Source organism: Yersinia massiliensis CCUG 53443, assembly GCF_000312485.1.
GTDB lineage: Bacteria > Pseudomonadota > Gammaproteobacteria > Enterobacterales > Enterobacteriaceae > Yersinia > Yersinia massiliensis.
Genome location: NZ_HE997643.1, coordinates 329,468 through 387,138, shown reverse-complemented (window position 1 = coordinate 387,138; position 57,671 = coordinate 329,468). Strand labels below are relative to the sequence as shown.

Below are 57,671 nucleotides of genomic sequence, written 5' to 3'. Positions count from 1 at the left end.
TAAAGCCAGTCATACCTGACGTGTTTAGCAGCCACAGATATACGGTTTGGTTACCAAACATGGAGCTGAGGAAGCATAGACCCGCGACCACGGTCGTGGCATATAGCGCATTACGTGGCACACCGCCTTTCGATAACTTGGCAAAAATCCGCGGCGCTTTGCCTTCTGAGGCCAAGGTAAACAGCATACGGGTAGAGGCGTACATGCCAGAGTTACCAGCAGATAATACCGCCGTTAGAATAACCGCATTCATGACTGCCGCCGCAGACAACAAGCCCGCATTCTGGAACACCAAAGTGAACGGACTCACACTAATATCTTTCACGTCATTGCGTAACAGACTCGGGTCGGTATACGGGATAATCAGGCTGATAACCAAGATAGCGAAGATATAGAACAGCAGAATACGCCAAAATACTTTACGCACAGCACGGGGAATATTTTTGCCCGGATCCTTTGATTCACCGGCCGCAATACCAATCAGTTCCGTTCCTTGGAACGAGAAACCGACAATCATCGCCACACCAATCATGGCGGAGAAACCACCGGCAAACGGGGCATCACCTATCGTCCAATTATGCCAACCAGCACTTTCCCCCCCTTTCATGATGCCACTTATCATCATCACACCCACAATGATGAAGATGACCACTGTCACCACTTTGATTAGCGAGAACCAATATTCTGCTTCACCAAAGCCTTTGACTGAGATGTAGTTCAGCAAGAACATCAAGCCGAGGAATAACGCACTCCAGATCCAACCGGGGGTGTCAGGGAACCAGTAGTTCATGACTAATTGCGCGGCGACTAAGTCAACAGCGATGGTCACTGCCCAGTTGTACCAGTAGTTCCAACCAAGGGCAAAACCGAAGCCCTCCTCAACATATTTGGAACCATAAGTTGAAAATGAGCCAGAAACCGGCATAAATGCCGCCAGTTCGCCGAGGCTGGTCATCAAGAAGTAAACCATCAGGCCAATTAATGCATAGGAGAGCAATGCGCCCCCTGGGCCTGCTTGCGATACGGTTGCCCCTGAAGCAACAAACAAACCTGTACCAATAGATCCGCCGATAGCAATCATGGCCAGATGCCGCGATTTAAGCTCTCGCCGCAAACGCTGTGCGCCTTGCGGCACTTGGGTTTTAGTATTTTGCTGAGTCATTATTACCCTAATCCACCCTTAAAAAATAAGGCGGGATTGTAACAAATCCCACCGGCTCGGATAGTAACAATGCGCTGATATAAGATACCTTCATGATCCCCGCGCTATTATTAGCAAAAGCGCAATTGCCAGCAAAAATAGTTTCCCGCAGGTTTTATCTGCCGCAATAACCCACAGCATTGGTGTAAAACAACTGAAATCCAGCGCGCTACACCTATCACTCGTTTTCGGTTTATCCCTACTGTTCAGTTGTCTTCTTGGCAATAACTCAGGAACCGCTGCAAAGCATTAGAGATGTGCTTTTGCCGATGATGAATCAAGTACAAAGTACGAACCAATGTGGGTAATGGGATTTTCAGTTCAACCAGTTCTCCACTCGCCAGTTGATCGGCAATCACCCTTCTCGACAGACAACTAATGCCCATGCCATATCTTACTGCGCGCTTAATAGCTTCCGAATTACCCAATTCCATGACCAATTTAAAGTGCGGCAATTTTGCCAATAGCAAATGATCCAACACCTCACGAGTGCCCGATCCGCGTTCACGTAGGATCCAATCCGCGCCAGCGAGTGCATCAAGTGTGAGCATTTTATGGCAGAGCGGGTTATCAGGCGCGGCGAAAACGACTAATTCATCTTGCAACCATGCCTGTGTCTTCAACTCCGGCATGTGGCAAGGCCCCTCAATCAGCCCCATATCATCGCGAAAATCAGCCACCGCTTCGATGACGTCCTGACTGTTACCAATATTCAGTTCGAGCGGCGTACCAGGAAAATCGCGCCGATATTTGGCAATCATGCCCGGTAACATATAGTTGCCGATAGTGCTACTGGCTGCAATGCGCAGCGCGCCCAAGTCATTCAGGAAAAGTTGTTCTATTTCAATCGTTTGATCAATTAACGCCAAGGCTTTGGGATAGAGCAAACGCCCATGTTCATTAGTGACTAAGCGCTTACCGACCCTATCAAACAGTTGTACCCCTAATTGCCCTTCCAAATCCGCCAACGCAGCGCTGACTGCCGATTGTGAAAGCGCGAGCACAACCGAGGCTTGGGTCGTCGAGCCGCTTTTTAGCACCTCAGTAAAGACTTCAAGTTGACGTAAGGTTATGTGCATAACGGTCTCTGTAGTAAAAAATGGAGGACGCTATCATGGCTTTACTGGTCAGTTGCAGGATGCTACTGAACTCATATATCCGTTGCAAATACAATAACTGACAGAAAAGAAAATAGCCTCAATGACCGTATAAGATTAACACCTTTGAGCAAAAGCGGGAGGTCATAGGGAAATGAAATTAAGTGCGAAGCAGGCTATTCGTTCTCATTTGATTGAAAGAAGATATAATATACAAAAGCAGCGAATGCACTGATAACTATGTTTACAATCAACCATATAACTAACAGATAAACGAAAGTTTGGGATAAAGGGATACCTCGTTCAACCTTAAACGGATTAAAATGTGGCAAAGAAGCAATATTAAAAGGCGTCAAATTAAATGACATAAAAAAATAAGCCATCAAATAAGGTGGGATAAACAAATAAATAAATGCAGCAATCGTCAATATCACCCACAACGACTTTTCATGTTTCTCTTTTTTCATATCAAGAATCCCTCTTTATAGGGTGACAGCTACCATCATCCGTTACACATTTCCATTGTGATAAACTTAATCAGTTTCATCCTTATCATGCGGCCTGCATGACGTCCCTCCTTTACCAGTTATATCGATTGATTATAAATATATAATGAATTTATCTATTATTGCCGAAGTCGTTAAACTATACGCAATCTTCACAGGCAATAGGATATCAACATGGCAACGTCTCATACTAAAGAACTCCCTCGACCACAACAGTTCACCCTGCCCCGCTACCTTCCGGGCTTGGTGTTAACCGGTGTGATTACTGGGTTGGCACTGACAGTGGGTGATATGCCGTGGTTTATCAATATGGGCTTGGGTGCGCTGACATTGGCCATTATCTTCGGCATCATCGTTGGCAATACTTTGTACCCTTGGGTACAACCCGTTTGCTCGGATGGCGTCTTACTGGCCAAACAACATTTGCTCCGGTTAGGGATCATTTTGTACGGTTTCCGACTCACCTTTCAGCAAGTGGCGGATGTCGGTGCCACAGGTATTATGATTGATATTTTAACATTAAGTTCCACCTTTATCTTAGCCTGTTGGCTAGGTAAACGTGTCTTTGGTTTGGATCAACAAACCGTGATGTTAATTGGTGCTGGCAGTAGCATTTGCGGTGCCGCCGCCATTATGGCCACAGAACCGGTACTGAAAGCCGACGCCAGCAAAGTCGCCGTGGCCGTCGCAACCGTGGTGATTTTCGGTACATTAGCCATTTTTGTCTACCCATGGCTATATCAGTTAAACCTGCATTATCAATGGCTACCCTTTGGTCAGGAAACCTTCGGTATCTTTGCCGGCTCGACGATTCATGAAGTAGCACAAGTGGTCGCTGCGGGTCATGCCATTGGCCCTGATGCTGAAAATGCTGCGGTCATTACTAAAATGATCCGCGTGATGATGCTAGCACCTTTCTTGCTGTTGCTTTCCGCTTACTTGGGCCGTAGTAGCGTGAAAACCAATGCAACAAAACGAGAAAAAAGTGCCATCACCATTCCTTGGTTTGCGGTGGTATTTATTCTGGTCGCTGGGTTTAACTCACTGAATCTGCTGCCTGCTGCATGGGTGAGCCACTTAATTACGCTTGATACCATTTTATTGGCCATGGCCATGGTCGCATTAGGACTCACCACTCATATCGGCTCTATTCGTCAGGCTGGAGTTAAACCGATATTACTCGCACTGCTGCTATTTATCTGGTTACTGGTGGGCGGTACAGGAATCAACTTAGTGGTCCAGCATTTTATGGCATAAAATAGCGACTGTATAAATAAACCAAGGGATGCATCAGCGGCTCTCAGACTGCTGACTAACACCGATGACTCGACCTAGAACGGTGAGGACAGGCAGAAGAGTAAAGCGTCCGCGCCAAGGATGGCGCGGCTCGAGCCATCAGGGATGATTTTACGGCGTCGTTACGATCTGCTTGTCCTCGCCGCAATGGCTACTTTTTCAGCTATCTCAGGGTAGCATCAGCGGCCCTTTTCTTTTCCTACCCTTTTCGCCATTCATTCATGCCACTATCAATGCCATAATGATTCGGTCATCAGAGGAGAATGGAATGAAATTTGTCGGAGCACACGTTAGTGCCGCGGGGGGCGTCGATCAGGCGGTGATTCGGGCACATGAGATTAAGGCGACTGCCTTTGCTTTGTTTACCAAGAATCAGCGCCAGTGGCAAGCAGCCCCGCTAGCTGAAAGTGTCATAGAGAAGTTTAAGCAAGCTTGCGAGCAATATGGCTACACATCGGCTCAAATTTTGCCTCACGACAGCTATCTGATTAACTTGGGTCATCCGGTTATTGAAGCGCTGGAGAAATCTCGTGAAGCCTTTATTGATGAAATGCTCCGCTGCCAACAACTAGGGTTGTCATTACTGAACTTCCACCCCGGCAGCCATTTACTGCAAATCGATGTGGATAAGTGTTTAGCGCGGATTGCCGAATCAATCAATATCGCATTAGATGCCAGTGAAGGTGTCACGGCGGTGATCGAAAATACTGCCGGTCAAGGGAGCAATCTGGGCTTTAAGTTTGAACATCTGGCCGCCATCATTGACGGCGTGGAAGATAAAAGCCGTGTCGGCGTGTGTATTGATACCTGCCACGCTTTCGCTGCTGGCTATGATTTGCGTACTGAGGCCGATTGCGAGCACACCTTCAAGCAGCTCGGTGAAATTGTCGGTTTCCAGTATTTACGCGGTATGCATCTCAATGATGCGAAAAGCGAATTTAATAGCCGTGTGGACCGCCATCACAGCCTCGGTGAAGGGAATATCGGTAAAACCGTGTTCAGCTATATTATGCGCGATACGCGTTTCGATAATATCCCGCTCATCCTAGAAACCGTCAATCCAGATATCTGGGCCGAAGAAATTGCTTGGTTGAAGTCGCAGGCGGAATAATAGGTATCCCGATAAAAAAAACCGGCACTTGAGGCCGGTTTTTTATTTTTACACTAATCGATCCCTGTTTTAAAAATCGAGTCATGCATAACAAATCAAATCAGTATTACGCCGTTTTAGCCACGACCGCATCAGGACGTTTCAGCATCGCGTAAGCACCGCCTGCTAATACGGTTCCGGCGATGATAGCCACCAGATATAACAGCACAGGATGAATCGCCCCTGGGATAAGCAGTACGAACAAGCCGCCATGAGGTGCCATCAGTTGCGCGCCGAATGCCATGGAGAGTGCACCAGTCAATGCGCCACCCGCGATACAGCACGGCAAGACACGCATTGGGTCACGAGCGGCAAAAGGAATCGCCCCTTCAGAGATAAAGCACAGCCCCAGAACCAGCGCCGCTTTGCCCCCTTCTTGCTCACCTTTATCGAACTTGTGACGGGCCAATAAAGTTGCCAGACCCATTGCCAGTGGTGGAACCATCCCCGCCGCCATGATGGCTGCCATCGGTGCATAAACTGAAGAACTCAGCAGCGCCACACCAAAAGCATAGGCCGCTTTGTTAACTGGCCCCCCCATGTCAGTACACATCATCGCACCGAGAATCGCGCCCAGCAGTACCGCATTCGCCGTACCCATCGATTGCAACCAATTTGTCAGTCCAGTCATGATTTTTGCTACCGGCGTACCGACCACATAAATCATCACCAAACCCACAATTAAGCTCGCAACAAGCGGAATAATCAGTATCGGTTTGAGCGCTTCCATACTTTGCGGTAATTGCAGCTTAGTGCTGATGGCTTTCGCCACATAACCCGCAAGGAAACCGGCAATGATACCGCCAAGGAAACCCGCACCGGTGCTGACCGCTAACATACCGCCAATTAAACCTGGCGTTAAACCTGGACGGTCAGCAATCGAGAACGCAATAAAGCCGGCCAATACGGGCACCATCAGAGCAAAGGCAGAACCGCCGCCGATTTGCATCAAGGCCGCAGCCAATGTGCCTTTGACTTCAAACGCTTTGATACCGAATACGAAGGAGAGTGCGATACACAAGCCCCCCGCGACCACCATCGGTAACATGTAAGAAACACCGGTCAACAGGTGACGATATGGACCGCCAGTTTCTGCTTTCTTGGTGCCAGTCCCCGCGCTGCTGCCTGTTTTTGGCTGATACAACTCTGCTTCCACCAGTGCCTTGTCTAATTCCTGCACGGTTTTCTTCAATGCCAGACCTGTCGTCGTGCGGTACATTGGCTTACCGGCAAACTTATCGAGATCCACTTCGATATCAGCCGCCACGATAACTAAATCTGCCGCAGCCACTTCTTCCGGCGTGATCGCATTACCTGCACCCACGGAACCGCGAGTTTCGACCTTCACCCACCAGCCACGTTTTTTCGCTTCACTTTCAATGGCTTCAGCAGCCATAAAGGTGTGCGCTACCCCTGTTGGACAGGCGGTAATCGCCACGATACGTTTCGGGCCCTGCGCTGCTGCAACCGGCGCGGATGCCGTCACTGCGGCTTGGTACGGTTTAGCCTGCGCGATGGCTTGCGCTAAGAAAGCATCCGGATCGCGTACGGCTTTTTCGACATCACCGAGATAGAGTTTTTTGCCATTCAGCACGCTGTCAGCAGGGACAGATTGCCCAGCAACAATCACCAACTCTGCATCCGCTGCGCTTTCAACCCAGCTCAGTCCTGCTTTTGCCGCCGCAGCGCCCAACATCAGTGTCGCGAGGTGGCCTCTGGCCTGCCCGAGCGAACTGTCTATTATTAGTAGCGTTTTCATTTCGCCTCCGGATATTAATTAAAGGGTTTCAGATCGACTTTTGCCATCATGGCGGCTAACTGCGGGCGATCCGTAATACCCACATTACTCTGACTAACGGCCAAAGCAGCGACAGCTGTCGCCAGACGCAGCGTATGCTCGCTGGACTCACGCATTAATAATCCATAGATAAGGCCACCCACCATGGAGTCACCTGCACCGACAGTACTGACCACTTCACAAGCAGGTGGTTTTGCCAGCCAAGCACCGGAGGCGTTGACCCACAGAGCCCCTTCTGCACCGAGAGAAATCACCACGTGGGCGATCCCTTCGTCACGTAAGGCGTGTGCGGCTTCAACCACATCACTTAATTCTGGTAATGGGCGGCCGGCCCAAATTTCCAGTTCACGGCGATTGGGTTTCACCAACCAAGGCGAGGCTTTCAGCCCAGCCACCAGCGCTTCACGGCTACTGTCAAAAATGATGCACGGACATTGAGAACGTAGGCGTTTCATCCAGTCGGTGAAATCATCAGGATTGACACCAGCAGGTAAGCTACCGCTGACCGCGACCATGTCGAATTGGCCTAACCAACTCAGCGAGTCGTTCACAAAGCGGTCCCAATCAGGCTTGGTGACTTCAAAGCCGGAGAAGTTAAAGTCAGTGACTTCGCCATCTTTTTCAGTCAGTTTGACGTTGATACGGGTACGACCCGGTACCACCTGAAAACGGTTGGCAATGCCCAGTTCGCTGAACAGCAGTTGGAAGCCATCTTGGTTATCTTTCCCCAAGAAACCACCGACGGTGACATCAATGCCCAAGTCCTTCAGCACCTTGGCAACATTGATCCCTTTACCAGCGGCATGCAGGCCAGCGGTTTTGACCAAATTGACTTCACCACGTTCGATTTCAGGGCAAAAACCCACCAAGTCATACGCAGGATTCAGCGTAATGGTTGCAACTCTTCTGCTCATACCGCCCCCTCACCCAAACCCGCGGCAATCGCTTCACCAATCGCATCCAGTGCACCCTGCGCATCTTCGCCACTGGCGGTAAAGCGCAGGCGATTTCCTTTTTTAACCCCTAAAGCCACAACTTTCATCAGACTACGTCCATTAGCGGGTTTACCGGTGCCGTCCAAATTGGTCACGGTGATTTCACTGGTAAACTGTTTGATTGTATTGACTAAAATCGTCCCTGGTCGTGCATGTAACCCGTGCTCATTACGGATGACAAACTCAGCGCTTAATAGCTCTTTTTGCTCGACATACTCGCTGGTTAACAGTGCCAACAATGCAGCAGCATCCGCGTTCAGCAAAACATCAGCTTTTTTCGCCAACAGCAAATCGCTGAGATAGTTCAACACTGAGAACGGCTGATCATCAGCAACAGAGAGCGTCAGCAGCAGAGCCACTTTCTCGCCTTGATGTTCAAATACACTGGCAGGACGGCTTACCGTCGCCGCGCTCACCAAATTACCTTCGGTGCTGTCACTCAGCCAGATACCCTGCCCCAGATTCAGAGGTTCACGGGTAATGACATCGCTAACAAAACGCGCATCAACTGCACCAATTTGCTGTAAACGGCCCGCGTTCAACGCTTGCAGCGTGATCAGGTTGTCAGCAGCAACATCGAGGGCAATGAGCGAAGTGTCGAAGTGGAATTCAGCCGATTTTTTCTCGCCCATCAGCAAACTGCGCAACTCTTCAGCAGAGGTGGTTTTTGCCAGTTGGGCTGCAATCGCATCATCGCTCAAGACATGAGTTAACTGACGTAGCAAGGCCAAATGTTCATCAGAACGGGCAGCAATGCCGATAACGATATAAGCCGTTTGATCCTCACCCCACGCAATACCCTGCGGGAATTGGAAAACCTGCACACCCGTGTTCAGCACCAAATCGCGAGTATCAGTGGTACCATGTGGAATAGCAATGCCATTGCCCAGATAGGTGGATGTTTGCTGCTCGCGCGCCAGCATACCATCAACATATGCCGCCTCTACGCAACCCGCTTGAGTCAGTGCAGCCGCCACCTGAGTGATAGCCTCGTTTTTGCTGTCTGCGTGCGCAGCCAGATGGATATCTTTCGTCGATAACTGGAACATATATCTCCTCTCTTGCTGAAGTTGAATCGTTTCAGCTTTAATGAGAAAAAAGCGCGTTACCCTTTATCATTTGGTGACGAGATAACGCTGAAACGTTTCAAGGAGTTTGTTTCCGACTAAGAATATATGCAAGTTTTCTGCTTTTATTCTTGATGAATTTTTGATGTTCAGCACATTTTTACCGTGAATAGGTTTATGTCAGCAGTTAATCAGCCACATCCGCTGATGGTTGCTGACAGTCATCCATAAGGAGTGAACACGATGTCAGTTATGGTTGGTGTAGGGGTCATCATTGTTAATCAGCAAGGTGATATCTTGCTCGGTAAACGTTGCAGTCAGCATGCGCCTTATTGGTCGATTCCAGGTGGTCACATGGAGATTGGAGAGTCATTTGAACAGGCGGCGAAACGCGAAGTTTTCGAAGAAACCGGATTGGATATCAACAAGATAAAGGTTATTGCGCTTTGCAATAATATCGCTACTTGGCGTGAAGAGGGTAAACATACGGTTTCAGTTTGTTTACTGGCACAGCATACCGGTGGGCAGCCTGAGCTGAAGGAACCCGAGAAATGTCAGCAATGGGTTTGGTGTAACCCACATGAATTACCGGAACCGCACTTTGAAGCCAGCCGCAACGCGATTGATTTATGGCTTAATCAGCAGTTTTATCATGCTGACGACGCATCTTAAATCGGTATAACTTGCCATCGGTTAAGGCGCAGTCTCAGCCTCCAACTCAATGAGGTACACTAGCGCCTGCTCGCGAGTATCAAAACACATCTCACGCAAAGCTTGTAGGCTGGCACAGACTGCTGGGCGTGCGGGGGAGTGAAAAATAGCACAGCGCATATCGTCATCCAAATGCAGGCAACGAGTATTCGCTGGCTTGCCAAAAGGCATACCGGGGATCGGGCTGGAAATCGAAGGAGCAATACAGCAAGCACCGCAATTTGAGCGACATTCCATCAGCAAGCTCCTGTAGGCCAGTGGTATGAGTGCGGACCATAGCAATCACCCGGCGTCACTACCAGTACTATTATTGAACTGTGTCGTATTGAGCATTCTTATTCGCACGCTTCCATTTTCCCCTTTTCATTTCAGTTTATTTTTCAACCAAAACCAAATCATTCTAGCCGATATATCATCAAGTAAAGGCTTAAGAGCCAAATGAATCACTGGTTAATTAATTAGCGAAAGTATATTCAACTGTTTACAGTACTAGTGGCATAATGTACCATTAAGCTAGTACGAAAGAACTGTTATCACTATTCTTTATTCCCAACACAATTATTAGTTCCCAACACAATTGATTCCCATCGCAAAGATAAAGGGAATTTGGAGAAAAGATGTCGATGGATTTATCCCAACCGTTATCACGACCTTCCGTCCTCGGTGGCGCGATGATTATCGCAGGCACTGCCGTGGGCGCGGGTATGTTTTCAATCCCAATTGTGACGGCTGGGGTATGGTTTAGCGGTTCAGTCATGCTGCTGATTTATACGTGGGCTTGTATGTTGATATCCGGCCTAATGATTCTGGAAGCTAACCTGAACTACCCGACTGGGGCGAGCTTTCACACCATGGTGAAAGATTTGCTCGGTAAGGTGTGGAGCTCAATCAATGGGCTGTCGATAACCTTCGTGCTTTATATTCTGACTTACGCCTATATCTCTGCCGGTGGCTCAATTATCACGCATACGCTGCAAAACGTGGCGGGCATCGGCCAAACTGAATCAGGTTTTATCTTTGCCGTATTGGTGGCCTTTATTGTTTGGTTATCGACTCGCGCTGTTGACCGCCTGAGTACGATCTTAATCGGCGGTATGGTTATCACCTTTGTCATGTCCGTCGGCGATATGTTTAGTCACGTGCAAAGCACTGTTCTATTTAATCAAACTGACAGTAATGCTCATTATTTACCTTATGCACTGGCGGCACTGCCCTACTTGCTAACCTCATTCGGCTATCACGGTAATGTGCCAGGACTGGTGAAATATTATCAAAAAGACAGTAAGGCTGTGGTACGTAGTCTGCTGTACGGCACCTTGATCGCACTGGTTATCTATGTGTTATGGCAGTATGCCATTCAGGGCAATATCGCTCGGGATGCTTTCAAACAAGTGATTGCTGATGGTGGCAATATCGGCAGTTTGCTAAAACAAATGGATAGCGTGTCGACCAGTCAAGCCACCAGCCAATTACTCAATGCGTTTTCTTATATGGCACTCGCAAGCTCGTTCCTCGGGGTATCCCTTGGTCTGTTCGATTACATTGCTGATTTCTTCAAATTCTCTGATAACCGCAGCGGGCGAACTAAGTCTGCATTAATCACTTTTGTACCACCAACCCTTGGCGCGCTGCTGTTCCCTAACGGCTTCTTATACGCCATTGGCTTCGCCGGCTTAGCCGCCACCATTTGGGCGGTGATCGTGCCAGCACTGATGGCGCGCGCCAGCCGTCAGCGCTTCCCGAAAGCCGTTTACCGGGCACCGGGGGGCCGCTTTATGATTGGCTTTATTATCCTGTTTGGCCTGGTGAATGCGGTCGCGCACATCGCCGCACTGTTCGGCCTTTTGCCAGTGTATGCGTAAGGTCAATTTGGCCTCGAAAATCTTACGCTTTTTTGCGCTATCTGCTTGCCTGAATCATCTGGCACGGGTAAGTTGTCGCAACTTATCTTCAACCCTGATTGGCGGTTATTTTTATGGCAAGAGCTAACGAAATTAAACGTGGTATGGCAGTCAACCTCAACGGCAAATTGCTGCTGGTGAAAGATATTGATGTGCAAAGCCCAAGCGCCCGTGGCGCAAGTACCCTGTATAAAATGCGTTTTTCTGATGTGCGTACAGGTTTAAAAGTTGAAGAGCGTTTTAAAGGCGATGAGATCCTCGATACCATCACCCTGACGCGTCGTTCTGTGAATTTCTCTTATATCGATGGCGACGAATACGTCTTTATGGATGATGAAGATTACACGCCATATAACTTCAAAAAAGAACAGATCGAAGATGAGCTGTTGTTTATCCCTGAAGGCGGTATGCCGGGTATGCAAGTGTTAACCATGGATGGCCAATTGCTGGCGTTAGAATTGCCGCAAACCGTTGATATGGAAATTGTTGAGACAGCGCCTAGCATCAAAGGGGCATCAGCCAGCGCCCGTAACAAACCAGCTGTGATGAGTACCGGTCTATCCATTCAGGTGCCAGAATATATCAGCCCAGGTGAAAAGATCCGTATCCATATTGCGGAACGCCGTTATATGGGCCGCGCAGAGTAATCCCCTTCATCTCGCTAAGTAGGGATTAAGGGATTGTATCGATATTAAGGGCCGGAAGTCGGCCCTTAATTCATTGACAACTTAGTTTATTGACCGAACACTGGCTACGGAGAATGCAGCCAACACACAGGCAATTTGAAAACTGACGGGGATGTTATTTGAACTCAGGGAAGAACGCCCTCTTCAACGCCAACTCCACACCGCGCACTTCAGCTAACCCTTTCAACCGACCAATCGCTGAATACCCTGGATTGGTTTTCTTATGCAAATCATCTAGCATCTGGTGCCCGTGGTCTGGTCGCATCGGGATCGGACGCATATCACCGGCGGTCTGACGACGCTGCTCTTCCGTTAAAATCGCTTTAACCACGGAATACATATCGACATCGCCTTGCAAATGACCGCCTTCATGGAAGGTTTTCGGATTCCCTTCGCGGCATGTTGAGCGCAAATGGGTAAAGTGGATACGATCCCCAAAGGTTTCGATCATTTTGACCAAATCATTATCCGCGCGAACGCCGTAAGAACCGGTACACATGGTAAAACCGTTATGAATGCTATCAACGGTTTCCTTCAGCCACTGCATATCTTCGATGGTCGAAACAATACGCGGCAAGCCGAGAATTGGACGCGGTGGATCATCAGGGTGAACCGCCATACGCAACCCAACTTGTTCTGCTACTGGGATAATGGCGCGCAAGAAATAAGCCATATTTTCCCGCAATTGCGCTTTATCGATGCCGTCATACTCCGCCAGACGTGCACGGAATTGATCCAACGTATAACCTTCTTCTGCGCCCGGTAGACCTGCAATGATATTGCCCGTCAATTTAGCGATATCCGCCTCAGACATGGCATCGAAATAATCTGCCGCCTGTGCTTGCTCTTCAGCAGTGTAGTCATTGACAGCACCAGGGCGTTTCAGAATGTGTAACTCGAAGGTCGCAAAAGCTATCTGATCAAAACGCAATGCTTTGGAGCCATCTGGCAATTGATATTCCAGATCCGTTCGTGTCCAATCCAGCACGGGCATAAAGTTGTAGCACACAGTATCAATACCGCAGGCTGCAAGGTTTCGCAGGGTTTGTTGGTAATTCTCAATATGTTGCTGATAATTGCCACTGTGGGTTTTGATCTCTTCATGGATCGGTACGCTTTCCACTACCGACCACACCAACCCTTTCGCCGCTAATTCAGCCTGACGTTGTTTAATTTCACTTACCGGCCAGACTTCGCCATTTGGGATGTGATGTAATGCCGTCACTACTCCGGTTGCCCCCGCCTGACGGATATCATCTAACGACACCGGATCATTCGGTCCATACCAACGCCATGTTTGTTCCATTTATTTTCTACCTTCTGCGTATGCGTAAACTGTTCAGGTGCTAAAAATGTTGTTATACCGATTTCCAAGAGGTATCACTCAGCTTTATCCTTACGCTTTATACGTTGCGTGTCAAAAAGCAAAACCTCATTGGTTGATCCAACTCACGAATATAATCAAAATTGGACTTACCAATTTTATTTTCTGTCATATGGCTTTACACTGCAAGCCGATATTCATGGCAACAAGCAAAAGAAAATGGTCGGTATGCTGTGGCTTTTTTTTCCTACGGATCGCCAACTGAAACTGGTCTAATAACTTTTATCTGCCACTTTTTATGTCAACCCTTCATCATCGGGGTGAATAATTTTGGAGTAACGCATGAACACCATTGCCAACAGCACACTTCCAGCCAATGTACAGCGACCTACTTATGATAGAGCAGCGCTGAAAAGCCGTATTGTTCACATCGGTTTTGGTGCATTCCATCGCGCCCATCAAGCACTCCTGACCGACCGAGTGCTCAATAAGCAAGGGGGGGACTGGGGGATATGTGAAGTCAGTCTGTTTGGTGGCGATGTCTTGATTCAAAATTTACGCCAACAAGATCATCTCTTTTCCGTTCTGGAAAAAGGTGCGCAAGGTCATCAGGCCATTATTGTCGGTTCCGTTTGCGAGTCGGTGCATGCTCGGTTAGATGGCATCATGCAGGTGCTGGAAAAATTAGCTGAACCACAGGTCGCCATTGTTTCTCTGACCATTACGGAAAAAGGTTATTGCATCGAGCCGGGTACAGGTCAGTTAGATCTGCAAAATGAATTTGTCCGCGCCGATTTGGCCATACCGGATGCGCCAACCTCAGCGCCAGGAATTTTGGTCGAAGCACTGCGTCTGCGTCGTTTACGGGGTTTGCCGCCATTTACCGTGCTGTCCTGCGATAACATTCCGGAAAATGGTCATGTGGTCAAAAATGCCGTGATGGGATTGGCAACCGCTCGCAACCCCGAATTAGCCCAATGGATCAGCCAAAATGTGACTTTCCCCAATACGATGGTTGATCGCATTGTTCCCGCGGCCACACCTGAATCTCTACAAGAAATCGCTGATGCTCTTACTGTTGCTGACCCTTGTGGTATAGCCTGCGAGCCGTTCATTCAGTGGGTGGTCGAAGACAAATTTGTGGCTGGCCGCCCAGATTGGCAAGTGGCTGGCGTGCAATTGGTTGACGATGTTTTACCCTTTGAAGAAATGAAGCTGCGTATGCTCAACGGGAGCCATTCTTATCTCTCATATTTGGGTTATCTGGCGGGTTATCAGCACATTAATGATTGCATGGCTGACGATAACTATCGTTTAACCGCACGTCGCTTAATGATGGAAGAACAGGCTCCCACTTTGCGCGTCACAGGTGTTGATCTCAATGCTTATGCGGACCAATTGATCGAACGCTATTGCAATCCGGCACTCAAACATCGCACATGGCAAATTGCGATGGATGGTAGCCAGAAATTACCACAGCGGATGTTGGATTCTGTACGCTGGCATCTCCAGCACGGAGGAAGCTATCGTTGCCTGGCATTGGGTATCGCCGGTTGGATGCGTTATGTCAGTGGTGTCGATGATAGTGGTCAACCTATTGATATCCGTGACCCTATGGTTGATAGCTTTAAGAAGTGCGTCGCTAACAGCGAAGATGGCATTGCGCGCGTGCAGAGTTTGCTCTCGTTGAAATCACTGTTTGGTGAATCCTTGCCACAGCAGCAAGAATTTGTTCAAGCGGTCACTGAGGCTTATCTCAGTTTGCAAAAATTTGGGGCTAAAGAGTGTGTTAAGCGACTAGCGTTGCAGAATTAATGCCGTGGCTGAATACTATCGGCTGAATACGACTAGGGCTAAATACTACTATGCCTAAATGCTGCGGCTAAATAAATGTTATTCAGCCGATAGTACCCCACCAATCATTGGCGTTGTCCATCGACAGCGCCAAACGATCAGGGGTGGGATCATTACTCTTCTAACTGATTCGGCGCTGATTCAAACAAATACCCGTCAAAATCCGGATGATCCGCATCAGAAAGTGCCAGCAGCTTAATTTTAACGTTCTCCAAATGCTGCCACATGGCTTGCTTGGCAGCTTTACTGTCGCGACGTAATACGGCTTGCAGGATTTTTTGGTGGTCTTCCAACCATTGCCAGCGGTAACTAAAATCAATCGTATGACTGTGAGCCCCCTGCCACATCGCGCTGGTTTTCCTGGCTTGCCAGGCTTCTGCAACCATATTAGCTAGGACGCTATTTTGTGTCGATTGCGCTAGCAGGCAATGAAATAACTCATCAGCACTTTCATCCACAGCACCCGCTGCCAGTGCCGTTTTCTCCAGCTCAATAGCATGTCGCATTTTAATGATATCGGCCTTGGTAGCCTGCATAGCAGCGAACGCAGCGACTTCACTTTCCAACAGTTGGCGGGCTTGCAACAGCTCAAAGGGGCCATATCCACTGTCAGCGGAAACAGCAGATTCCCCCTCTGATAAGGTATCTGGCACATTGACCACGTAAACACCGGAGCCTTTACGCACTTCAATCAACTTTTCCAGCTCCAGCATAATCAGTGCTTCACGCACTACACTGCGACTGACGCTGAAATTTTCAGCGATATCACGCTCAGGCGGTAAACGATCGCCTAACTTGTACTGCCCGTTAACAATGGATTCGCGCAGTTGACTGCCCACTTCCTGATATAACCGCATAACCTTATTTCCTGCATCACGCTGTTAGCATCGATATGGAAATTATCGATAGGCTTAATTGGCCTGACCAAAAGGGTGTTTGAATGAGGTGAGTATATCATGCGGTCAAACAGCATTATGAGGTTTATCACGGCTTATCGAGATGATAAGCCGTGACTTGATGCCATTGAGAATAATACGACTGGAAATATTAAAGGTAACTCACTGTCATTATGCCCAAGCTACGCTGCGGATTTAGCCATTCCAAACGAGAAGACGCTAAATTACCCGGTAACTGTGAGAGTAAAGGCATATTACGTGTAAGAGGTTGTCGATGAGTCAGGGTTTCGCCATTACGATAACAACTTGTTGTCATCGTTTGATTCACTACCGCCGTATTACATGGACTGTCTACAATGGCACCGTGAAATGTAATTGTGCCTGAAACTGACAGGTTGGATTGCGCACTACTTGCAGGGAAAGAGATTATCCATGAAAACATTATCGCTAAGATAATTTGTACCCGATAATTGCTCATAACCACCTCGTCTCTCATATCTGTCATTTTAAAGATAGAGGATTTCAGCCAGAGCAATACGAATGTTAGAGCAATTTTTATTGCCCTACTCGGTCTATAACTCACTAAAATACCTCGAAGAAGTGAATTATATTTCTTATCGGTGTATAACGATTAGGCAGGATTCCTACGCATCCTAGGAAATATTCTCTATTTGCGTACATTTCATTCAAAAATAAGTTTACTCGGGGTTATCTCCTTTCTGATTATCACCTTGGAAATAGTTATCACCTTGATAATTTATTTAAAAAAATTTTTTATACCGGAGGCCTAAAATGACAAAAACCAACCTGATTACCGGCTTTCTGGGGTGCGGTAAAACCACCACGATTCGCCATTTACTTTCACAGAAGCCAGAAAATGAAAAGTGGGCTGTTCTGGTCAATGAATTTGGTGAGATTGGGATTGATGGTGCGCTGTTAGCAGACAGCGGCGCAGTATTGAAAGAAATACCGGGCGGATGTATGTGTTGCGTTAATGGTTTACCCATGCAAGTGGGTCTGAACATGCTGCTACAACAAGCAAAACCCGATCGTTTGCTCATCGAGCCAACAGGATTGGGCCATCCAAAACAGATATTGTCATTATTAACCGCCGAGACTTATCTGCCTTGGATTGATTTACGCGCCACAATCAGTCTATTAGATGCCCGCCAATTGAGTGAGCCTCGGTACACAGAAAATGAGAATTTCCGCGACCAATTAGCCGCTGCGGATATTATTGTGGCGAATAAGCGAGATACTTATAGCGCCGCGGATTACACCGCCTTACAGCAATGGCAGGAACAGCAGTCAGTCACCCGCCCACTGTATTACGCTGAGCAAGGCAAAATTGATGTGGCATTACTCGATATACCACACACTAATCATAATGAATTACCCGACGGCACACATCATCATGGCGCACAGCAGAAAAAAGGGTTGGCAGCACTCAGCTTGAAAGGCGCTGAACCTTGGCGTCGAGCACTTAATCAAGGTCAAGATTATCTGAGTTGTGGTTGGATATTTCATGCAGATACCGTATTTGATACGGTTCCACTATTGGAGTGGGTACGATTGAATCCGGCTGAACGGGTCAAAGGGGTAATGCGTATTGCTGAAGGCACATTAGTCATTAATCGCCAAGGGGCAGACTTACAAATAGAGACCCGCCAAATACCACCGCTCGATAGCCGAATTGAACTAATTAACGCAACTGAAATAGACTGGAACAAATTACAACATGAATTACTGAATATCCGTTTAAGTAACGGGGTATGATACGCCCCGACTTTTTACACCATTCATACTTTTTACTCTATCAATACATTGAAAATTTATAGGCCAGCGCATGACCCGTCGTCATTTACCGACAATACTACTGCTCAATTTACTCGGGATAGTCCTTTTTCTATCTTGGTATATTCCTGCGAATCACGGTTTTTGGTTTAAAATAGATTCGGCAATTTTCTTCTATTTCAACCAACACCTGCTCTCCAGCCCTTCGTTCTTGCATTTAGTGGCAGTCACTAATAATCGTGCTTTCGATGCCATTTCTTTGCTGTGTATGGGCGCGCTTTATCTTTACTTCTTTATGAAGGAAACGCCGGCTGGCCGCCGCCGTTTGATCGTCATGGGATTTGTGATGTTGTTAACCGCCGTTATCCTGAACCAATTAGGGCACCTGCTGCCGGTTTCTCATCCCAGCCCTACGCTGGTGTTTGAGAACGTTAATCGCGTCAGTGAATTAACCGGTATCCCAACGAAAGATGCTTCTAGCGATAGCTTCCCCGGCGACCATGGCATGATGTTGATGATTTTTGCCTGTTTTATGCTGCGCTACTTCTCCCGTGGGGCGTTTGTTATCGCATTACTGATTGTGGTTATCTTCTCGTTACCACGCGTGATGATTGGCGCACATTGGTTCACTGATATCGCGGTGGGTTCACTTTCAGTCGTACTGGTGGGGTCAAGTTGGGTATTGCTGACACCGCTGAGCGATAAGGTCATTGATGCCATCAATCGGCGCTTACCAGGTGCCAATCGGCATTAACTTGCATCAATAGGGGAGAGGCAAATGAGTTTATTTCTTGCCCTCCCTCATTAATACTCCCTCTCATTTATGATCACCAAACGGTTACAAATTCACCTATTCCACATTAATATAAAATATCACATTCTGTTACATTAACATTTCGTAAAATAATGGCTATAAAACCCCTCGCCTTTTATTAATCATTACGGTAATCTCAAAAACGTTTGTGCTCGGATATCAGTATTCTCACCGCTGTCCTGATTAATATTGTGCGTTTCTGCACATTTATTCGGTTAAGTGATTGTCTCATCGGACCACAAGCCATAATCTCGATTCGTTTGGCATTTTGGTAGCGACATCCGTCGTAAGGACAGCAAGGGAAAACAACAACAATGGTCAAGTCTCAACCTATTATGAGATATATTCTGCGGGTCATTCCTGCGGTTGCAGCAGCGGTAATGTTATCAGCGTGTAGTTCACCACAGACTTCGAACTTACATAATTCGCAAACTGAGATGCGTGCAGTTAATGACAAAGATGGGCTTTTACTGCAAGCCTCTCAGGATGAATTCGAAGCGATGGTGCGCAACGTTGACGTCAAGTCGAAAATCTTAGAACAGTATGCAGGGTGGAAAGGGGTTCGTTATCGTTTAGGCGGTAGCACGAAGCGTGGAATCGATTGTTCTGCCTTTGTACAAACGACTTTCCGTGAACAATTTGGTATGGATTTACCGCGCTCGACTTCTGAGCAGCAAGATCTCGGTAAAAAAATCCAACGTACTAAATTGCGTCCCGGTGATTTAGTGCTGTTCCGAGCGGGTTCGACTGGCCGCCATGTTGGTATCTATCTAGGTAACGATAAATTTGTTCATGCCTCGACAAGTGTCGGTGTGACAATATCGAGCCTAAACGAAGATTATTGGAATAAGCGTTATCGCGATGGGCGCCGAGTGCTAAGTAGCGGTTCGCGCAGCTAGCAGATTTTATTCCTGTTGTCCGAGATACCAAACGAAATACTAAAACGCTGCCTTGGCAGCGTTTTTTATTGCCTGTCCCCCACACTAGCCAACGTCTGATCAACTTGTAGGAAATCTCTTTTTTTGTTGGTAATCGCGATATTCAAGAATTATCTGTGTAAAATCCGCGTTCTTAAGCAAGACTTTTCTGGTACGAAGGCCTATTAGCCAACGATTATCCTAGATAAGAATATGCACGTTGCATTAATAAGCTGAAGATTTGTTTTACTGATATATATTACAAAATATCCGTAAATATGTTTCTCATGGTTTTACTAATGTTTCTTATGGTTTTAGTAATAGGTGCATTTAGAGCGCATCTTTATTTATGTTGGGTATAAATTCAATTTGATAAGCTAATTAATGTCGAATTTTCCCATTGGCAAACTGGTGGCGTCTAGCTGCTAACTTAACTTATACTCGTACCACTTTCTGGACATGCTGAGGAGCAAAGTAACATGGGTTCAAGCAGTGCTTTCTCACGCAATATTTTATCCAGACGCCATCTTGTTAAAAAAAGTGTCATCCTCGCACTCGTTTTCTTTCTCTGTTTTGTCATTATTACTTTGCTATTACTGTATCGCAGCAGCGAACGTAAACTCACGACACAAAGTGATCACATTATTTCTTATTCGTCACAGTTTCTAAATGAACTGACAACGACAATGTCTCAGCTTATACCCCTGAGCGCTGAAAGTTGCGTGCAAGCTAGCCCCAGCCTTCACTATCGGGCTGCATTTACAAATGGTGTGAGGGCATTCTTATTAGTGCGAAATAATAGAGCATATTGCTCTTCAGCAACCGGAGAGATGGATGTTCCGGTCAGCGTGCTATACCCCAAAATTAATTCAAATCAGCCGTTGGATTTCAAAATTCAACAAGGTACCCCAATGATGCCAAGTAAACCGGCTATTGGTGTTTGGCTGCGTGAGGCGGGTCGCGGTAATAACGGGGTACTCGCGACATTAGAATTAACATTGCATCCCTATTTACTACTGAATTACTCGAATACTCAAGTTAACGGCCTCGCCATTATTATTGATGAGTTAGCCGTAACAACCTTTGATTCTAAAGTCATCCCGCTCAGCCAGTTACCGGCCAAGCCAGCGCGTGAGGTGCAAGTCCCCGGCTACCCTATTAAGGTTTTAATTTACCATACCAGTCTGACAGCAGATGATATTCGCATGACCCTATTGGGTGGCCTATTGCTGGCAGGTTTGGTCGGTATTTTGGCTTATTACATTTTAGTGGCGAGCCAAAGTGCCGAAGCTGAAATTCTACGCGGTATCCGCCGTGGTGAATTCTTTGTTGAATATCAGCCCGTATTCCGTTCACAAGACCGTACAATAACAGGGCTAGAGGCGCTGATTCGTTGGAAGCACCCCATTGAAGGGCGAATCTCACCGGAGCTTTTTATTCCCTACGCGGAAACTCAGCATTTAATACAACCACTGACTCGGCACTTATTTGATTTAATCATCAGAGACAGTGAATTAATTGCAAGTCACATTCCAGTCGGCGCTAAACTTGCCTTCAATATATCGCCTGTTCATCTGGTTGATGATGACTTCCGTAAAGATGTCAGCCAAATGTTGCAGCGATTGAATACTGATATCTTCTCCCCTGTATTCGAGATTACTGAACGAGGCATGGTTGAAGAAGAATTGGCCATCGAACAATTTGCGTGGATGCGTTCACAAGGCGTAAAAATCGCGGTCGATGACTTTGGCACTGGCCATAGTGCCCTAATCTATTTAGAACGTTTTACGTTAGATTATATTAAAATTGATCGTGGGTTTGTCAGTACCATCGGTATTAATACCGTGGCCGCACCGGTTTTAGACGCCGTTTTAATGTTGGCTAATAAGCTGAATATTGAAACCGTGGCTGAAGGCGTTGAAACTGAACAACAACTCCACTATTTAGCACAGCACGGTGTTAACTACCTGCAAGGTTATTTACTCAGCAAACCATTATCAGTTGAAGATTTAATCAGATTTTGTGATCAACAAAATACCTAATAAAGCAGCATGCGCACAGCCAGTCGTGGCCGTTGCACTCCTTTCGATGAGCCGATTTTAGCCAGTCGCTCGGGGAATAAGCACGGCAAGACCACCATGGCGACTCGCCGTATGGATATTGTTGGCTTAATGTTTGCGTTAAGCCCCTGCAAACTGGTAATTTCGTTTAAGATTATTATTATCTGTCTGAATGAAATGCGGGAGATTACTACTAATATGTTGTTACGCCTATTTGCTACCTTGGCGCTTTCTGCCCTGAGTTTTGGCCTACAGGCTGAAACCATAAAAGAAGGTGTCTCTTTTGCCATACTGGGCGAACCTAAGTATTCATCAGATTTTAGCCATTTCGATTACGTCAATCCGGCTGCGCCTAAAGGCGGGGATATTACCCTAGCCACCATTGGCACTTTTGATAACTTCAATCGCTATGCCTTGCGCGGCAATCCGGCTATCCGCACTGAAAGGATATACGATTCACTTTTTGGCACTTCAGACGATGAGATCGGTAGCTTTTATCCGTTAATCGCAGAATCAGCCCGTTATGCCCCCGATTTTAGTTGGATTGAAGTTGATATCAATCCTCGAGCCCGTTTTCATGATGGCGAGCCTATCACGGCCCAAGATGTCGCATTCACATTCAATAAATTCATGACCGAGGGTGTGCCACAATTTCGCCTCGCCTATAAAGGTGTACAGGTGAAGGCCATTTCCCGTCTGACAGTACGTTTTGAATTCCCTGAGCCCGATAAAAATAAGATGCTGGGGTTGTTTGGTTTGGTCGTGCTGCCCGAACATTTCTGGAAAAACCATAAGCTCAGTGATCCTTTAAGTACGCCACCTGTGGCTAGCGGGCCATATCGCATTGGCAAATACAAAATGGGCCAATATGTCACTTATGAGCGGGTAAAAGATTACTGGGCCGCTAATTTGCCGGTCAATCGCGGGCAATATAACTTTGATACCATTCGTTATGACTACTATTTAGATGACAAAGTGGCGCTGGAAGCATTTAAAGCAGGTGCTTTCGATTTTCGCGAAGAGAGCTCACCGAAAAGTTGGGCAACACAATATGCCGGTGGCAATTTCGAAAAAGATTACATTATCAAGCAGGATGTTATTGATAGCTCTGCGCAAAACACCCGTTGGTTGGCATTTAACGTCCAGCGGCCTATTTTTAGCGACCGGCGGGTGCGCCATGCGCTAACACTGGCTTTCGATTTTGACTGGATGAATAAAGCTTTCTATTTCAACAGTTATCAGCGCACGAATAGCTTCTTCCAGAACACCGAATATGCGGCAAAAGGTTATCCTGACAGCGCTGAGCTGGCTTGGTTAGCACCGCTCAAAGGCAAAATTCCGCCTGAAGTGTTTACCCAAATTTATCAGCCACCACAAACCGATGGCAGCGGTGATTCGCGGGATAATCTGTTAAAAGCGCGCGAGTTGCTGAGCGAAGCAGGCTGGGAAGTGAAAAACCAGAAACTGGTGAACAGCAAAACGGGCAAGCCGTTTGAATTTGAATTGCTGCTCCTCAGTGGCAGCAACTTCCAATATGTTCAGCCGTTCAAGCATAACTTGCAGCGTTTAGGCATTACGATGAATGTACGCGAAGTCGACAGTTCTCAGTTCTTGAGCCGCTTGCGTAGCCGTGATTACGACATGATCCCAACGGTTTATGGCGCTTTCCCCTACCCTAGCTCCAACCTACAAACGTGGTGGAGTTCAGCGTATGTCGATTCCACCTACAACGCCTCTGGCATCAAAGATCCGGCCATTGACGAATTGATTGAGCAGATTGTCAAACATCAAGAACAACCCGAGGCGCTACTGTCGCTCGGCCGCGCCCTTGACCGTGTGTTGACGTGGAACTATCTGATGATCCCAATGTGGTACTCCAACCATAGTCGCTTTGCCTATTGGGATAAATTCTCAATGCCTGCGGAACGCCCCACCTATTCGCTTGGGTTTGATAGCTGGTGGTTTGATGTCAACAAGGCAGCCCGTCTGCCAACAGAACGTCAATAGGGGGCATTGTGGGCGCATATTTGTTACGGCGGCTGTTGCTGCTCATTCCCACGCTGTGGGCGATTATCACTATCAACTTCTTTATCGTTCAAATCGCCCCTGGTGGGCCGGTTGATCAAGCTATCGCCAATATTGAGTTAGATCACTCCGGCACCTACAGTTCAGGCGGAGGCGGCGATGGATTAGGCGGGGCCAAAGTTGGCTTGAATGCCACTCAAGTCGGCGACAGCAACTATCGTGGCTCTCGGGGATTGGACCCGGAAGTGATTGCTGAGATTAAACAGCGCTTCGGTTTTGATAAACCGTTGCACGAGCGCTACTTCGATATGTTGTGGAGCTATGTGCGCTTTGATTTTGGCGACAGCCTTTTTCGTGGCGAATCCGTTGTCTCGTTGATAAAGCACAGTGTGCCCGTCTCCATCTCACTCGGGTTATGGAGCACGCTGATTATCTATCTGGTATCCATTCCTTTGGGGATTAAAAAAGCGGTACGTAGCGGCACGGCCTTTGATACTTGGAGCAGTGCCATTATCATCGTCGGCTATGCTATCCCGTCGTTTTTATTCGCTATTTTACTGGTGGTGCTATTTTCAGGGGGCAGTTATTTTGATTGGTTCCCGCTACGCGGTTTGGTTTCCAGTAATTGGGACACACTGCCGTGGTACAGCAAAATCACTGACTATTTATGGCATATCACCTTACCTGTGTTGGCAACGGTGATTGGTGGCTTTGCTACATTGACGATGTTGACCAAAAACTCTTTCCTCGATGAAATCCGCAAGCAATATGTGGTGACCGCTCGTGCTAAAGGGCTACCTGAGGAAAAGATCTTATATCGCCATGTCTTTCGCAACGCCATGTTGCTGGTTATCGCGGGTTTCCCAGCCACCTTTATCAGCCTATTTTTCACCGGTTCGCTCTTGATAGAAGTGATGTTCTCACTGAACGGCTTAGGATTATTGGGCTATGAAGCCATCTTGCAACGGGATTATCCGGTGATGTTTGGCACGCTTTATATTTTCACTCTGATTGGTTTGCTGCTCAATATTGTCAGCGATATCACCTATACCTTGGTTGACCCACGAATTGATTTTGAGAGCCGCCAATAATGACAGGGTTAAGTGCAATTAATCACGCCCGCTGGGCGCGCTTTTGTCAGAATCGCCGTGGCTACTGGTCACTGTGGATTTTCCTCACATTGTTTATTATCAGCTTGTTTGCCGAGCTGATCGCGAATGATAAGCCACTGCTGGTGAACTATCAGGGCAAGATTTATATGCCCTTTATGGCCAATTACAGCGAAGCCACTTTTGGTGGCATTTTAACCACCGCCGCCGATTATCAAGACCCTTACGTGCTGAGCCGAATCAAGAATAACGGCTGGGCAATTTGGGCCCCGATCCGCTTTAGCAATAACACAATTAATTTCGCCACAGACAAGCCCTTCCCTTCACCACCAAGCCGCACCAACTTATTGGGGACTGACAGTACCGGCGGTGATGTTTTAGCTAAAGTCATTTATGGGTTTCGTATTTCGCTGTTATTTGGCCTGACACTCACCTTGATCTCCAGTGTGATTGGCATCTGTGCCGGCGCGATACAAGGCTATTACGGTGGTAAGGTTGACCTTTGGGGCCAGCGATTTATTGAGGTTTGGTCCGGCATGCCAACGCTGTTTCTAGTGATTCTCCTCTCCAGCGTGGTGCAGCCGAATTTCTGGTGGTTATTAGGTATCACGGTGTTATTTGGCTGGATGGGACTCGTCGGCGTCGTCCGCGCAGAGTTTCTGCGCACGCGTAATTATGACTATATTCGTGCCGCTCGCGCGATGGGCGTACGTGATCGCACAATCATGTCCCGTCATATGCTTCCCAATGCGATGGTCGCGACACTAACCTTTTTGCCCTTTATTTTGTGCGGCTCGATAACCACGCTGACCTCACTGGACTTCCTTGGGTTTGGTTTGCCGATGGGTTCCCCCTCATTAGGTGGGCTGCTATTGGAGGGCAAAAATAACCTTCAAGCCCCTTGGCTGGGTATCACCGCATTTCTGGTGTTGGCAGTGCTGTTATCCCTGTTGATTTTTATCGGCGAAGCAGTACGTGACGCCTTTGATCCTAGTAAGGTGTACTGATATGGCGACGTCTCCACTTTTGGATATTCAAAACCTCAGTGTTGCATTTCGCCAAGCTGGCGTTGACCGCGAAGTGGTTCGCGAACTGTCATTGCAGGTGAATGCCGGTGAAACACTTGCGCTGGTGGGTGAGTCAGGCTCAGGCAAGAGTGTCACTGCGTTATCGATATTGCGCTTACTGCCCTCACCGCCCGTGGTTTATCCAAGTGGCGATATTCTGTTTGCAGGCCAATCACTGCTCCATGCCGATGAACCGACGCTGCGAGCTATTCGCGGCAATCAGATCTCCATGATTTTCCAAGAGCCGATGGTATCTCTTAACCCGCTCCACACTATCGAGAGGCAGTTAGCTGAAGTTCTGTCACTGCATCGTGGCATGCGCCAAGAAGCCGCCAGAGCTGAGATCATTCAGTGTCTTGACCGTGTCGGCATTCGTCAGGCCAAAAGCCGATTAGCGGATTTCCCGCATCAGCTTTCCGGCGGGGAGCGCCAGCGGGTGATGATTGCCATGGCAGTGTTGACTCAACCTAAATTACTGATTGCCGATGAGCCGACTACCGCACTGGACGTCTCAGTACAGGCCCAAATTTTAAGTTTGCTGAAAGACTTAAAGCAAGAAATGGGCATGAGTTTGCTGTTTATCACTCATAACCTGAATATTGTCCGCAGGCTGGCTGATAACGTCGCCGTCATGCGTGAAGGTCGTATCGTTGAACACAATAGCCGCCAAGCGTTGTTCAGCTCGCCGCAGCACCCTTATACGCGTCAGTTATTGGATGCTGAACCGCAAGGTGACCCTTTACCTCTCACCACTGATCTCGCGCCACTGCTGACGGTAAACGATCTGCAAGTCGCTTTCCCTATCAAACGTGGCTTGCTACGGCGAACAGTCGATCACCACTATGCCGTGAAGAACCTCAGTTTTGAGTTGAGACCCGGTGAAAGTTTAGGGTTGGTGGGTGAGTCTGGATCAGGCAAAAGTACTACGGGGCTAGCCTTACTGCGCCTGCTGCCTTCAACGGGTGAGATATGGTTTAGTGGGCAACCATTACACCGTTTTACATCAAAACAGATGTTGCCTTACCGCAGCCGCATTCAAGTCGTGTTTCAAGACCCATACTCAGCGCTAAACCCGCGCTTAAATGTGCAGCAAATTATTGCTGAAGGACTCGAAGTTCACCAGAGACTCAGTGCCGCACACCGCGAGCAACGGGTTATTAAGGCCATGGAAGAAGTCGGGTTAGACCCGGTGAGCCGCTATCGTTACCCTACGGAATTCTCTGGAGGCCAGCGACAGCGTATTGCCATTGCGCGCGCTTTAATCCTGCAACCTCAATTATTGATCCTTGATGAGCCGACCTCATCATTGGATAAATCAGTGCAGGCACAGATTTTGACGTTGCTCAAATCCCTGCAACAACGTTACCAGCTCAGTTATCTGTTTATCAGCCATGATTTACAAGTCGTGCGTTCGTTATGCCATCAAGTGATTGTGCTAAAACAAGGGGAAGTTGTAGAGCAAGGTGACTGTCAGGAAGTCTTTGCTGCACCAAAAGAGCAATATACGCAGCAACTACTCCAATTCACAGATTAGTGATATGGGGAAAAAGAGCGCCAACATACCGAATCGACGATATCGTCGATGAAAGATGTCGGCCTATCATGAGCACCGATATGGGCGTTATCGCTTCAGAAGGGATAAAGTGCCGTCATGGTTTCAGCAATAGCCACACCAACATCTTTTAGGCGACACATGGTCGCGCTTTCATCTTGCCGGTGCACGAAGAGGCAAGGCTCACCTTCCCATTCAACAATCGCGGAATCCACTTGTATCTCTTGTAGCGAGAGGTGAAGCCGCTGCATGATAATTTGTGCATGGTAACCATCGTGGCTGAGTAACTTCAGCCCCATCAGGTCATTTTGAGTATCGTCTATCGCCGCCGTCAGTGGTATCGGTTCAACGTTGACCCCGATAAAGCCAGATAACCAACGGTAACTTTGCGGCAGACGATGTACTACCGAAAGTTGGATATTATTCACGTGTTTTTCCTAGTCAAAATAAAAATTTTAAAACTTAAAAAGGCACTACAAGGACTCACACTGACTAAAGTTATAGCCGCTAAGTTGTCATTGTGCCTGATTCAAACCTCATCAAAACACAACATTGATAACAATTTAGAAACTTAAATATAACAATGCTATTTTTGCGTTATTTTTAATCTTCACTCAGCCCGTTCTGCCAAGGTTGAAATTTCAGGTTTGGGATTTAGATCCCATTTTTCGTTATATTTATACCTTTATGACGATCATCTCAACCATTTTATTGCTAACGCGTTACCTAACCGCTGTCAAAATTTTACATTTAAGGAACAATCAAGGCTTTATCTAGTGCGATAGCCGATATTTAATTAATTGATAAATATATAAATTAATGAATACTTGTTACCTGCCGAATGACAGAGTTATCTGATAAAAACCCTCAATAACTATTTTCGGATTATTTATGTTGTCGCTTAAAAAGTTAACAATATGTGTCTAAACATCACTATGCAATGAATAATGATACGCATGCTTATAATATTGATTAAGCGCAATAAACAGGGGGGTTATCACTTGCGATCAGCGTTATTTTTAACAAAATGAGTGAGAAGATCGCGGGGTTAATCGGTAGGATTGAAGCAGGGAAACATGTCGCGTCTCCCCTTAGGTGTTCTTGATTATGACGTTTTCACCGCCACTTTATGTGGGCGGCTGGCATAAAGATAAAGCAGCATGGCAATAGCAATACAAAATGCCATCGAGACCACCATCGGCCAGGCACTGTGCGAAGATACCATCGACAATAGTGTTCCCACCACAGCACCGATACCAAAGCGTAATGTCCCCGCCAGAGATGAAGCCGTCCCTGCCATGTGCGGGAAATCATCCAGAATAACGGCCATCGCATTCGAAGTGATCATTGCGATACAACCGACGTAAGCCGCCACCCCCAATACCAAGGCCCAGAATCCCATTCCTGTCGCACAAACCACCAGCAACCAGATCCCCATGACAAATTGCACCAACATGCCAAATCGGAACATTTTTAGTGCACCGAAACGGCGAACATTGCGGCTATTAATCAGTGTCATCAAGAATAAAAAGACAATATTTAGCGCGAAGTAATAGCCGAAATTCTGTGGTGAAACGCCGTTTAACTCAATGTAAACAAACGGGCCGGCACTGAGGAATGAGAACATCCCAGCAAAAGAGAAACCGCTGGCCAACATATAACACAGCACCCGCTTATGGCGGAATAACGTCCCGAAATTGCCGATGGTGGTGCGCAGATGGAACCGTTGCCGTTTCTCTTTAGGTAGCGATTCTTTGATATAGAGCGCAACCAGAATCGCGCCGATTAATGCCGCACCGGCCATGGTCCAGAAAATGGCATGCCAACTAAACCACACCAGTAATGCGCCCCCAATAATCGGGGCCAACAACGGGGCGATAGTCATCACCAACACCACAAAAGACATCATTCGGGAGAAATCGTCTTTGGTGAACATATCGCGCATCAAGGCATTGATGACCACACTGGCTGCGGCAGCGGATAAGCCGTGCAGGAAGCGCATATTAATCAGTTGTTCAACCGATTGCGCCATGGCACAAGCCATACCTGCAAGCGCAAAGATTAACGTCCCCCAGAAGATGACCGGCTTACGTCCTAGGCTATCTGCCATCGGGCCATAAAACATTTGCCCAATAGCAAACCCGAGGACATACGCACTGAGTGTCATCTGTACCCCACCACTCTCTACGCCAAATTCTTGCGCAATGATCGGCATACTCGGCAAATACATATCGATGGCCAAAGGCATCAACATCGACAACAAACCGAGAATAAAGATTAAACCAAAGTGGGATGTGCGGTTTTGCGCTTCATTTTGATTAGGGGCAAGCACGGTTAACAACTCCTTTAATAACGGATAGCAAGGGATCTTGACTGTAAGCCACGCGAGCACAACTTACCCACGTGGCAACAGTATCCCTATTACAGATGGGGAGCGCCTACGCTAGCAATCTCTTCTGCCGTCAGTGGGCGGTACTCTCCAGGTGCTAAATCGTCATCAAGTTTCATCGCGCCAATTCGTTCGCGGTGCAGTGCGACGACTCGATTGCCGACAGCCCCAAACATACGTTTTACCTGATGATAGCGTCCCTCGCTAAGGGTCAAACGCACCAACTGCGGCTCGATAATCTCGAGTTGAGCGGGTTTGGTCAAAGAGGTTTCGTTGTGCAGTTGCACGCCGTCAGCAAATTTCTGCGCCGTATCATCTGCCACTGGATGTTCCAGCGTCACTAAGTAGGTTTTTTCGCAGTGATGGCGCGGTGAAGTAATCCGGTGTGACCATTGACCATCGTCCGTCATCAGCACTAATCCGGTGGTATCGATATCCAATCGCCCAGCAGCATGGAGTTTGTAAGCCACTGGCTCATCAAGGAAGTAGAGTACCGTCGGATGATCTGGATCTTCTGTCGAACACACATACCCCTGCGGCTTGTTCAGCATAAAGTAACGTGGCCCAAGGGTTTGCTGTAATGGGTTACCATCGAATCTCACATCGTGCTCAGGTAACAACTTCATTGCACCCGTTTTGACCACTTCGCCATCAATTGTGACTCGTTTGGCCCGCAGTTCACGCGCGACTAACGCGCGGCTAACACCCAGTTGCTGAGATAAAAACTTGTCCAATCGCATTGAATCTATTTTGCCTGTTGTATTGTCGTGCCATTGACATGCACGATATCCGCCATCACACCCACCAAAAACGGAAGAGTGCTCATAATGCGGTATGAAAGAATGAAACAGTAAAGTGGTATAGGGGAAAATCATTTGCTGCCTAACCAACCTGAAACATCAGTATAGCGGCGGTTGCGCTATCAGCCTAGGAACAGTTACTCAAAAAGTACATGATTAAGAAAGGCTATCCCTTTGTTTTCGCATCACGCACTCGTACTGTACCTCGTTAGCAGCTCATGACTCTCGCATCAGCTATCGCTGGTAGGCATAATAATAGAAAGTTTTTCGCGATGGGGAGAGAAAAATGTCACTAATACGATGCGGGAAATTGTTGCAAATGGTGAATAGAACAAGCGCGATAAATCACTTAGCTGGGCAGACAATTTAATGGCTTTTACGCTACGCCCATATCAGCAAGAAGCCGTAGATGCCACACTGGCTCATTTTCGCCGCCATACCGAACCCGCTCTGATTGTCTTGCCTACTGGAGCGGGTAAAAGCTTGGTTATTGCTGAATTAGCAAAATTGGCCCGTGGTCGCGTACTGGTGCTGGCGCATGTCAAAGAACTGGTGGCGCAAAATCACGCCAAATATTGTGCCTATGATTTAGAGGCTGACATCTTCGCCGCAGGGCTGCAACAGCGCCAAAGTGAAGGCAAAGTGGTGTTTGGCAGCGTGCAATCTGTGGCGCGCAACCTGCCACTGTTTGATAGCGCGTTTTCGCTGCTGATTATCGATGAATGTCACCGTATCAGTGATGAAGATGACAGCCAGTATCAGCAAATCATCCAACATTTACGCGCTAACAATCCTCGGCTACGGTTACTCGGGCTGACAGCGACGCCTTATCGATTGGGTAAAGGCTGGATTTACCAATTCCACTACCATGGCATTACCCGCAGTGATAGCCAGTCTCTGTTCCGCGATTGTATCTATGAGTTACCGCTGCGTTATATGATCAAACACGGTTTTCTGGTGCCGCCTGAACGGCTGGATATGCCCGTCGTCCAATATGATTTTAGCCGTCTCACAAGCAACAGCGATGGCCTTTTCCGCGAAGCGGATTTGGATCGTGAACTTAAACAGCAACAAAGAATTACCCCACATATTGTTAGCCAGATAATGGAGTACGCAGCCCAGCGCCGTGGCGTGATGATTTTTGCCGCCACGGTTGAACACGCGAAAGAAGTCTACGGATTACTCCCCAAAGGCAAGGCGGCATTAGTGAGCGCGGGCACGCCCCCTGCTGAGCGGGATGCCTTAATTAGCGCATTTAAGCAACAACAACTGCATTATTTGGTGAATGTGGCTGTCTTAACCACCGGTTTTGATGCCCCCCATGTTGATCTGATTGTCATCCTGCGCCCGACCGAATCGGTCAGTTTGTATCAACAAATCGTCGGTCGTGGCTTGCGGCTATCACCCGGTAAAGAAGATTGTCTGATTTTGGATTATGCAGGTAATCCACACGATCTCTTCACGCCAGAAGTGGGGACGAGCAAGCCACAGGGTGATAGCCAGCCGGTACAGGTTTTTTGCCCTGATTGCGGTTTCGCCAATATTTTCTGGGGAAAATGTACCGAATCAGGTGAAATTATTGAGCACTATGGCCGCCGCTGTCAGGGCTGGTTTGAGGATGATCAAGGTGCACGAGCACAATGTGATTATCGCTTCCGCTTTAAATCTTGCCCGCATTGTGGGGCAGAGAACGATATTGCCGCACGTCGCTGCCATCAGTGCCAAGAAGTGCTGGTTGATCCTGATGATATGCTGAAAGCCGCACTGAAACTAAAAGATGCGCTGGTGTTACGATGTGGTGGGATGAGTTTAGAAAGCGGCCATGATGCCAAAGGGGAATGGCTAAAAATCACTTATTACGACGAAGATGGCACACATACCAGCGAACGCTTTCGCTTAGCAACACCCGCACAGCGTATGGCATTCGAGCAAATCTTCTTACGCCCACATCAACGCGCCCCCGGTGTCACCTTAAAATGGCAGACGGCAGCGGATATCATCGCCCAACAAGCCCTATTGCGTTATCCCGATTTTGTCGTCGCCCGTCGGCGTGGGCAATGGTGGCAAATCAGAGAAAAGGTATTTGATTATCAGGGCCGTTTTCGGCGAGCAGATTCCCTCGCCTAAGCCGCATTTAGCCTGAGATTTTCGCGGTTTCATTTGCTGTCGCGCTGATCTTTCGCTAGAATGTCGCCCGCTTTGCTCTGGGTTTACCCAATCAAAGCCGAGTATCGAACCTGTTGCTGGGTCGCCTGTAGCAGGGTAAATTTCTTAAGAGAAAATAAACATGACCACTATCAATGCAGAAGTACGTAACGACCAGGGTAAGGGTGCGAGCCGCCGCCTGCGTGCAGCAAATAAATTCCCGGCTATCGTTTACGGTGGCACAGAAGCAGCTATCTCTATTGCTCTTGACCATGACACCACCAAGAACATGGAAGCAAAACCGGGCTTTTACGATACCGTTCTGACTCTGGTAGTCGACGGTAAAGAAATCAAAGTTAAAGTTCAGGCTGTTCAGCGTCACGCTTTCAAGCCAAAACTGACTCATATCGACTTCGTTCGCGCTTAATCGCCTCGCTTTCGATATATTCGGGACGCCGAAATAAAAAACGCCGCTTATGCGGCGTTTTTTATTGGCTGGGCGTTTTATCGGTGGAACATGCTTATTGCTTGAATTAGGTCATGTATTGCTTAAGCAGGGCCACAGGACAAACGGTTACTTGTTACCTGAATTACGTTGTAACTGATCACGCAGATTTGGCGGCGTGCCTTTAATCGTCAGCGTATCGGTTGCCGCATCCCAGAAAATACGCTCACCCAGTAACAAAGCGTCAAAATTGATACTCAACCCACCACCACTGCCTGCAAATTTGGTCAACTGACGCAAAGTACCGCGATCTGCTGGGAAACTCTCTTCCAATGCATAGCCCTGTTCAGCCGTGAATTGTTGGAAATCTTTCTCGCCCAACTTCGGCAGCTCCTGAGCCAGTTCCTGCAAAGCAATCTCTTCGCCGGACTGCAATTGTTCATTACAATAGCTATAGACTTGCTGACGGTATGCCTGACGCTCATTTTTACCTAATTCAGCATCCGCGCAATAATCGTCTACCGCTTGTAATAAGCCACGGTTTTGCGCTTTGGTATCCAACCCTTCAGCAGCCGCGAGGAAATCCATAAAGAAGTCAGAGACTTTGCGCCCTATCCGCCCTTTTAAGAAGGTGAGATAACGGGTCGACTCTGGGTTATTTTCCCATTCAGTCAAATCAATACGCGCCACAATATCCGCACGGTTAATGTCGAGGTAATGAGTGGTGCTCAAATCAAGCTGCTCATTGACACGCATACTATTGCAACTGCTCAGTACTGAGATCAGCAAATATTCGGTCGCTAAATAGCGGTATTGGCAAAACAGCACCACGCCACCTTCAGCAAACGGGTATTTTGCTAACTCATCACGTAAACGCCCCGTTGCCGCACGGCTAAAGCTGAGAAAGTCTTCATCACCCTTACGGCTTCGCTTCAGCGCCTCCGCCAATTCACTGTGCTCATTAAACAAGCCATAAGCTTTGTTTTTGGCGCTGTAAACCCGGTGTAGCTCGGCCATCATTTCTTCAACCACCGCATTGGTGGGTAACAGAGAATCGCGCAACACCACATCAAGCGTTTGCTCATCACGCTTAATAAGCTGATGTAAGGCTATCTGGTCAATATCCAGACTCATGATAAATACTCCTTTTGGCTAGGGGCGTATTCAATCACTGATGCCGGAGAGCTGCAACCAAAAGCGACGACGCCCCTCAATTAACGGCTAATGATTCTTAATGCTATAAAATAGCGGAAAAGCGTGTCTCTATACGGTAAGATGTGGGACTTTGTCAGGTGTTGAGTACAATTTTTATGCCACAATCATCCCGTTATAGCGACGAACACGTTGAACAACTACTGTCTGAATTAGTCAGCGTACTGGAAAAACACCGTACCCCGACCGATCTTTCTTTGATGGTGTTGGGTAATATGGTAACTAATCTGATCAATACCAGCATTGCCCCAGCGCAACGCAAAGTATTGGCACGCTCTTTCGCCGAGGCGCTTCAAGCTTCGGTACGTGAAGATAAAGCTCATTAATTTATCGGCCAAGACTGCAATCTCAATATGGTGACAAATCGTCAGCGCTATCGTGAAAAAGTCTCCCAGATGATCAGCTGGGGGCACTGGTTCGCCCTGTTTAATATCCTGTTCAGCCTGGTGCTGGGTAGTCGCTATTTGTTTGTCTCCGATTGGCCCTCATCGCTAATTGGCCGTATCTATGCCCTTGTTAGCTGGCTTGGGCACTTTAGCTTCATTGTTTTTGCCGCCTATTTGCTGGTGATCTTCCCACTTACCTTTGTGGTGATGTCACAGCGGCTACTCCGTTTTCTTTCTGCCGCCTTTGCGACTGCAGGTTTGACCCTGCTCTTGATAGATACTGAGGTCTTTACCCGTTTCCATTTGCACCTTAACGCTGTGGTATGGGAGCTTGTGGTTAACCCAGACCAAACCGAGCTGGCGCGCGATTGGCAATTGATGTTTATCTCGGTACCCGTCATTTTTCTGGTCGAGATGCTTTTTGGCACTTGGGCGTGGCAAAAACTCCGTAGTCTTAACCGGCAGCGTTTCGCCAAGCCGCTGGTTGCGGTATTTATTTCGGCCTTCTTTGCTTCGCATTTGATGTATATCTGGGCTGACGCCAACTTCTATCGCCCTATCAGTATGCAGCGGGCAAACCTGCCGCTCTCTTATCCGATGACTGCCCGCAAGTTCCTTGAGAAACACGGCCTACTAGATCAACAAGAGTATCAACGCCGCTTAACGGAACAAGGCACACCGGATGCACTGGCAGTTGAGTATCCACTCAGTCCAATTACTTTCAGCGATAAAGGCAGCCGTTATAACCTACTATTGATTGTGGTTGATGGTATTCGTGCCAGTAGCTTGAAAAAAGACATGCCTGCGCTGGCTGAATTTGGGCGTTCAAACATTCAGTTCGATCGCCACTACAGTTCGGGTAATCGTCAGGATACCGGCTTGTTTGGCCTGTTTTATGGTATCTCGCCGACTTATTTAGACGGTATTCTCTCAGCCCGTGAGCCATCTGCCTTTATTACTGCATTGAGTGGGCAAGGTTATCAGTTCGGTCTGTTCTCCTCCGATGGATTTGAGTCCCCTCTTTACCGTCAAGCCCTCTTGGCTGACTTCACGTTACCGGCACCGATAGAGCAATCGGATCGTGAGACTACCGCACAGTGGCAGCAATGGTTGTCAACAGTGAAAAATGGTTCGCCTTGGTTCTCGTACATTAACCTGAACGGTGCGCCTGAAGCGCAAGACCCTGTCGCTGACAAGAGAATGGAATTACCATCAGACTTTATCCATAACTACCAATCTGGTGCGAAAGAAGTTGATCAACAGATAGCAACCATTTTGGATACGTTGAAACAGCAAGGGCAGCTCGATAAAACCGTGGTGATTATTACTGCCGCCCATGGTGTCGAATTCAATGATAGCGGCACCAATACATGGGGCGCTGGGAGCCGTTTCAATCGTCACCAGCTTCAGGTGCCACTCGTCATCCACTGGCCGGGTACACCTGCGCAAACAGTGAATAAGCTGACCAACCATGAAGACATCATGACGACCTTGATGCAGCGGTTATTGCATGTCAAAACCGCATCCGAAGATTATTCGCAAGGGGAAGACTTGTTTGCCGCACAGCGTAATAATAACTGGGTAGCGACGGGTGATAATGGTGTGCTAGTTATTACAACACCGACACAAACGATTGTTCTTGATAATAACGGTGAATATCGTACCTACGATGAGCAAGGCAATGAAATCAAAGATGAAAAGCCTCAGCTCCCACTACTCTTGCAAGTGCTGACCGATATAAAACGATTTATTGCGAACTAGCCCTAAGAAACAACAATTAGCACGTTTAAAAAATAAGCAATTGATTTCCCAAGCCTTGCAATAACAACGGTAAAATGTAGTATAAACACCGCAGCATCGGCATGTAGCGCAGCTTGGTAGCGCACCGTCATGGGGTGTCGGGGGTCGAAGGTTCAAATCCTTTCATGCCGACCAAATATCCTCAAGAAAACCAATCCGTTAGGGTTGGTTTTCTTGTTTGTGGGATTAGTGGTAGGGAAAATTAGGGGAAACTCAAGGGAAAAACCCCGACACATAAGATGCTAAATCGACAAGATGCAATTCAGGCAATTTTGCAGGATACGTGGGAAAGTACTGATGATTGGTTTCAGGCTTGACATCTTATCCAAAGCCGGTTAATTAACAGCTACTCCCTCCCTGATATATCCCCAGTATTTGTGTTACAACTTATTCGATCTATGATACTTAAGAAATATTAAAGGCTCAGAGATCGGTATTCCCGATTACTCAGCTAACCCACCGCTAACCTACTGCTAGCACATAAATAGCTAAAGGAGGGAGAGTGAAGGCTTATTTGGTGGTCATCATTCTAACTGTCGCAGCTATTTTTAGTGTTATTTACATTGGGTGGCTAGCCGAGTGGTTTGTCCACTGGTGGCGTGAAGCCGAGATGTTCTAAGGTGGACAACCCACAACTAAGACGTAGAGGTTCATATGAAAATAAACAGCACCGTGGTTGTTATTGTCCTCATAGTTGCCGCTTTTGTTGCTGGGTACATAGTCTCAGAGATGTTTGCTAGGTAGCCACTGCTAGGAAGTAGAGGGGTGGGTAGTAAATTCCAATTGCATAAGGTCAATTAGCATTCAGTTTTATTCTAGTGATAATACAATCCGCATTTTACATTTCAGTTAACGGTGGCTCCATAACTTCAACTTCTGGCATCTGAAGACACTGCATGGGGTGTCGGGGTCGGAGGTTCAAATCCTCTCATGCCGACCAAATATCCCCAAGAAAACCAATCCGTTAGGGTTGGTTTTTTGTTTGTGGGATTTGGCTGGTGTGGCTGTGGTGTGAAGCCGTTTTATAGCCCTTTCGATGCTAAACGTGCTACGTGCTCAACAAATAGCTGAACAGGGTCGGTACTGGTGGTCACAGCCCCCGCAGTTTGATTGATAGCATCTAAGTGATCCATTGAATAATCAGAGCGGATAACTTTGCCGAGATGCATACTATAGCGCCCAACCAACCCATCATTCTGTAAGCGTTCTTTTGTGAACAGAAATGAAAGGGCAACCATTGAAGTATGCAGCAGATCAAAATTATTGAGTCCCTGCTCAATCGGGTTGTAATTAATAACCCCACCCCAAGAATAATAATAAACGCCATTCACATATTCTTTGCCTTCTCCTCCCCAATTGCTTGGCAAACCCTGCGGATATTTAGCATTGAATTTAGCAACACCTTCGCTGGTGAGCGAGTTAAGCGCTGCGACACTGTCTTGTGGCAGGGAGGGACGACCCGTCATAATGGAAAGGAATGTGCCAAAAGCGTTCATCACTGCACCCGCAATCACTTCTGGCAGGGAACCTGGCGTCATCGCCAAACGAACCAGATCGGCAATTTCCGAACCAAAGTTTGCCCCATTAACGGAGGTAACAGACGCAACCCGTTCGGGATGAATAGCGGCGACGTAGCGACAGGCCAAAGGGCCTTGGCTGTGGCCAATCAGGTTGACCTTGTGGGCTCCGGTTAACTGGGTGACTTGTTTTACAAAACTGAGTAATTGTTCACCACGAGCTTCATTACTATTCTCTGCCGATATTGAGGCAGTGAATACAGTAGCTCCGGCTTTTTCCAGTGCTTGCTGAATACCGAAAAAATAAGGATAAATTCCAGCAATCTTATCGAAACCGCTAAAGCCGTGAACGAGAATAATAGGATATTTTAATGAACTAGACATAATGAATACCTTTCAGGATTAATTGTCCATGTTGCAGATATAAATAGTAAACCAAAGTGATGATTACAATCTGCCCATTCTACAAAAAAAGCCACCCATCCAATTTGGTTAGTGGCTTTTCGCAAATCAGCTCAACACAAATCAGTTAGGATACTTTTCAACGAGTGCCGCTAAAATAGCCATTGTTTCAATATCCATTACCCCATTGTAATTTTCTTGTCGGAAATGTAGTTGGAATGCTCTAACCAGTTTTTGATACCCAGCATCTGAATTTGCTGCGCTAATATCATACCCATACTGCTTAAGTAGACGGATTGCTTCCTCCCGAGGAAGTGGAGTCTCCGAATAAGTTTTTACATATTTATCTTTTGTATTCTCATCATACCAAGCACCAACACCTGATAGATAAAGTTGATACCAAGGGAACGCTGCACCAGGATCACTTTTTCTACCTGGTGCTATATCAGAGTGGCCTACAACATACTTTGCTTTTATTTCTGGGTACCGCTGTAAAATATTTAATGCGAGCTCTTTAACTGCTGATATCTGTTGTTCATTAAACGGAGGGAAATTGAATACGCCATTAACATCTGTTGCCTCATTAACAATTTCTATCCCAATAGAACTATAGTTTAACCCTGTAACGCCAGCCCAGTAGCTTAACCCCGCATGCCACGCACGTTCATTTTCATTCACTAAATTAAAAATTTGTAGATCTTTAAAACCTGAGGACAGATAAGTTGGGTCTTTTGGGTCAGGAACAAGGTAATGTGCGCTGACTGATGGTCCAGTTAATGCACTCACAGAATTTGAGAAATTTGCTGCGGTATAATGCATCACAAGAAATCGTACTCGTTTATCAGAACTCTTAATTGAGCGAAAAGAATTATAATTAATAGGTGTCATTATTTTATCCTATGCATTGAGTAAGAATAATCACAGTATCAGATAGAATTTAAATATAATTTAAACACCATATGATATAGTGTATTTATATTTAAAACCTCATGAATAATTAATGACAACATGTAACTTTATGTTAACTAATAATATCATTAGGCAGCTATTATCAGCTATCCCACTTAATACATTTTCAATGTGGCACATACAATATAAGATACTACAGAAGTCATTAATGCGGACTCATAGAGAAAAAACATTAGAGAATTATATTATTGATGAACAGCACCGTTTCATTAGTATAAATTGATATTAAATCAATTTTATAATTATCGCCTTTACTCACATAATGGAAAGGATCTATTATTTACTTTCAATAACAGTGTATCTACACTTGTACAGGCAGATTTGTATATTTACTTACCGTCCACAACGTTAAATAATTTCCTTAGGAAGGATAAAAACTCATGAAACAATTTTCAAAAAACATCGAAAGGCTATTTTCAGCATATACATTCAGGACTCATATTTCTGAAGGTGCAGTGACTCCCCATAAGCTGAAAGAAAATTCGGATGATAGGCTAGAAAAACTTCGAAAAAGGGGAGAAAAACCGATGATCTGTTACGAAGTAGCAACGCACGTCGCTAGGGCTGGAAATACAATTAGCAAGCAAGTAGAAATGGCATTAAAAGCAGAAAAAAATTACTCTATCCATTATTTGGCTTTGATGAATATCAGTGATTCTACAAGCAGACACCATTTTGACTCCAACGAAATTAGAGAGTCTAGTTTTTTAAATTTTTCTTGTTCAAATCATGGCATGCAACATACTGTTTATATTCATAAAGGTCCAGATGGGACATTAACATTGATGCACAATAACAACCTATTACTCGATAGGGAATTAAGTTTGATAAATTGTCAACTGGAATGTAGAGGGGGGGCTAATATATATGACATTACAACAGGGTGTGATACCGCCATAAATAGATATATGACTAAAAATAGTCTGGTCGTGTACTTTACTCCTGCATCACAAATAAATGCTAAATTTTAAACATCAAAAATGAATAGTTCATAAACTATCAAATATAATGTTTCTTAAAGGAATACCTAGTTTTATTATCGCAGGGCTCTAAGTTTTGCATTAAGCACATTGATAAGGTTAAGTCATGTAATGATCGTACGGCGGTACTGGTGATCTGAGATACCGGGCACTGTACTATCATTGTTGTTATTCGATGTAGGTCGATTTACATCGCTCATTCAGATTTCCTATGTCGTCATGAGTCTCATCCTTTGAAAGCAGCGATCGCTGTTTTGAAACGGACATCTCAATTTAGTGACTACAACCATCGTCAAAGCCAAGTTCAGATGTCTGGGGGCATAGTTGAAATGTTCACTTTGCCAGTGGGTTCAGCAGGTCGATGCAACGCTATCTTAGACAAGGGCGATTTTACAATGAAAAGAAAAAACGCGTATTAACTACACACCAATCAGTGCGCAGGCTTAAATTGTTATTTTCCGCCCCAATAACAGTAAAAAACCAACCTATTGGGGGTTGGTTTTCTGTTTATAGACTTAGTTATATCTACTTTATTTTGTATAGATCAGCCCAGTGTTTAGCCCTTGCTTTAGCTTCTGGCGTTAAGTTCCTGCCCCATATATTACCGTCTAATGAACGATGCGCAGCAGGAACGCCAGATAACATGGTAAATCGTTCACAAGATTTAGTGACAACAGCATTCGCGGCGATAATGGAACAGGCACCAATTTTAACGTTTTTTCCAATATAAGAGCTTTGTCCAATCCAACAATGTGGCTCAATGATGACTGGATTAGCGGGGGTGTTTATCTGTTCCATGCTTTCAGAAATAAAAATAGGGTGACTATCTGTCGCCCTCAAGGTTATATCGTAAGAAAACATGCAATCATCACCGATAATAACCATTTTACTATCCGTTCCCGAATAGTGCCCAGTCGTCCACATATTTGCTGCGGTTGTGGTTACCTCATCACCAATGATAAACGAATCACCATTTTCAACAACAGAAAGGTTGATTTTATTGAGACGACATTTATTCCCAATATAAAGGAAGTTATCCTCTCCAGTAATGGCTATTTTGGTTCCTTTTCCTGTAATTTCAGCACCAATAAATACTTTAGCATTTTTTGCTTCTCGACCAAATGCTATTGAAATGGCTGCGGGTATCACATTCCCCTTAATGTATACTTCATTACTATCATCTCCAAATATCTTCAGTTGAGCAGGTGTAAATTTATTATAATTATTGGTATCGATATCAAAAGACTCAACACATGAATGAATTATTGCTGCATTATCAATGAGTACTTTTAAGTTCAACTCATCCATTTTACCCACCAAAGAGTCACTTTTATTTGAAGTCACTATTGGGCGATTATTTTGGGATGCACCTACATTCATGGGAACTAAGCTTTTATCAAAGAATCGGTCCTGATACATACTCTGCACCCTTTTCGATTCCTTTGCCTGATTACGTATCCACATTTTTCCAGCGATGCTTCTTGCTGTCGCAGGGACGCCACCTAGCGCGCTAAACCTATCGCATGATTTGGTGACAACGGCACCAAGGGATACAATTGAGCAAGCACCGATACGAACATTTTTTAGAATCGATGATCTCTGCCCTATCCAGCAGTAGGGTTCTATTATTATTGGCTTGTGTGAAGTATTCACTTGCTGTTTAGTCATTGCATCCATAATCATATGGCCATCAGCAGGCCTGATTATAATTTCAGATGCCATCAAACAGTGATCGCCAATAATAATACCATTATTATTTTTTCCTGGGGAAAACCCCGTACTCCAACTATTGTCTGCCGTAACCGATACACCTGCGCCAACGAGTACAAAATCCCCCTTACTAAGTAAAGTAATCGCAACTTTATTTAAAGTAGAATTCTTACCAAGATAAACTATATTACCATCACCTTTAATAGAAAGCCGACTTCCTTTTCCACTGACACCCTCATCAAAGAATACTTTGCAATTTCTCGCTGTATCTGCAAAAGCAATGAGATATTCTTTGGGAGGCATCGTCCCCTTAAAAAACACTTTATTGCTTTTATCTCCCTGGATACCAAGCTTTGAGAGGGGTATGGAATTAAATAATGCTTCATTAATATTAAAGTCCGCAATACAAAATTTAATATCACTGATATATTCAGCGATATTCTCTAGTGTCTCACATGATGGTGTGCCGATATCCATTCGATCTAATCCTCACCTAAGAATGTAAAAAGCCGAAACATTGTACGAGAAATGAAAGGAAAGTGTGTATTTTTTAACGCTTTATGTTTACGTGTAACCACTTTTAACTCGTTTTATTGCCACTTAGCTCTTTTTTTCAAACGCAGAGCGCGCCTTATACAAGGTTCCATTGAAGCCTCGCAAGAAATATCTGAATTTTCTTAAATTGACTAAAATCTTAGGTCATCAGTACTAAGCTATAGGGAAAAAGCCAATGAATGAAGTTAAATTTGATTATCCACAACTAAATACCACTGTCATTTCATTTTTTATTACTTTATTTAAAGGATACGTCAAGGGCACTACGCATTGGGATTCAACAAACAGCTTCAAAAGATGAAATGCCTCATCCGCTGGGCCGCTAGCGTGGATAAGCAGTACGTGACTGCGCTTTTTATCAACTTTATCGCAAATGCTCAACAGCAGCGTTCCGTCAGCAAGGCCTACATGTGACATGCCATCAAGCAGGTGAACACATGAATTTACACCGTATTCTGAATATGAGCATGCTTGTCCATAAAAGGGAAAAAGCGATTAGGACGGTTCTGTCGCATTAACAGGAAAGAGCGGCAAAATCAGTGGGAGGGAATTGTTCTCACTGCCGCTATTTTTGTATTTCTGGCATCGAAGCTATCCAGTTCATTACCAGTTGTGGCCATTCGGCGGCGGGCAGGCCTTTAGCGCCACGAATACCAAACCCATGTTTCCCCTCCGCGAACAGGTGTAGCTCCGTCAGTACTTTGTGGGCACGTAGCGCATTGAACATCACCAGCGAGTTATCAACCGGCACGGAAGGATCGTCAACCGCATGCAGAATAAAGGTTGGCGGCGTCTCTGGTGTAACGTTCTTCTCCGTTGAATAGCGATGCTGCTGCTCAAGCGTCGGCGCATCACCAATCAGCGCTTTGCGCGATCCAGAATGAGCAATCGCCTGATCCATGGAAATCACCGGATAACCGAGTACCACGAAATCTGGTCGTGCGCTCTGTTGGTCGATAGCATCCACAGCGGTGTAAACCGACTCGTCATAGCGAGTCTCTAGACTGGCTGCCACGTGCCCCCCAGCGGAGAAGCCCATGATGCCAATTTTTTTAGGGTCAATATGCCACTCTGCCGCACGCGCCCGCAGAGTGCGCAACGCGCGTTGCGCATCAGCCAACGGTGCATTACTGCCCTCCGCATGACCATCTGCCGGCATCCGGTAGGTCATCACAAACAAGGTATAGCCTTGCATGTTAAACACTGGGGCGAGATCGCTGCCCTCTTTATCCAGCACCACCCGTTGATAAGAGCCGCCCGGCGTGACCAATAGCGCGATGCCGTTGGGCTTCTCCGGCGCATAGACGGTGATTTTTGGCGCGCGAATTCCGGTTACGGCCCGATCGGGCTGCGAGGGGTCTTTGCTACGCTCCACGATGGACTCAGTCGTCGGGCTGTTTTTCGCCCCAGGCGCTTCACCGCCGGGCCAGATGGAAAAAGTGGGCAAGGAGGCAAATGCCGCCTGACATGACAACAGTAGAGTGATGGTGGCCGCCAGAGGTAAACGAATCATAGGAATCTCCATTGAGGAAAAAGCTTATCATCCGTTAGTTGAAGGTAACGCGAGTTGCATCACAGAACGCTGTTTCATTTAAATCAAAATAAAGCATCGTTCTGTATATGGCTTAATCGGTTTCATCCATGTGTCACCGCAAACCCATAGCGCGCTTATATCAAGAAAACTTAACTTATTCCCCTGCCTATTTGCCACAGTAACATCCCAATTTTCATGACAAAAATGAGATCCACTTAAATGGAACCGTGTTTCATTTGTTGTATTGTATTTTTAATATGAGATCACATCTTCCATCATTTATCGTCACGAAACGTGATTTTACTCTGGTAAATATGAGTCACTGAGGACCCCAAAAATGCCCATTAATGTATTTGGTAAAACGCTTTTATTAGGATTGATGTCGTTTGTTATCTTGGGGACGGCGAATGCTACGCCGTATAACGCCGTTGTTTCTAACACACCGCAAGGAGGTGAGTTTTCCTCGATTAATGCTGCATTGAAATCAGCACCGATGGATGACACACCTTTTATTATCTTCCTGAAAAATGGCGTTTATACCGAAAGGCTAGTCGTGACCCGTAGTCATGTGACCCTTAAAGGGGAGACTCGGGATAGCACTGTGATCAGCGCCAATACTGCGGCGGGAATGCTCAATCCACAAAACGAAAAATGGGGAACGTCGGGCAGCAGCACGGTGCTGGTTAATGCCCCGAACTTTACAGCGGAAGATCTGACTATTCGTAATGATTTTGATTTCCCAGCCAATAGCAAGAAAGCGGATACTGACCCTACAAAATTAAAAGACACGCAAGCCGTGGCACTGCTATTAGCTGAAAATAGTGACAAAGCACGTTTCAAAGCGGTGAAACTTGAGGGCTACCAAGATACGCTTTATAGCAAAACCGGCAGCCGGAGTTATTTCACCGATTGTGAAATCAGTGGGCATGTTGATTTTATTTTTGGCTCGGGCATCACGGTATTTGACCATTGCACTATTGTCGCGCGTAATCGAAGTGATATTGCGCCGCCTTATGGCTATATCACGGCCCCAAGCACATTAACAACCTCACCTTATGGTTTGATATTTATTAATAGCCGGTTGACCAAAGAGCCCGGTGTTCCTGCCAACAGTTTTGCTTTAGGGCGACCATGGCATCCGACAACCACTTTTGTTGATGGCCGTTATGCCGATCCGGCAGCAATTGGTCAGGCTGTATTTATCAATACAACAATGGATGATCATATTTACGGTTGGGATAAAATGTCTGGTAAAGATAAGCAAGGCGAGAAAATCTGGTTCTATCCGCAAGACGCACGTTTCTTCGAGGCAAACAGCAAGGGGCCGGGTGCTGCAATTAATGAGGGACGCCGCCAATTATCTGCGGAACAGCTTCAAGCATTCACATTACCTATGATTTTCCCTGACTGGACGGTTCATTAAGCTCAAATATAAAAACACATATCTGCAAACAAGAAACTTTACAGGGTAGTGAAATTTATGTTGATTCGGCGGTTTAGCATTGGAGATGAAACTGCGTTATTTCGTATTTTTTTCTCCGCAGTACATGAAATTGCATCACAGGATTACACTAAGAAGCAGCTAGAGGCATGGGCTCCAACGGAAGTCGATCCCAACTTATGGGCCAAGCAGATGAGAGATTTAAGCCCATTTATCGTCGAGATGAATAAAGAAATCGTAGGGTATGCGGACCTCCAAGCTAACGGTTATATAGACCATTTCTACGTAGCGAGTGCTCATTCCCGACAAGGGGTTGGAACCCTATTGATGAAGCGCCTCCATGAAGAAGCAAATTTATTGGGTATCGGTGAACTGACATCGCAGGTGAGTAAGACAGCCGAACCCTTCTTTATTCTCCATGGTTTTCATGTGGTTGAGCGACGCTTCCCGGTGCGACAGGGTGTCACTCTTGAGAATGCAGTAATGCGGAAAATACTCTGTGATCATCGGGGTCACGCAATAAAGTAAAGAAAGGAAAGGCCGGTATGATTAACCCGCCTTTCCCAAATTAAATGCCTTTCCCAAAATAAATAATGTTGTTGTTGCGATTTACCGTTTTATTGTGGTTAAGAGTGCTATCGCGGTTTAGAGATCTTCACCGTTACTCGAAATGACGTTCTTATACCAATCAAAACTTAATTTGCGTGAACGCGCCATGGTGCCAGTGCCATCATCGTTTTTATCCACGTAGATAAAACCATAACGTTTGCTGTATTCACCGGTGGTGAATGACACACAATCGATGCAGCCCCATGGGGTGTATCCCATTAAATCAACCCCGTCTTCAAACACTGCTTTCTTCATCTGTTCAATATGGGCTTTCAAATAGGCAATACGGTAATCATCATGGACCATGCCGTCGTCTGCGACTTTATCGATCGCACCAAAACCATTCTCAACGATAAACAGTGGCTTCTGATAACGCTCATACAAGACGCTCAGTGAATAGCGTAAGCCCACTGGGTCAATCTGCCATCCCCAGTCTGACGCTTTCACATGCGGGTTAGGGACACTGCCTTCAAAACCAGAGAGTGAATTGCCGCTCCCCGGATTGACCGCAGAAACTGCATTACTCATGTAATAACTCAACCCCATGTAGTCTGCACAACCCTCACGCAGCGCCTCGAGATCGCCCTCCTCCATATGAATGGTAAATCCTCGACGCTCCCATTCATTGAGAATGTATGACGGGTAGTAACCGCGCATGTGGACGTCACCGAATAGATAACGTTCACGCATCGCTTCAACGGAATACATCATGTCATCTGGATGGCAAGAGAACGGATACAGTGGCACCATCGCCACCATACAGCCAATTTTGAAGTCTGGATTAATGGCATGGCCCAGTTTGACCACTTTAGCGCTGGCAACAAACTGATGGTGAAGTACTTGATACATGGTTTCTTCAGGATTTTCTTGCTCGGTAAAAATCACACCCGAACAACAATAACCGAATAACGGATACTTCCAGTTACGTTGGTTATTGATCTCGTTAAAGGTCATCCAATACTTAACTTTGCTTTTATAACGCTCCATCACCACTTCGCTGAATTTCACGAAGAAGTCGACCACTTGGCGATTTTTCCAACCGCCGTACTCTTTCACCAAATGCCACGGCATTTCGAAGTGAGATAATGTAATCACCGGTTCGATACCGTATTTCAGTAATTCATCGAACATGTCATCGTAGAATTGCAGGCCCGCTTCATTCGGCTGCTGCTCATCACCGTTCGGGAAGATACGCGTCCAAGCGATGGAAGTCCGGAAGCATTTGAAGCCCATTTCCGCAAATAGTGCGATGTCTTCTTTGTAGTGGCCATAAAAATCAACGGCTTCATGATTCGGGTAGCGGTAACCTTCCTGTACACCATCAGTCATGACGCGATCAACACCGTGTGCGCCACCGGAAAGGACATCGGCGATACTCACCCCTTTGCCACCTTTATCCCAGCCGCCTTCGACTTGGTGCGCCGCAACAGCGCCGCCCCATAAGAAATCTTTTGGTAATTGTTTGTCACTCATAAAATTCTCCCTTGGTTCAATGGGCAGCTATACGCCCCGAAATAGAAATCAATGGCGGGCAATGCCCCGCCTGATGAGGATACCGGTTTCATTTAGCCCTGATTCATCTGCGCCTGTGTCAGCGGTGTTTCAGATTGGCTAACACTTTGCTCCACACTGTTTGGTTCATCCGTAAAGCCCACCAACCACGTGAAAACAGCACCCAATACAAATGCGACCGTGACGGAGAGCAGGAATCCGAGGAACTGAGTCATATGCCCTTCTTTAAAGAAGACCGGCAGCACAGCAATACCCGGCAGGCAGTAACTCCACGACACCGCATTAAAGGAACCGGCAATCGCCCCGCCAATTCCTCCCGCAGCACAGCTACAGAGGAACGGTTTTTTCAATCGTAACGCCACACCGTAAATCGCTGGCTCGGTTATCCCGAACAATGCCGTGATACCGGCTGACAATGAAATGCCTTTCATTTCACGATTACGTGTTTTCAGGTAAACGCCGAACATGGTGCCTGCCATGGCGAACACCGCAGAGGCTTGCAGACCGGTAAAGGTGTCATAACCCAAAGTGGCGTAGTTACCCACCGTAACCGGTGTAATGCCCCAATGGACTCCCAACGTCACCAATGGCTGCCAGAATGCCCCGACCATAAACCCTGCGATTGCGGGGCTGAGGTTATAAAGTGTGTTGTAAACGCCACCAATCGCGCCGCCAATAAGGTTGCCCACTGGGCCAAACACCAGCAGTGTTAATGGCACCATAATGGCAATACAGAACATCGGCGTGAACAGGTTGCGCACCACCATCGGTAGGATGCGTTCAAAGAAGCGCTGTACATACGACATCGCCCAAACCATCAAAATGATCGGAATGACCGAGGCGGTATAACTCAGGTATTGCACGGGAATACCGAAGAAATCCAGTGTAGGAGAAGATAGCGGAATACCCGCGATGGTAGTTAAAATATGCGCAATCTGTGGATTATTTACCGCTTCATGCATCAGTTGTTGAACAGCTGGGTCAGCAGAGTTCACTGTGGTGATTTTATTCGCGGTCAGCATACTCATGTAGTCAGGGCTGATCAGCGCACAAGCGGTAATCACGGCCGTAAAAGGATTCACATTGAATTTTTTAGCAGCGGTAAAGGCCACCATCACCGGTAGGAAAGTAAAACCGGTCCATGAGACAAAATTCAGAATACGGTAAGTTCCGCTCGCGGCATCCATCCAACCTATCGCGGCAAGAAAAGAGATAATTCCTTGTAAGATACCGCATGCAGCCAGCGGATAAAGAAAGGGAGCAAAGATACTGGAAATAATATCCATCAGGCGGCTCACCACGCCGACCTTAGGTGCAGCAACGGGGGTACTTTCATCGATATTAATCAAACGAGTTACATGGAGATAGGCATCACCGACATGATTACCAATCACCACCTGCATCTGCCCGCCCGCTTCAATAACGGTGATAACGCCTTTCACACGATTTAATCTTTCTTTATCGACAACGGTATTATCTTTCAAGATAAAGCGTAAACGTGTCGCACAATGTGTGACATTAATCACATTATTATCACCACCGATATATTTAATAATTTCTTGAGCGGTGAGTGCGTAATCAATTGCCATTATTCATCTCCTGTCGCAGATACTGAGTATAAGGGAAGCAGAACATTATTCATTTATTATTAGTATTTTTTCGACTGAGGATGAAGTTTATCAAAAAGGAATTTGAAGTCACGATATAACAAAACTCGTCATTTGGAATATGTCACATAGAAAAAACACCCTGTTTTAGGGTGTTTATTTTCGTGTTAATTGCGGAAGTTTTTTCCCTATGGTTTCAATAATATATAGCACCGGTATTTGGGTGGTAATATTATATTGGCCTTCTAAGACAATGGGCGGCATATGATAGGATATATTAAGATCAGCCATTTTGGCGAGCGTTGAGTTATCGCTGTTTGTCAGGCTGATTATCTTGCATTTATGCAGACTAAATTGGTTGGCAATCCGGATGATTTCTTCTGTTTCGCCAGATACGGATAGGATAATCGCAATGGCGTCCTGATACATATCACTATTAATGGGATAATAAGGATCATCAATATAAGTACTAAACTTTCCAATATTAGAAAAGAAACGTGCGCTGTATTTACCTAATGCGCCAGACGTCCCTATTCCAACAAAAATAATTCGGTTCATTTCGGCTATTTGCGCCGCGGCAACATCAAGTAATTCATCAAATTCACTATTATTAATACTTTTGAAATAGTTTATTATTTCGCTAATGCCAAAACTCACCGGTAGTTTGTCATCATGTTCTAAATACAGTTTAAAGCGAACCCGAAATTCAGAATAACCATCACAGTTCATTTTCTTGCAGAAGCGTAAAACCGTGGTGGTAGAAACACCCGCAGCATCAGCCAATTCTCTGATGGTCATATACATCACTTTGTCGGTATTTTTGATGATGTAGTTATAAACGATCAATTCAAGTTCGTTTAACGCCGATATTTCTTGATATGTAAACATACAGATACCCAAAACGATGCAATGGCCTTAGATTGCTGAATTTAACATGAAATGGTGGGACTAACGAGGGGGCAACTGGTCGGCGTTGGGCTGATTGGGTAGGACCGCCAAAATACCATCGGTTATTATTGGCTATTCAATCTGTCAGGGCTGTAGCTGCTGCTCACCCGTCACCACCGTGCCAAAGTCGTCCAATACCGAGTAAAACACCGTCATACCGGCAGTAACGGTTCCCTTCATGTGCTCCAAAGCAAAGCTATCCTGCCCTTTAGGATCGATCATGCCACTTTCAGGAATGACACTCGCGATAATCTGGTTCTTATCGCGCCCCAATGAGATTTCCAGTAATGTCTGGTGAAAAGGTGTAGGGTTACTGACCCGCACCTCAGATTTATTCCCTTGTTTTATCAAGCTAAAACGCAACTGTTCCTGAATATTGGCGGTGCTAATTCCCTGCAACGGCAACGGTCGATAGAACAATTTAATTCGCGTTCTGAAAGCCATCTGCATATGGCTGGCGTTATTACCTGTTACCTTCTGCGGGACTTCCAGTACATTTAGCCAGAATACCGACTCCCGATCGCTGGGCAGTGGTGTACCTCTGCCGGTAAACAAAACTCTGAGGCGTTGTGAGCGTGTGCCATCCAGGCGCAAAATCGGAGGAGCAACGATAAAAGGCGTGGTAATTTTCTCTGGCGGTGCTTCACTTTCCCCAAGATCTACCCAGATCTGTAGCAGCACGGCTGAACGACCTTCGTTGACCACTCTCAGTGTTGCCTCTTTATCTTTCGCGTTGACGATCAAACGCGTGGCTCCCAGATAAATCTCGGCATGTGTGGCTGGAATTTGGATAAACAGGGCTATCGCACTGATGAGCAACAAACCACTTAACCATCGACCTTTCAGGTTAAAACTCCAACAATTAAAAGCTGACATAGTAGCCCTACTTATAATTCAGCGTGAAAGTGATTTCGCTATTCGCACTGCCTGCGCCAACCGAGTTGCCAGTTTGAAACAACCCAGCCTGCATTGGCACCTGATAATTGGCCTTTGACGTTGCATCGTAGTTATCCAGCAGATAAACCGTACCAAAGGTCACCGGTGTACCCGTACCACGCAATAATTGGATACCGACCCCACTGGCAGTGGAGCTTGCATTAGGTGCCACCACACCATTTGTGGCATCAAGCACTTGCGTAGTGGCTGCAAAACTGTAACCGATACTGGCCAAACCGGCTGGACATTGGTTGAATGCCAAATTAAATGCTTTACGCCCCGCATTAGAGCCAACTCCGTGAAAATCACTGACTGAAGCCTCAGGCAGGTTAACCGTCACATTCGGCGTTGTGCAAGTCCCTGTGCCAGCGGCAATTGAACTCCCACTTTTAAACTGGGTGATCATATAGGTGAGATCCCCTACTGCAGGCGTACCGTTATTGTAGGTTTGCACATGGCGCATATAAGTTGGGTCGAACAACGGTATGGTACCGCTAGTCAGACTAGTCGCGATTTTGACAAAACGGACCTGAACATCAAGCCCCAGATAGAACTTGACCCCGGCATTGTAACTGATGGCTATCGAATCAGGATGTGTTTGTTGCCCCCCAGTGGCGATAGTCAGTGGCTGCCAATTGGTGGTTTTGCCATTTAAGGTAAAGCGCCAGCGGGCAATGTAACCCAGACCAGTTTTGCCGGGATGATTGTAAACGGTGTAAGTTTGTCCATCTGTACTGATACTGCTGTTCACTGTATAGGGTGGATAACCTTGCACGCTAAAAGTTATCGGCTGCTGATAGTTGCTGTTAGGTGTGCAACTCCAGGCGGTAGGGTTATTTGAATTGATCCAAGGGCCAATCACACTACCGACGGTACTGTCTTTGCCTATTTCCAGAGCCGTAGTATCGAAATACTGATAATAACCGCTGTTACGCGCACAGTTAGCATAAATGCCCTCGGCTTTGACCGAACCGGCATCACCAAGCAGCAACAACCCGCCCAAAAACAGAGGCTTCCATCGGGTCACCGCGGCCCAGAGAGTCGAGCCAAAGCGTAAAAAATTACGTTGCATCATTATCGTATTCCTGTCTTCCGATCAGCATCTATTTGCATATCACCTCTAACAGCCGGAATTCTCCCTGAACCACAGCGCCGCCGGGTAATTTATAATCAAATCCGCAACTTTCGCTAACGCCATCACCCCATATTACGCGCAGATGGCCCTCTTGCTCATTCACTCGAACCAAGGCCTGCCCGCCCTGAGCGATATAGCCCACACCAATACCATTAGTGTCTTTAACTTCAGCGCCAAAAGGCAGTGGCGTGCTATCCGCCCGACGCCCAGTCAATAGAATCGAATAACCACTTGAAGTCTCAAATTTCATCAATGCCACCGCGCCTGCGGTTGGCGCAACCCGCTGGCTGGTGGTTTTAAATTCCACATCTGACGACAAACCTTTTGGATCAAGTTCAACATCATTCTGCCGATAAGGGCTCAGATAAGGCACAATCGCCCGGCCTCGGCTATCAAGGCGTGTTCCCGAATAGTTAGTCACACGGGCACCGGCCGCATCCGGTGCTTCAACAATGCCAACGGTATCACCCAGCGATGACGCAAAAACCACGCCACCGCTGTAAGCAACAACACCGCCAGATAGGCTGGCGCTGACCTGATCGTAATCATTACTTTTTGAATAACTGCCACCGACAGTGGCTTTGGGTGCCAGCCAATTACCATTCACACCCAGAGTGTTATAGTTGCCATTCTCATCAGTACGATTATCCGCAACTGAGACACCATAGTTAAATTGATTATCAATTCCGGCAGAACCAGAAACGCCCGTTTGTAGCGAATGACTGTCGCGAGTGCTGGTATAGCTAGTACTAAGCCGCGGTGAGCCATTTTGGGTTCCCAACGGAATAGAGAAAGAAACACTCAACTGATTATCCCAATCCCCGCTAGACATATTGCGCAATCTGTTAATTGCGACGTTATAACTCAGTGACTTATAACTATTATTATAGCCAAGCTGGAAGTTCATATCGCGTCGCTGCCCACCCCAGTAATCCTGCGCGTTGGCATTGGCATAAAACGAACCGTAACCCTCAGGCAGGCCTTGAGTAATACTGATTTGCGCCTGATTACGACGACGATATTTAAAGCTGTCATCATAGCTAGTGCTATCGGTTGGCAGACTAGAATTGAAAATAGTTCTATTCACTTCGCCGTGCTGTAGATAATCACGCATTCGCATGGCTTCAGAGGGTGTGTAAAAACCATCACTAGAATAATGGTAGCTGGCGATGGTCAAGCTGGTATTGGTTTCGGGTAATGAATTGGCGTAGGTGATACCAATACTCTGGCCATTCTGATCGCCTTCATCCGGTAGTTTGGTTTGCGCTTGTGTCACATTAAATGCCAGCGCACCGACGGAAGTATTGAATGCCAGCCCAGCAGATGCCGAAAGATACCCTTCGGCAGCGACAACCCCGCCATTGCCCGTAATGAGATTGGATAGACCATGGCGTACGGTCCCCATAAACAGGGTTGGTTTTTCCACCATTGAATTGTCACGATACTCACCGGCCATCAAGGAGTAGCGCGTTGTTCCTGGCCGTAATAATTCAGCAATGGCGGTAAAAGGCACGGTAAAAGACTGTTCGCTACCATCGGCTTCGGTGATAGTCACACTCAGATTACCGCCCTGACCAGTAGGATAGAGGTCGTCGATGGTAAAAGGCCCCGGCGGTACCGTGGTCTCATAGATGGATTGGCCTTGCTGTCGCACCACTACGCGGGCATTGGTCCGAGCAATGCCACGTACCACTGGTGCATAACCACGCTGAGAATCAGCAAACATGCGGTCATCTGAGGCCAGCTCAATACCGCGATAGCTGATGCTGTCAAACACCTGACCATCGGTGCTTGAATCACCAATTGTCATTTTGCTGTATAAGGATGGCACTGCGCGCTCAGCATAAGTGGCCAAGTTTTGATAATCAAATCCTTGGCTATCACTACGATTGAGTGCGCTACGATAATACAAACGCCAACTTTGCCAGTTAAAGCCACCCAACAGCCCCAGATATTGATATGTCTGGCTACTAATATCGCGCTGATTACTACGATAACCGGTGTAATCATATTTTAAAGTTGCCGCAGTCACCCCGTCATCCCAATATTTGGGATTAACATAGCCACGAGCCTGACGGATTAAAAACGCTTGAGGAACCTGAATATCGAGGCGCTGAATATTCTCATCAAAAATCGCATTACCGCCCTCCACGAGCTTGCTCAATGGTAAGCACACATCGGTTGTATCAAGCTGCGTTAAGATTCCAGAATTGATATGTGTGGTATCAACGCCTAATTCAGCAAATAGCGCGGAGTCATAACACGGGGAGGCAACTTTAGAATCTGGCGTGGGCAATTCAAAGCGCATATTCTGACGCCCAATCCACTGCTCATTCAGATAAATATCAATGCTGCGCTCTCCTGGAGCAACTGGGTTCCCTTCACTGTAACGCGCCGCATCCACAGAGAAACGAAGGAAAGAATCACTGAACTCAACATGTTCAGAATCTTCAGCGGCTGAAGCTGGACTAAATAGCACACAGCCCAAACTACAAATAACAAGGAAGAATGCCGATAAGTAGTTCGGGCGCTCGCATTTTTGATAATACATGTCATTACAATGCATTATATCTGGGCCATTAAATGAAGAGATGCCATAAAGAGGCAAAAGGAGATAAATTAATTATGTTTATACTTTCTAATTTTATTGTTCCAGTTTTTGAGAGCCCTGCGTCTCTCCACCTTGATCATTGATAATAGAATAAAATACTTGCGTCGTATTATTGGCTGCCCCTTGAATGCTCACCGGCAAACTAAGCTCAGCAAAAGGCGCCACCATTTTATTATTTATTTTAGTCAAGCTCGCCAGAACTGGGCTTTCTTTAGATGCACGAAACTCAATTTTCCTAAAGGTAATGTAATACGGTGACGCATTTTTTATTACCAGTTGGTTACCTTTCTTAGAAAAGGTCAAATGTTTCATCGCCTGTTCTGACGTCATCATTAATTCTGCTGGGCGATAAAACATTTTAATCCTGGTCCGAAAAGCCAGTTGCAATTTGTTATCTTCGCCGGTAGCACTTTTTGTTGGTTTAGGTGGGATCTCTAACAAATTAAACCAAAAAAGCGTTTCACGATCTGTCGCCAAACCACTGCCAGTACGAAACAGCCGGATAGTTTGATCTCTTTTAGGATCTAAACGTATTACTGGTGGTGTAACACTAAAAGGTACTTTGATAGTATCCGGACGTGCATTCGCATCACCGTTATCAATCCAGGCTTGCAGAAGAACTGGCATATTCCCTGTATTGGAAACCTTAACAACACCTTCACGTTGTTTTTCATTGTAAATGACACGCGTCCCAGTGATCATCACTTCCGCGCGAGCAACTGTCGCCGTAATGAATAATGTGACCAAAGTGAATGCTATAAAGAATGTTTTACGCATAAGGTTTCCCATTACAGAGCGAACTAAACAGGGAGCATTAAGCTCCCATGTTGTAGCTGATAACATTGGAAATTAACTATCTCCCTCTTATCAGCCCCGCTATATCACAAGCATTACTTAGTCATAAACAATAGTATAGTCAACTTGAGTCGTTACTGTACCCGCACCGACTGAAGCGTTGTTCGCATAATACTGTGCATAATAGGCTAATGTCGCGCCACCACCAGATATATCTTCGACGACACTACTCTGACCTGCACCGCCTACCATAATAGGCGAGCTATTTTTATTTAATAGACGAACCTGAACACCTGTCGATGTACCATTGCTGTTCAAACGACCTGTTGAGGTTTCTACCGTAGCGCCTGGCTCAAAATAAGCATAAGCATTATTCATTGACGCCCCTGAGCAACCAGATAAGACGATACTAAAAGGTGTAGTACCGGCAACCGAGTTAATGGTGCTCAATGCGCTGGCAGAGATAGTCGGTAAGTTGACGGTGCCATCTTTAGTGCCATTATTCACTGAAACGCCACAAGTGGTATCAGTAATTTGGCCATTAATAGTAATGGTACCGTCTGTAGCAAAAGCAGACTGCGCGATAAACAGACCAGTGATAGCTGCAATTAATGCGCTGGTAGTTTTAATTTTCATGTTTATTTCCCCGTGATTTTAAATATGTTTAGAACAATATTTTTAATTAGGATTTATATCCTGGACCAGTGAAGTCCGATTTCATTGTGGCTATTATTTCATCATTTTAAATATTGTCAATTAGGCTAAAAAACACATAGATATTACTATTTTGTAAAATAATAAGAATGAATAAATATGAACAAAAGAAAACGAAAAATCAGGTGTAGGATTTTTCATTTAACTTGTAGGAAAATACACACACTGAATATGACAAATAAATTATCCCGTCAGTCAAAAGTTAATAATATCGACAAATAATGAAATAAAAAAACAAGACAAAACATGGTGGTGGGAATTTTCTCATGGTAATGAGAAAGGAGACAGTCAAGACCACAACTGTTTTTTGAGTTACATCAAAAAAATCAGAATGCATATTTATCAAAAAATGATATTTACATATTATTTACGTTATAAAAGTGAAAATATTTTATCTTTATAAAAAAACATACGCAGTTTAACTGCCATGCAGCATAAAAATAACAATAACTACTATGCTCATTAGCCTTTAAATAGCAATGATTATCAATTAATCTTGCCGAGAAACCCAAGCCTTCCCATGTTTTTATATCGGTTGAATAAGTACGGACAATTGGTATGAGGCTATAGAATCAAGCCTATCGTCTAATCGAGCTAACAGGCCACTATAAAATACTGGGTGTCGTCGTGGATGCCCGCTGGTTAGCAATAGACTAGTCTCATACATGGGCTCCGTTTGGGAAACGGAAAATATTGTAC

At 46.2% G+C, this 57,671-nt stretch carries 49 protein-coding genes, 1 tRNA gene and 1 pseudogene (1 of these 51 cut by a window edge); 25 read left to right on the top strand and 26 right to left on the bottom strand.

Going from position 1 to position 57,671, the window contains the following annotated elements:
- From BN68_RS01780 to BN68_RS01770, 3 genes are all read right to left on the bottom strand, one after another.
- A protein-coding gene (locus BN68_RS01780; RefSeq protein ID WP_019209435.1) for an amino acid permease crosses the window boundary here: on the bottom strand, positions 1 to 1,162 show its 5' portion. Its footprint begins 365 nt before the window's first position; 1,162 of the gene's 1,527 nt are visible here — the first part of the coding sequence; its start codon is at positions 1,160 to 1,162; its stop codon lies off the left edge, out of view.
- A 245-nt stretch (positions 1,163 to 1,407) separates the two neighbouring features.
- Positions 1,408 to 2,280: a DNA-binding transcriptional regulator YeiE gene (gene yieE / locus BN68_RS01775; protein WP_019209434.1), complete on the bottom strand. Its 873-nt coding sequence runs from the start codon at positions 2,278 to 2,280 to the stop codon at positions 1,408 to 1,410.
- Between the two features lie 194 nt (positions 2,281 to 2,474).
- On the bottom strand, positions 2,475 to 2,765 hold the full coding sequence (locus BN68_RS01770) for a hypothetical protein (RefSeq protein WP_019209433.1): 291 nt from the start codon (positions 2,763 to 2,765) through the stop codon (positions 2,475 to 2,477).
- 213 nt (positions 2,766 to 2,978) lie between these two features.
- Here BN68_RS01770 and BN68_RS01765 point away from each other — a divergent pair, with 213 nt between their 5' ends.
- Together BN68_RS01765 and nfo are read left to right on the top strand one after the other, a co-directional pair.
- Positions 2,979 to 4,061 carry a YeiH family protein gene (locus tag BN68_RS01765; RefSeq protein WP_019209432.1) on the top strand — a complete coding sequence of 361 codons (1,083 nt, stop codon included), beginning with the start codon at positions 2,979 to 2,981 and terminating at the stop codon, positions 4,059 to 4,061.
- Between the two features lie 307 nt (positions 4,062 to 4,368).
- Entirely contained in the window at positions 4,369 to 5,211 is an 843-nt protein-coding gene (nfo, locus tag BN68_RS01760; protein WP_019209431.1) for a deoxyribonuclease IV, read from the top strand.
- A gap of 106 nt (positions 5,212 to 5,317) precedes the next feature.
- Here the strand turns inward: nfo and fruA are convergent, their stop codons facing one another.
- Genes fruA through fruB form a run of 3 tightly spaced genes read right to left on the bottom strand, consistent with a single transcriptional unit; the run spans position 5,318 to position 9,092 of the window.
- A complete protein-coding gene (fruA, locus tag BN68_RS01755) occupies positions 5,318 to 7,009 on the bottom strand; it encodes a PTS fructose transporter subunit IIBC (RefSeq protein ID WP_019209430.1) in 1,692 nt (563 codons plus the stop codon).
- 14 nt (positions 7,010 to 7,023) lie between these two features.
- Positions 7,024 to 7,962: a 1-phosphofructokinase gene (gene fruK / locus BN68_RS01750; RefSeq protein ID WP_019209429.1), complete on the bottom strand. Its 939-nt coding sequence runs from the start codon at positions 7,960 to 7,962 to the stop codon at positions 7,024 to 7,026.
- Positions 7,959 to 9,092, bottom strand: a complete 1,134-nt coding sequence (gene fruB, locus BN68_RS01745) for a fused PTS fructose transporter subunit IIA/HPr protein (RefSeq protein WP_019209428.1) — start codon at positions 9,090 to 9,092, stop codon at positions 7,959 to 7,961. The genes fruK and fruB overlap by 4 nt, the downstream gene beginning before the upstream one ends.
- A gap of 261 nt (positions 9,093 to 9,353) precedes the next feature.
- On the opposite strand from fruB, the gene BN68_RS01740 reads away from it, so the two are divergent.
- Entirely contained in the window at positions 9,354 to 9,782 is a 429-nt protein-coding gene (locus tag BN68_RS01740; RefSeq protein WP_019209427.1) for a nucleotide triphosphate diphosphatase NUDT15, read from the top strand.
- Between the two features lie 21 nt (positions 9,783 to 9,803).
- On the opposite strand, the gene BN68_RS01735 is transcribed toward BN68_RS01740, so the two are convergent.
- Positions 9,804 to 10,058 (bottom strand): YkgJ family cysteine cluster protein, encoded by a 255-nt coding sequence (locus BN68_RS01735; RefSeq protein ID WP_019209426.1) that lies wholly within the window; start codon positions 10,056 to 10,058, stop codon positions 9,804 to 9,806.
- A gap of 380 nt (positions 10,059 to 10,438) precedes the next feature.
- On the opposite strand from BN68_RS01735, the gene mtr reads away from it, so the two are divergent.
- Together mtr and yeiP are read left to right on the top strand one after the other, a co-directional pair.
- Positions 10,439 to 11,683 carry a tryptophan permease gene (mtr, locus tag BN68_RS01730; protein WP_019209425.1) on the top strand — a complete coding sequence of 415 codons (1,245 nt, stop codon included), beginning with the start codon at positions 10,439 to 10,441 and terminating at the stop codon, positions 11,681 to 11,683.
- A 113-nt stretch (positions 11,684 to 11,796) separates the two neighbouring features.
- Positions 11,797 to 12,369: an elongation factor P-like protein YeiP gene (gene yeiP, locus BN68_RS01725; RefSeq protein WP_019209424.1), complete on the top strand. Its 573-nt coding sequence runs from the start codon at positions 11,797 to 11,799 to the stop codon at positions 12,367 to 12,369.
- A 154-nt stretch (positions 12,370 to 12,523) separates the two neighbouring features.
- Here the strand turns inward: yeiP and uxuA are convergent, their stop codons facing one another.
- A complete protein-coding gene (uxuA, locus tag BN68_RS01720) occupies positions 12,524 to 13,714 on the bottom strand; it encodes a mannonate dehydratase (RefSeq protein ID WP_019209423.1) in 1,191 nt (396 codons plus the stop codon).
- A gap of 108 nt (positions 13,715 to 13,822) precedes the next feature.
- Here uxuA and BN68_RS24225 point away from each other — a divergent pair, with 108 nt between their 5' ends.
- Together BN68_RS24225 and BN68_RS01710 are read left to right on the top strand one after the other, a co-directional pair.
- Positions 13,823 to 14,008 carry a hypothetical protein gene (locus BN68_RS24225; protein ID WP_019209422.1) on the top strand — a complete coding sequence of 62 codons (186 nt, stop codon included), beginning with the start codon at positions 13,823 to 13,825 and terminating at the stop codon, positions 14,006 to 14,008.
- 66 nt (positions 14,009 to 14,074) lie between these two features.
- Complete coding sequence (locus BN68_RS01710) at positions 14,075 to 15,547, top strand: mannitol dehydrogenase family protein (protein WP_019209421.1); 1,473 nt, start codon at positions 14,075 to 14,077, stop codon at positions 15,545 to 15,547.
- 152 nt (positions 15,548 to 15,699) lie between these two features.
- Here the strand turns inward: BN68_RS01710 and BN68_RS01705 are convergent, their stop codons facing one another.
- Both BN68_RS01705 and BN68_RS24475 read right to left on the bottom strand, forming a co-directional pair.
- Entirely contained in the window at positions 15,700 to 16,443 is a 744-nt protein-coding gene (locus BN68_RS01705; RefSeq protein WP_019209420.1) for a GntR family transcriptional regulator, read from the bottom strand.
- 190 nt (positions 16,444 to 16,633) lie between these two features.
- Positions 16,634 to 16,960, bottom strand: a complete 327-nt coding sequence (locus BN68_RS24475; protein ID WP_042806481.1) for a type 1 fimbrial protein — start codon at positions 16,958 to 16,960, stop codon at positions 16,634 to 16,636.
- A 314-nt stretch (positions 16,961 to 17,274) separates the two neighbouring features.
- On the opposite strand from BN68_RS24475, the gene BN68_RS01695 reads away from it, so the two are divergent.
- From BN68_RS01695 to yejF, 8 genes are all read left to right on the top strand, one after another.
- Positions 17,275 to 18,258, top strand: a complete 984-nt coding sequence (locus BN68_RS01695) for a CobW family GTP-binding protein (RefSeq protein WP_019209419.1) — start codon at positions 17,275 to 17,277, stop codon at positions 18,256 to 18,258.
- A gap of 70 nt (positions 18,259 to 18,328) precedes the next feature.
- Positions 18,329 to 19,030 (top strand): phosphatase PAP2 family protein, encoded by a 702-nt coding sequence (locus BN68_RS01690; RefSeq protein WP_019209418.1) that lies wholly within the window; start codon positions 18,329 to 18,331, stop codon positions 19,028 to 19,030.
- A gap of 374 nt (positions 19,031 to 19,404) precedes the next feature.
- Positions 19,405 to 19,989: a bifunctional murein DD-endopeptidase/murein LD-carboxypeptidase gene (gene mepS / locus BN68_RS01685; protein WP_019209417.1), complete on the top strand. Its 585-nt coding sequence runs from the start codon at positions 19,405 to 19,407 to the stop codon at positions 19,987 to 19,989.
- A gap of 497 nt (positions 19,990 to 20,486) precedes the next feature.
- Positions 20,487 to 22,049, top strand: a complete 1,563-nt coding sequence (locus BN68_RS01680) for a cyclic di-GMP phosphodiesterase (RefSeq protein ID WP_019209416.1) — start codon at positions 20,487 to 20,489, stop codon at positions 22,047 to 22,049.
- 216 nt (positions 22,050 to 22,265) lie between these two features.
- A complete protein-coding gene (locus BN68_RS01675; RefSeq protein ID WP_042806479.1) occupies positions 22,266 to 24,074 on the top strand; it encodes an extracellular solute-binding protein in 1,809 nt (602 codons plus the stop codon).
- Between the two features lie 8 nt (positions 24,075 to 24,082).
- Positions 24,083 to 25,183 (top strand): microcin C ABC transporter permease YejB, encoded by a 1,101-nt coding sequence (gene yejB / locus BN68_RS01670; RefSeq protein ID WP_019209414.1) that lies wholly within the window; start codon positions 24,083 to 24,085, stop codon positions 25,181 to 25,183.
- Positions 25,183 to 26,208, top strand: coding sequence for an ABC transporter permease (locus BN68_RS01665; RefSeq protein ID WP_019209413.1), 1,026 nt, complete (start codon positions 25,183 to 25,185; stop codon positions 26,206 to 26,208). The genes yejB and BN68_RS01665 overlap by 1 nt, the downstream gene beginning before the upstream one ends.
- A 1-nt stretch (position 26,209) precedes the next feature.
- Positions 26,210 to 27,802 carry a microcin C ABC transporter ATP-binding protein YejF gene (yejF, locus tag BN68_RS01660; protein WP_019209412.1) on the top strand — a complete coding sequence of 531 codons (1,593 nt, stop codon included), beginning with the start codon at positions 26,210 to 26,212 and terminating at the stop codon, positions 27,800 to 27,802.
- Positions 27,803 to 27,897: 95 nt separating this feature from the next.
- On the opposite strand, the gene BN68_RS01655 is transcribed toward yejF, so the two are convergent.
- The 3 genes from BN68_RS01655 to rsuA form a co-directional block, all read right to left on the bottom strand.
- The gene (locus BN68_RS01655; protein WP_019209411.1) at positions 27,898 to 28,248 is read right to left on the bottom strand and encodes a YejG family protein; all 351 of its coding nucleotides are present in this window, start codon (positions 28,246 to 28,248) and stop codon (positions 27,898 to 27,900) included.
- 677 nt (positions 28,249 to 28,925) lie between these two features.
- Positions 28,926 to 30,152, bottom strand: a complete 1,227-nt coding sequence (locus tag BN68_RS01650; protein ID WP_019209410.1) for a Bcr/CflA family multidrug efflux MFS transporter — start codon at positions 30,150 to 30,152, stop codon at positions 28,926 to 28,928.
- A gap of 89 nt (positions 30,153 to 30,241) precedes the next feature.
- Complete coding sequence (gene rsuA / locus BN68_RS01645; RefSeq protein ID WP_019209409.1) at positions 30,242 to 30,949, bottom strand: 16S rRNA pseudouridine(516) synthase RsuA; 708 nt, start codon at positions 30,947 to 30,949, stop codon at positions 30,242 to 30,244.
- A gap of 429 nt (positions 30,950 to 31,378) precedes the next feature.
- On the opposite strand from rsuA, the gene BN68_RS01640 reads away from it, so the two are divergent.
- Both BN68_RS01640 and rplY read left to right on the top strand, forming a co-directional pair.
- Positions 31,379 to 33,136, top strand: a complete 1,758-nt coding sequence (locus tag BN68_RS01640) for a DEAD/DEAH box helicase (protein WP_019209408.1) — start codon at positions 31,379 to 31,381, stop codon at positions 33,134 to 33,136.
- A 160-nt stretch (positions 33,137 to 33,296) separates the two neighbouring features.
- Entirely contained in the window at positions 33,297 to 33,581 is a 285-nt protein-coding gene (rplY, locus tag BN68_RS01635) for a 50S ribosomal protein L25 (RefSeq protein WP_019209407.1), read from the top strand.
- Positions 33,582 to 33,728: 147 nt separating this feature from the next.
- Here the strand turns inward: rplY and yejK are convergent, their stop codons facing one another.
- Positions 33,729 to 34,733 carry a nucleoid-associated protein YejK gene (gene yejK, locus BN68_RS01630; RefSeq protein WP_019209406.1) on the bottom strand — a complete coding sequence of 335 codons (1,005 nt, stop codon included), beginning with the start codon at positions 34,731 to 34,733 and terminating at the stop codon, positions 33,729 to 33,731.
- A 176-nt stretch (positions 34,734 to 34,909) separates the two neighbouring features.
- Between yejK and BN68_RS01625 the strand changes: the two genes are divergently transcribed.
- The 4 genes from BN68_RS01625 (at position 34,910) to BN68_RS24535 (ending at position 37,314) form a co-directional block, all read left to right on the top strand.
- Complete coding sequence (locus tag BN68_RS01625; RefSeq protein ID WP_002208836.1) at positions 34,910 to 35,137, top strand: YejL family protein; 228 nt, start codon at positions 34,910 to 34,912, stop codon at positions 35,135 to 35,137.
- Positions 35,138 to 35,164: 27 nt separating this feature from the next.
- A complete protein-coding gene (yejM, locus tag BN68_RS01620) occupies positions 35,165 to 36,958 on the top strand; it encodes an LPS biosynthesis-modulating metalloenzyme YejM (protein ID WP_019209405.1) in 1,794 nt (597 codons plus the stop codon).
- A gap of 97 nt (positions 36,959 to 37,055) precedes the next feature.
- A tRNA-Pro gene (locus BN68_RS01615) sits at positions 37,056 to 37,132 on the top strand.
- Between the two features lie 104 nt (positions 37,133 to 37,236).
- The gene (locus tag BN68_RS24535) at positions 37,237 to 37,314 is read left to right on the top strand and encodes a DinI-like family protein (RefSeq protein WP_071822401.1); all 78 of its coding nucleotides are present in this window, start codon (positions 37,237 to 37,239) and stop codon (positions 37,312 to 37,314) included.
- Between the two features lie 705 nt (positions 37,315 to 38,019).
- On the opposite strand, the gene BN68_RS01610 is transcribed toward BN68_RS24535, so the two are convergent.
- Both BN68_RS01610 and BN68_RS01605 read right to left on the bottom strand, forming a co-directional pair.
- The gene (locus BN68_RS01610; RefSeq protein ID WP_019209403.1) at positions 38,020 to 38,898 is read right to left on the bottom strand and encodes an esterase/lipase family protein; all 879 of its coding nucleotides are present in this window, start codon (positions 38,896 to 38,898) and stop codon (positions 38,020 to 38,022) included.
- Between the two features lie 141 nt (positions 38,899 to 39,039).
- The gene (locus BN68_RS01605) at positions 39,040 to 39,804 is read right to left on the bottom strand and encodes an N-acetylmuramoyl-L-alanine amidase (RefSeq protein WP_019209402.1); all 765 of its coding nucleotides are present in this window, start codon (positions 39,802 to 39,804) and stop codon (positions 39,040 to 39,042) included.
- 461 nt (positions 39,805 to 40,265) lie between these two features.
- On the opposite strand from BN68_RS01605, the gene BN68_RS01600 reads away from it, so the two are divergent.
- Entirely contained in the window at positions 40,266 to 40,856 is a 591-nt protein-coding gene (locus BN68_RS01600) for a hypothetical protein (protein ID WP_019209401.1), read from the top strand.
- 534 nt (positions 40,857 to 41,390) lie between these two features.
- On the opposite strand, the gene BN68_RS24095 is transcribed toward BN68_RS01600, so the two are convergent.
- Positions 41,391 to 43,052 carry an acyltransferase gene (locus BN68_RS24095; protein ID WP_019209400.1) on the bottom strand — a complete coding sequence of 554 codons (1,662 nt, stop codon included), beginning with the start codon at positions 43,050 to 43,052 and terminating at the stop codon, positions 41,391 to 41,393.
- A 643-nt stretch (positions 43,053 to 43,695) separates the two neighbouring features.
- Positions 43,696 to 44,643, bottom strand: a complete 948-nt coding sequence (locus tag BN68_RS01585) for an alpha/beta hydrolase (RefSeq protein ID WP_019209399.1) — start codon at positions 44,641 to 44,643, stop codon at positions 43,696 to 43,698.
- A 358-nt stretch (positions 44,644 to 45,001) separates the two neighbouring features.
- On the opposite strand from BN68_RS01585, the gene BN68_RS01580 reads away from it, so the two are divergent.
- Positions 45,002 to 46,087, top strand: a complete 1,086-nt coding sequence (locus BN68_RS01580; RefSeq protein WP_019209398.1) for a pectinesterase family protein — start codon at positions 45,002 to 45,004, stop codon at positions 46,085 to 46,087.
- A gap of 57 nt (positions 46,088 to 46,144) precedes the next feature.
- Entirely contained in the window at positions 46,145 to 46,633 is a 489-nt protein-coding gene (locus tag BN68_RS01575; protein ID WP_019209397.1) for a GNAT family N-acetyltransferase, read from the top strand.
- Between the two features lie 117 nt (positions 46,634 to 46,750).
- Here BN68_RS01575 and BN68_RS01570 read toward each other — a convergent pair whose 3' ends face one another.
- The 8 genes from BN68_RS01570 to BN68_RS01535 form a co-directional block, all read right to left on the bottom strand.
- On the bottom strand, positions 46,751 to 48,187 hold the full coding sequence (locus tag BN68_RS01570; RefSeq protein ID WP_019209396.1) for a 6-phospho-beta-glucosidase: 1,437 nt from the start codon (positions 48,185 to 48,187) through the stop codon (positions 46,751 to 46,753).
- Between the two features lie 92 nt (positions 48,188 to 48,279).
- Positions 48,280 to 49,815, bottom strand: a complete 1,536-nt coding sequence (locus BN68_RS01565) for a PTS transporter subunit EIIC (protein ID WP_019209395.1) — start codon at positions 49,813 to 49,815, stop codon at positions 48,280 to 48,282.
- A 174-nt stretch (positions 49,816 to 49,989) separates the two neighbouring features.
- Entirely contained in the window at positions 49,990 to 50,721 is a 732-nt protein-coding gene (locus BN68_RS01560) for a MurR/RpiR family transcriptional regulator (RefSeq protein WP_019209394.1), read from the bottom strand.
- A gap of 144 nt (positions 50,722 to 50,865) precedes the next feature.
- Entirely contained in the window at positions 50,866 to 51,657 is a 792-nt protein-coding gene (locus tag BN68_RS01555; protein WP_019209393.1) for a fimbrial biogenesis chaperone, read from the bottom strand.
- 7 nt (positions 51,658 to 51,664) lie between these two features.
- Positions 51,665 to 52,792: a fimbrial protein gene (locus BN68_RS01550; RefSeq protein ID WP_019209392.1), complete on the bottom strand. Its 1,128-nt coding sequence runs from the start codon at positions 52,790 to 52,792 to the stop codon at positions 51,665 to 51,667.
- 28 nt (positions 52,793 to 52,820) lie between these two features.
- Positions 52,821 to 55,403 (bottom strand): fimbria/pilus outer membrane usher protein, encoded by a 2,583-nt coding sequence (locus BN68_RS01545; RefSeq protein ID WP_019209391.1) that lies wholly within the window; start codon positions 55,401 to 55,403, stop codon positions 52,821 to 52,823.
- A 93-nt stretch (positions 55,404 to 55,496) separates the two neighbouring features.
- The gene (locus BN68_RS01540) at positions 55,497 to 56,240 is read right to left on the bottom strand and encodes a fimbrial biogenesis chaperone (protein WP_019209390.1); all 744 of its coding nucleotides are present in this window, start codon (positions 56,238 to 56,240) and stop codon (positions 55,497 to 55,499) included.
- Positions 56,241 to 56,357: 117 nt separating this feature from the next.
- Positions 56,358 to 56,894: a fimbrial protein gene (locus BN68_RS01535; RefSeq protein ID WP_019209389.1), complete on the bottom strand. Its 537-nt coding sequence runs from the start codon at positions 56,892 to 56,894 to the stop codon at positions 56,358 to 56,360.
- 648 nt (positions 56,895 to 57,542) lie between these two features.
- Here BN68_RS01535 and BN68_RS23805 point away from each other — a divergent pair.
- Positions 57,543 to 57,629, top strand: a pseudogene (locus tag BN68_RS23805) (peptidase S24); the annotation flags it as partial.
- Between the last annotated feature and the right edge of the window lie 42 nt (positions 57,630 to 57,671).

Bases quoted from the DNA above. Each gene is read 5' to 3' on its own strand.
- yieE (WP_019209434.1), bottom strand. From the start codon at position 2,280: ATGCACATAACCTTACGTCAACTTGAAGTCTTTACTGAGGTGCTAAAA.
- BN68_RS01770 (WP_019209433.1), bottom strand. From the start codon at position 2,765: ATGAAAAAAGAGAAACATGAAAAGTCGTTGTGGGTGATATTGACGATT.
- BN68_RS01765 (WP_019209432.1), top strand. From the start codon at position 2,979: ATGGCAACGTCTCATACTAAAGAACTCCCTCGACCACAACAGTTCACC.
- nfo (WP_019209431.1), top strand. From the start codon at position 4,369: ATGAAATTTGTCGGAGCACACGTTAGTGCCGCGGGGGGCGTCGATCAG.
- fruA (WP_019209430.1), bottom strand. From the start codon at position 7,009: ATGAAAACGCTACTAATAATAGACAGTTCGCTCGGGCAGGCCAGAGGC.
- fruK (WP_019209429.1), bottom strand. From the start codon at position 7,962: ATGAGCAGAAGAGTTGCAACCATTACGCTGAATCCTGCGTATGACTTG.
- fruB (WP_019209428.1), bottom strand. From the start codon at position 9,092: ATGTTCCAGTTATCGACGAAAGATATCCATCTGGCTGCGCACGCAGAC.
- BN68_RS01740 (WP_019209427.1), top strand. From the start codon at position 9,354: ATGTCAGTTATGGTTGGTGTAGGGGTCATCATTGTTAATCAGCAAGGT.
- BN68_RS01735 (WP_019209426.1), bottom strand. From the start codon at position 10,058: ATGGAATGTCGCTCAAATTGCGGTGCTTGCTGTATTGCTCCTTCGATT.
- mtr (WP_019209425.1), top strand. From the start codon at position 10,439: ATGTCGATGGATTTATCCCAACCGTTATCACGACCTTCCGTCCTCGGT.
- yeiP (WP_019209424.1), top strand. From the start codon at position 11,797: ATGGCAAGAGCTAACGAAATTAAACGTGGTATGGCAGTCAACCTCAAC.
- uxuA (WP_019209423.1), bottom strand. From the start codon at position 13,714: ATGGAACAAACATGGCGTTGGTATGGACCGAATGATCCGGTGTCGTTA.
- BN68_RS01710 (WP_019209421.1), top strand. From the start codon at position 14,075: ATGAACACCATTGCCAACAGCACACTTCCAGCCAATGTACAGCGACCT.
- BN68_RS01705 (WP_019209420.1), bottom strand. From the start codon at position 16,443: ATGCGGTTATATCAGGAAGTGGGCAGTCAACTGCGCGAATCCATTGTT.
- BN68_RS24475 (WP_042806481.1), bottom strand. From the start codon at position 16,960: ATGAGCAATTATCGGGTACAAATTATCTTAGCGATAATGTTTTCATGG.
- BN68_RS01695 (WP_019209419.1), top strand. From the start codon at position 17,275: ATGACAAAAACCAACCTGATTACCGGCTTTCTGGGGTGCGGTAAAACC.
- BN68_RS01690 (WP_019209418.1), top strand. From the start codon at position 18,329: ATGACCCGTCGTCATTTACCGACAATACTACTGCTCAATTTACTCGGG.
- mepS (WP_019209417.1), top strand. From the start codon at position 19,405: ATGGTCAAGTCTCAACCTATTATGAGATATATTCTGCGGGTCATTCCT.
- BN68_RS01680 (WP_019209416.1), top strand. From the start codon at position 20,487: ATGGGTTCAAGCAGTGCTTTCTCACGCAATATTTTATCCAGACGCCAT.
- BN68_RS01675 (WP_042806479.1), top strand. From the start codon at position 22,266: ATGTTGTTACGCCTATTTGCTACCTTGGCGCTTTCTGCCCTGAGTTTT.
- BN68_RS01665 (WP_019209413.1), top strand. From the start codon at position 25,183: ATGACAGGGTTAAGTGCAATTAATCACGCCCGCTGGGCGCGCTTTTGT.
- yejF (WP_019209412.1), top strand. From the start codon at position 26,210: ATGGCGACGTCTCCACTTTTGGATATTCAAAACCTCAGTGTTGCATTT.
- rsuA (WP_019209409.1), bottom strand. From the start codon at position 30,949: ATGCGATTGGACAAGTTTTTATCTCAGCAACTGGGTGTTAGCCGCGCG.
- BN68_RS01640 (WP_019209408.1), top strand. From the start codon at position 31,379: ATGGCTTTTACGCTACGCCCATATCAGCAAGAAGCCGTAGATGCCACA.
- rplY (WP_019209407.1), top strand. From the start codon at position 33,297: ATGACCACTATCAATGCAGAAGTACGTAACGACCAGGGTAAGGGTGCG.
- yejK (WP_019209406.1), bottom strand. From the start codon at position 34,733: ATGAGTCTGGATATTGACCAGATAGCCTTACATCAGCTTATTAAGCGT.
- BN68_RS01625 (WP_002208836.1), top strand. From the start codon at position 34,910: ATGCCACAATCATCCCGTTATAGCGACGAACACGTTGAACAACTACTG.
- yejM (WP_019209405.1), top strand. From the start codon at position 35,165: ATGGTGACAAATCGTCAGCGCTATCGTGAAAAAGTCTCCCAGATGATC.
- BN68_RS24535 (WP_071822401.1), top strand. From the start codon at position 37,237: ATGCTAAATCGACAAGATGCAATTCAGGCAATTTTGCAGGATACGTGG.
- BN68_RS01610 (WP_019209403.1), bottom strand. From the start codon at position 38,898: ATGTCTAGTTCATTAAAATATCCTATTATTCTCGTTCACGGCTTTAGC.
- BN68_RS01605 (WP_019209402.1), bottom strand. From the start codon at position 39,804: ATGACACCTATTAATTATAATTCTTTTCGCTCAATTAAGAGTTCTGAT.
- BN68_RS01600 (WP_019209401.1), top strand. From the start codon at position 40,266: ATGAAACAATTTTCAAAAAACATCGAAAGGCTATTTTCAGCATATACA.
- BN68_RS24095 (WP_019209400.1), bottom strand. From the start codon at position 43,052: ATGGATATCGGCACACCATCATGTGAGACACTAGAGAATATCGCTGAA.
- BN68_RS01585 (WP_019209399.1), bottom strand. From the start codon at position 44,643: ATGATTCGTTTACCTCTGGCGGCCACCATCACTCTACTGTTGTCATGT.
- BN68_RS01580 (WP_019209398.1), top strand. From the start codon at position 45,002: ATGCCCATTAATGTATTTGGTAAAACGCTTTTATTAGGATTGATGTCG.
- BN68_RS01575 (WP_019209397.1), top strand. From the start codon at position 46,145: ATGTTGATTCGGCGGTTTAGCATTGGAGATGAAACTGCGTTATTTCGT.
- BN68_RS01570 (WP_019209396.1), bottom strand. From the start codon at position 48,187: ATGAGTGACAAACAATTACCAAAAGATTTCTTATGGGGCGGCGCTGTT.
- BN68_RS01565 (WP_019209395.1), bottom strand. From the start codon at position 49,815: ATGGCAATTGATTACGCACTCACCGCTCAAGAAATTATTAAATATATC.
- BN68_RS01560 (WP_019209394.1), bottom strand. From the start codon at position 50,721: ATGTTTACATATCAAGAAATATCGGCGTTAAACGAACTTGAATTGATC.
- BN68_RS01555 (WP_019209393.1), bottom strand. From the start codon at position 51,657: ATGTCAGCTTTTAATTGTTGGAGTTTTAACCTGAAAGGTCGATGGTTA.
- BN68_RS01550 (WP_019209392.1), bottom strand. From the start codon at position 52,792: ATGATGCAACGTAATTTTTTACGCTTTGGCTCGACTCTCTGGGCCGCG.
- BN68_RS01545 (WP_019209391.1), bottom strand. From the start codon at position 55,403: ATGTATTATCAAAAATGCGAGCGCCCGAACTACTTATCGGCATTCTTC.
- BN68_RS01540 (WP_019209390.1), bottom strand. From the start codon at position 56,240: ATGCGTAAAACATTCTTTATAGCATTCACTTTGGTCACATTATTCATT.
- BN68_RS01535 (WP_019209389.1), bottom strand. From the start codon at position 56,894: ATGAAAATTAAAACTACCAGCGCATTAATTGCAGCTATCACTGGTCTG.